The sequence below is a fragment of the Bradyrhizobium sp. C9 genome (assembly GCF_002532045.1).
Taxonomy (GTDB): domain Bacteria; phylum Pseudomonadota; class Alphaproteobacteria; order Rhizobiales; family Xanthobacteraceae; genus Bradyrhizobium.
On record NZ_NWTG01000008.1, the window covers coordinates 54,990 to 110,154 of the forward strand.

Here is a 55,165-nt window from a genome sequence, read left to right on the forward strand (position 1 = left end):
AACCTCGCGCGCTATGACGGCGTGCGCTACGGGCTACGCGAGCCGGCCAAGAACATCATCGAGATGTACGAGAACTCCCGCGCCGACGGCTTCGGCGACGAGGTTCGCCGGCGCGTGCTGATCGGCACCTATGTGCTCTCTGCCGGCTACTACGATGCCTATTATCTGCGTGCGCAGAAGGTGCGGACGCTGATCAAGAAGGACTTTGAGGACTGCTTCGCCAAGGGCGTCAATGCAATCCTGACGCCGGCGACGCCGTCGGCGGCGTTCGGCATCGGCGAGAAGGGCGGCGCCGATCCGGTTGAGATGTATCTCAACGACATCTTCACGGTGACCGTGAACATGGCGGGCCTGCCCGGCATCGCCGTGCCCGCCGGCAAGGATACGCAAGGCCTGCCGCTCGGCCTGCAACTGATCGGCCGTCCGTTCGACGAGGAGACGCTGTTCTCGCTCGGGGAGGTGATCGAGCAGGCGGCCGGCCGCTTCCCGGCGCCAAGATGGTGGTGAGCGATGGCGGATTTCCGCGCCAGTCTCGCTGACGCTGCGCCGGACACGACTCTGGCGCCGCCGCTCGCCGCATTGTGGTGGGTGAGGAAGGGTGATTGGGACCAGGCGCATAAGATCGTGCAGGACGAGAGCGACGCCAATTCGGCCTGGGTGCACGCCTACCTGCATCGCGTCGAGGGCGATCTCGGCAATGCCGGCTACTGGTATCGCCGGGCCGGCCAGCCGGTCGCAAAGGACACAGTTGAGGCCGAGTGGGAACGGATCGTCTCCGCACTTTTGGTCTGAACAACCGATGTGAAGTGCGGTGTCTTGGCACCGCGAGCATTAACCCTGTTTCGGCCGCCATGCCGCCGCCCAGATTGGCCGTGATAGGCTGGTGGAACCGGGCGGGGGCCAGCGGCAAAGAGAGTATTCGTGCGTGGGTCGGGCATAGGGGGATGGCTGTCAGCATTGCTGGTGGCAGTAGTGGCGGTGGGCCTTGCCGGCTGCGCAACCGTCTACAATCTCCCCGGCAACGTGCCGCTCGGCGCCGCGGCTGCCGACATCAACGGTGTCAGCGATATTCCGGCTTACGAAGATGACCTGCTGCTTGCGCTGTCGTTCTCCGGTGGTGGCACGCGCGCGGCGGCGTTTTCGTTCGGCGTGCTGGAAGAGCTCGACCGGGTGCGCTCCAGCGCCGCCGGCACCAAGACGCTGCTCGATCGCGTCGACTTCGTTTCCGGCGTCTCCGGCGGATCGGTCACCGCGGCCTATTTCGGATTGAAGCGGCGCGCGGCGCTCGACGATTTCCGCGAGCGCTTCCTGCTGCGCAACGCCGAGGAGGGGCTGAAGACCAAGATCTCCCTCGGCAATATCGGGCGCGCGCTGGGTGGCGGCGTCAACGACAGCCAGTTCACCGACTGGCTCGATCAAAATCTGTTCGACGGCGCGCGGTTCGAGGCGTTGCCGGACGATCGCCGGCCACGGGTGTGGATCAACGCCTCCGACATCTACAACCGCACGCCGTTCGTGTTCGGCAAGACGTCGTTCGATGCGCTGTGCAGCGACGTCCGCTCCTATCGTGTCGCCGAAGCGGTGGCGGCCTCTGCCGCGGTGCCGCTGGCATTCGCCCCGATCGTGCTGCAGACCTATCCCGGCGGCTGCGCCGCGCCGCTGCCGTCGTGGCTGGATCGGGTGCGCAACGATCCAAACGCGCAGCCGCTGCTGCGCTCCTATGCCGAGGCCCAGGCGCGTTACCGCGACGGCTCGATGCGTTACGTCAAGCTGCTCGATGGCGGCCTCGTTGATAACTACGGCCTGTCGGGGCTGAGCATCGGCCTGCTCGCCGCGCAGCGGCCCTATGAGCCGCTGAGCGAACGGCAGGCGGCTAAGCTCAGGCGCATCCTGTTCCTGGTGGTCGATGCCGGCCGCGGCATCTCCGGCGACTTCGTGCAGACGCTCGAAGGGCCGAACGGTGTCGAGCTGGTGTCCGCGGCCGCCGACACCGCGATTGATGCCAGCGTGCGCTCCAGCTACGCCGCCTTTACGTCGCTCGCCAACGACTGGTCCGGCAAGCTGAAGCGCTGGCGCTGCGGCCTGTCGGCGGCGGATCGCGCCAGGCTCGGCGTCGGCGCCGGCTGGAAATGCGGTGACGTCGCGATCTATGTCGAGCGGCTCGGCTTCGACCGGCTCGGACCGGAGCGTGCCGGCATTCTGAACGCCATTCCGACGCGGCTTTCGCTGCCGGCCGAGCAGGTCGACCAGCTGGTCACGGGCGGCGCGGACGCGCTGCGCTCGAGCAAGGCCTATCAGCAGTTCCGGCGCGGCCTCTGATCCGCGCCCATGCCCGGCGCGGGCTGCAAGGGGACTGCAAGGCGGCTTGACTGGCGCTGTCGGTTGCGCGAAGCCCAATCCATCCCAGATAATACTTGTCCGGAAACCAGCTCCATGACCGCATCTGCTGCCCCTCACAAACTGATCAAGAGCGCCACCGGCGATTGGGAGGTCGTGATCGGCATGGAGGTCCATGCCCAGGTCACCTCGAACGCGAAGCTGTTCTCCGGCGCGTCGACTGCGTTCGGCGGCGAGCCCAACTCCCACGTCTCGCTGGTCGATGCCGCGATGCCGGGCATGCTGCCCGTCATCAACGAGGAGTGCGTCCGCCAGGCGGTGCGCACCGGTCTCGGGCTGAATGCGCAGGTCAATTTGCGTTCGGTGTTCGACCGCAAGAACTATTTCTATCCGGACTCGCCGCAGGGCTACCAGATCAGTCAGTACAAGTCGCCGATCGTCGGCGAGGGCGAGGTGGTGCTCGAACTCGATGGCGGCCGCAGCGTCACCATCGGGATCGAGCGGCTGCATCTGGAGCAGGACGCCGGCAAGTTGCTGCACGATCAGTCGCCGACGATGTCCTATGTCGACCTCAACCGCTGCGGCGTCGCGCTGATGGAGATCGTCTCCAAGCCCGACATCCGCGATGCCGAGCAGGCCAAGGCCTACGTCACCAAGCTGCGCTCGATCCTGCGCTACCTCGGCACCTGCGACGGCGACATGGAGAAGGGCAGCCTGCGCGCCGACGTCAACGTCTCGGTGCGCCGCCATGGCGAGACCGCGCTCGGCACCCGCTGCGAAATCAAGAACATGAACTCGATCAACTTCATCGGCCAGGCGATCGAGTACGAGGCGCGGCGCCAGATCGAGATCATCGAGGACGGCGGCTCGATCGACCAGGAAACCCGGCTGTTCGACCCGAACAAGGGCGAGACGCGTTCGATGCGCTCCAAGGAAGAGGCGCACGACTACCGTTACTTCCCGGATCCCGATCTCTTGCCGCTGGAATTCAGCCAGGCCTTCGTCGACGAGCTCAAGGCGCAGCTGCCGGAACTGCCGGACGAGAAGAAGTCCCGTTTTATTACGGGCTTCGGCCTGTCGTCCTATGACGCGAGCGTGCTGGTCGCCGAGCGCGAGAGCGCGGAGTTCTACGAGACGGTGCTCGCGCGTCTCGCCGACAAGGCGCGTGACGGCAAGCTCGCCGCCAACTGGGTGATCAACGAGCTGTTCGGCCGCCTCAACAAGGAAGGCGTTGCGATCGCAGCCTCGCCGGTGTCGGCGGAGCAACTCGCCGCGATCGTCGATCTGATCGGCGAGGGAGCGATTTCCGGCAAGATCGCCAAGGACTTGTTTGAGATCGTCTGGCAGGAAGGCGGCGATCCGCGCGCGCTCGTCGAGACGCGCGGCATGAAGCAGGTCACCGACCTCGGCGCCATCGAGAAGGTGGTCGACGACATCATCGCGGCCAATCCCGACAAGGTCGAGCAGGCGAAGGCGAAGCCCGCGGCCCTTCAATGGTTCGTCGGTCAGGTGATGAAGTCGTCGGGCGGCAAGGCCAACCCGAAGGCGGTCAACGAGCTCTTGAAGTCCAAGCTCGGCGTCTGAACGAACAGGACAATGATGTTGTCCTTGGCGCATGATCCAGTCGGATCATGCTCTCGCGCCGTCACCATCGGCATCGTCGCGCGCGCGTGAACGCGGCGTGATCCGGCCTCACACCCTCGCTCGACGGTCGCACTGACGTCGTCGGCGCCGAATCGCCGAAGCTGCGATTCGTTCGCGAATCCGGTCCGGGCGACCTCAAACGAGGCAAAAGCGGTCTTACCCACGAAAATTTTTTCGTTGCCAAAAATTACGACTCGGCGTTCGCGACGCGCCGCTTTTCGTCGTCGCGCGCGACTCAATGCAGTCATGATCCTGTGTCGATCGCTTCAATGCGACCGCACGAAAAGGCTATAATACAAGGCGTTTCCTGCAAGGTTGACAAATGCCGACGTCGGCGGCCGTTGAACTTCTTGCATCGTCGAACGAATGCAGCGTCGATTTGAACGGTGACGCGCGCTGTGCGCACTGACACCGCTGCGTCAACACTTCCTTAAGCGGGACACTGTTTTTTTCGGTCTGTTGGTGTATTCGGGAAGTAGTGCATATCGATTCCCGAGTGCACGCAGCGAGAGCCATCTCACATACTGGAGGGCAACATGGCTAAGAAGGCAAAGAAGGCGAAGAAGGCGAAGAAGGCGAAGAGCGCAGTGAAGAAGACTGCGAAGAAGACCCGCAAGGTCGCCAAGAAGAAGTAAGCCTCTCGCCTTGAGAGGATTGCCGGCGGCTTGATGCCGGCACGTCGCGAGAGCCAGCGGACGGACTGCTGAGAGGCACATCCCACCCCAAGGCTCTGGCTGACGAAAGAGGGTGTCGGCGAGACATCAGGTCAAACGGCTGGATCGAATTTCGGAGAGGGCAACCTTCCCAAAAGCGGTCCGGCAGAAGAAACAGAGATTTCTTCGTTCGGTGCGGGGCCGGCTCGGTTCCGCAATTTCACCGGCGAGAATGCCGAGCTGAAATCTGGTCCTGACGTGTTCGCCGACCCCCTCGTTCCGGCGGCCCGCGCAGTCCGCGCCCGGCAGCCGCTTTCCACATCCCATTTTCTGGATCGACGTCGGGCCTGACGGGCTCGCGTTTCTTTGCGCGCGCGACCGTACCGCGGCTTCGCGGACCGTCCGCCGGGCGTGGCAGCCCGCCGTCAACTCGTCGATTGATCAGATGCGTCGGCGGCCGGGACCGGACGGTGCCCGCGGCGATTGTCCGCGATGGTTATCGATGTCCGAAGCACCAGGGTAAACCGGCATTCACGAATGCACGGAAATGCCTGTGGCACAGGCACTTCTGCGATTCCGGGGAACGCGCCCGGCCGGCCCGATTTACATCCCGTTCATCGCGATACTTAAACCGCTCTTCAAATTTGATGGGCCATGATCACCCCAACAAGCCGGCAAACGGCGAGCGCATGATCCAGGGATCGGCGCGGCGCATGATCCCAGGATCAGCGCGGGGCATGATCCGAAGGATCAGCTCGGGGATAACAAGGCGTTTCAACAGTGGACGGGGGCCGCGCTCGGGGGAGGGCGGCCAACAACAAAAAGGGGAATGACGACAATGTTTCAGGGGGTCATCGATCAGGAAAGCGCTATCCCGGTTGCTGCGACTGCAATCCAGGACGTGCTGTTCGAGCGTGGCATGTATTGGGCGAGCGGCCGTTCCGGCGTGGTCAATCTCGTCGCGGCGCACAAATGGTTCAACCTGGCGGCGCTCAAGGGACGTACCGACGCAATCGCGCACCGCCGCGAAGTCGCCGAGCAGATGTCCGACGTCGAGATCGCTGCCGCCCAGCGCGAAGCCCGCGCCTGGATGACGACGCACTAAGCTTTCGTTTTGGCGCGTTTTCTTCACGCGAACCGTAATCCACTTCGCTCGAAAGCGCACAGCTCGAGCCGGGAGCCTCGGCTCCCTCGCTCCATCTAGAACCAGTATCGTGCGGCGTAGATCGCAGTCATCAGCGCCCCAGCGGCGATGACGAACTGCCGGACGACGTGAGCCGGCAGGATCCGGATCAGGTGGCCTCCGGCATAGCCGCCGACCATGGCGCCGAGCAGCATCACCAAAGTTTCCGGCCACCGTACCGCTCCCTGCACGATGAAGATCAATGTGGCGGCGAGCGACACGCAGGTCGCGAGCAGGTTCTTCAACGCCTTGATCGCCCTGATGTCGCTCGGTTCCGTGATCGACAGCACCGCGGTCAGGATGACGCCGAGCCCGGCGCCGAAGAACCCTCCATAGACACAGGCCAATCCGAGCGCAGCACTGCTCGCACTGATCGAGGGCGGAGCTGCGGCTTCCCGATGTCCGTTGGTCCACGCCTGGATCTGTGGCGCGAAGGCAAACAGCAGCGTTGCGAATGCGATCAGGGCCGGCACCGGCAGGACGAACAGCCGCTCGGGAAGCAACAAGAGGGTGCCGGCACCGACTCCGCCTGCAACCGTGGAAACGGCGACGAAGCTGACGGTACGCCGCGTCGGCGGCGGCAGCTTGCCGCGATCGGCGAGCGCTGCGATCAAATGCCCCGGCGAGATCGCCACCGCATTCGACGCATTGGCGATGACCGCCGGCAAGCCTGCGGCGAGCATCGCCGGAAAGGTGATGAGTGTCGCACCGCCCGCCAATGCGTTGATGACGCCTCCCGCGCCACCAGCCGCGAGCAGCAGAAGACTTGTCTGGGTATCCATCCTTCACCCCTTTGCAGGGTGCGCAGGCTAGCGGGCGGAGCATCGGCTGGTCTGGAACGTATGTGACGCCGTTTCAATCGCGCCGGTAGACGCCCGGCGTCGTGCCGAAGGTGCGGCGGAACAGACGGGTGAGGTGGCTCTGATCGGAAAAGCCGGCATCCGCGGCAACGGCTGCGATCGGCTGGCCAGCGCGCAACAGTTGCCGGGCAGCATTGAGCCGGGTGAGTTGCCGGAACGCGTGCGGCGCGACGCCGAGCTCGCGCCTCACCATGCGGCTGAACCCTTCGCGGCTTCGCCCGAAGCTGGCGGCAATCTCGCGGATCGGCTCGGGGCTCTCCGTCAAGGCCGTGCCGAGCTTGGCTCTGCCGGTCTGCCCGGTCGAGCCGGGCGCTCCGCCCGACAGGATGTCGTTGGCGATCTCGCTGATGTGCGCGGGCGATATCTCCTCGATGCTTCGCCAGCGGTCCCCGACATTGACGATCCGGAGCGACGAGCAGGCGCTGCCCGCCGGAACATAGGCATTCAGGCAAACCGTCTCCGCGCCCAGTGTCGCGATCGGTGCATGCAGCATTCCTGCCGGGATCAGCGCAGCATGGCCCGCAGGCACGGTGATGGCCGCACCGTCGATGCGAAAGGCGCGCGACCCCGACAGCACCAGCACGATCTGGCTCTCGTCATGGAAGTGCGGCCGGAGGCCGAGCGAGCCGGCACCGCTCCACGATGCCAGCTCGACGATGCCGTCACGGTCGGCGCGCCGGTAGTTCCAGGCTTTCGTCATGGCGAACCAGGTGATCGCAGAGGTCTCGAACCGATGGATGGGTGATCCCCGAGCATAGCACGGGGGTCACCCGGCTGTCGCGGCCGCGCGACTGAAGCCATCGGCGAGGCCGTTCGCATCGTCGCGACAGCGATGAGAGCGGCGACGAGGTTGGCGGCTGCGCTGATTGCCACCGGGATGAAGTAGCTGTGGCTGACGTCGAATGCGAAGCCGGCGGCGCTTGGTCCCAGCAGCGTTCCGAACGCGACGCTGGTGTAGAGGATACCGATGATGCCGCCGACATTGCGGCCGCCGAAATGGTCGGTGACCACGGCGGGCAGGATCGCCACCCAGCCGCCATAGAACACGCCGAACAGCAGCGCGAAGGCCGTGAGCGACCAGAAGGTGCCGGCGATCGCCCAGATCGCCAGCGAGGCGGCCATGCCGAGATACATCGCGATCAGGAAGGCATCGCGGCCGACCCGGTCGGCGATGCCGCCGAGGAAGAAGCGGCCGGCGGTGCTGCCGACACCGATCATCCCGAGCAGCAGCACGGCGAGCGTCGGCGCTACCTGATGGTCGACGGCGAACGGCACGAGATGCACGAAGGGTACGAACACCCCGAACGCACTGACCAGGCAGGCCGCATAGAGCCCGGCAAAGCGGGCCGTGCGCACCGCATGGCGGATCGAAACACCCTGACGCAGCGGCGTGCCTGACGCCGTATCAAGCGGATCGCCATCCGGTGCGGTGCCGTAGCGGCGCGGATCGTCCGCGATCAGGAGCGATGAGCCGATGCCGGCGACGGCGGCAACGACGCCGAGCACGACGTAGGCTTCGCGCCAGCCGAGGCTCGCGATCAGCCAGGTCGCGAGCGGCGGCATCACCAATGTTCCGACCCCGATCCCGCTGACGGCGAGGCCCGACGCAAAACCGCGCCGCCTGACGAACCAGCGCTGCACGGCGCCCAAGGTCGGAACGTATGCGCAACCGACGCCGGCGCCGATCCCGATGCTGTAGGCAGCGTAGACCTGGAGGATGGTCTGCGCCTGTCCCGCCAGCACCATGCCGAGACCGACCAGCGCCATTCCAATTGCAGCCAGCCTGCGCGCGCCCCAGCGATCGGCGAGCGGGCCGGAGATGATGCCGAGACCGAAATACAGGAAGCCCGCGAACGAGAACACCAGCGACACCGAGCCGCGCGAGGCGCCGAACTCCCGCTGCAGCGACTCGACGAAGGATGAGAACGTGTAGGCGCTGCCGAAGCCGATGAACGTGACGACAAAGGCGGCTGCGACGACAACCCAGCCATAGAACGGCCTTGCGCGTTGATGTCCGGCGTGCATGGCGGCGTTCCTCATGATCGTTCTCCTTGTGCCGCGCGCTCGCCTGCCTTGGCCGGCGGATAGAGCAGCATCTGCGTGCAGCGAAACAGCGCGATGGCCTTGCCGGTCGCCTCGCTGCGGATCTCCGCATCCCACACCTGGGTGGTGCGCCCGGCATGAATGAGGCGCGCCTCGCAGCTGACGCCGCCTTCGCGCGCGGCACCGATGAAGTTCGTCTTCAATTCGCCGGTCGCGAAGCCAATTGCGCTGTCCGGCAAGGAGGCGAGGCAGCCGAAGCCGCACGCGGTATCCGCCAGCGCGACGATGCTTGCGCCGTGCAAGAGCCCGTGCGGCGAAAAGTGCTTCGCTGCAATCTCGAAACGGCCGCGGATGAGGCCGCGTTCGGCTTCGAGCCATTGAAAATCCAGCAGGCCGGGCAGGCTGCCGGGTTGCGACGCGTTGATGTGGTCGACGCGTTTGCGGGTATCGCTGCCTGCACCGATCTCGTGCAAAGCGAGTTTGTTGGGTACCTCAGTCATGTCGTGTTCTGGCTCCATCAGGGAACCGAGAGCTGTCATCGCGAGCCGCGGAGGAAGATTAGAAAATCTAACTTTAATGGCTCGGATTTCTCTATGTTGACGCGGCTCCCAGCCTTACGATAGGCTAATTGAGCGCCGGGAAGGCCCCGTTGGCAAACCAGATTTGCTGCACGATTGAGATTAGAAAATCTAAATCATGGAGAGTAGGCTTCCACCCCTGAACGCGCTCAAGGCGTTCGAATCCGCCGCCCGCCATCTCTCGGTGAAGCTCGCGGCCGAGGAGCTGTGCGTGACGCCGGGCGCGGTCAGCCAGATGCTCAAGACGCTCGAAGCCCATCTCGGCATCAAGCTGTTCGAGCGGGTGCCGCGCGGCATCTATCTCACCGACGCCGGCCGCGACTATCTGCCGTCGATCCGCAATGCGTTTCGCCAGATCGCGGAGGCCTCGCGTCGCGTCGCTGCATCGGTCGACGTCGGTACGCTGACGGTGAGCGTCACGCCGTTCTTTGCGTCGGCCTGGCTGGTGCCGCGCATGGCATCGTTTCAGGGCGCGCATCCCGAGATCGATCTCCAGATCGTCACCAGCAACACGCTCGTCGATTTCTCGCGTAACGGCGTCGACGTCGCGGTGCGCCACGGCCTCGGCCGCTATCCGGGGCTGCGCAGCGACCGCGTCGTTACGGTCGAGATGGTCGCGGTCGCTTCGCCGTCGCTGGTTGCGCGTCTCGGGCGGCCGGCCTCTCCCGCAGATCTTGCGGGCTGGCCGCAGGTGCACGACGCCGATCGCAAGGGATGGAGCCTGTGGTTTCAGGCCAATGGGATCACGGAGGTTCGCACGCCGCGCGGTCCCTCGTTCGACGACAGCGGTCTGCTGCTGAAGGCTGTGCTGACCGGGCAGGGCGCCGGCCTGCTGCCCGCGGCAATGGTCGCCGATGAGATCGAGAGCGGCGAACTGATCCAGCTGCTTGAGACCGCGCATCTGGAGGAGTTTGCGTATTATCTCGTCTGCCCCGACAACCGGCAAGGGCTTCCGAAGATCGCGGCGTTCAGGGAGTGGATGTTGGGGCCCATAGCCCAGTCAGCACTTGGGGAACGCTAGCTGTCTCGCCGCCGCGCCTTATCGATAGAACGCGTTCGGCGGCACGCCAAAATGCTTGCGGAACATCGCGGTGAAGGCGCTCTGGCTGGCATAGCCGGCATCGAGCGCGACATCGACCACCCGCGCGCCGCGTGCGAGGCGTTCCAGCGCAAACAGCAGGCGGGCCTGCTGACGCCACTCGCCGAACGTCATGCCGGTCTCCCTGGCGAACAGGCGATGGATCGTCTTCGATGTCAGCTTCAGCCGGAGCGCCCACTGCTCGGCGGTGGAGGTGTCGTCCGGACGGGCCACCAGCGCCGCGCAGATCCGCGCCAGCCTTTCGTCGCGCGGCATCGGCAGATGCAGCGGCAACACATCGATCTCGCGCAGCTGGTCGAGCAGCACACGCATCAGGCGCTCGTCGCTTGTGCCTGGCGCATAGTCCAGCGGCACACCCATCGCGGCGACGAACAATTCGCGCAGCAGCGGCGAGACAGTGAACACGCAGCTGGTCTGCGGCAGATTGGGAGCCGCGTCGGCATCGACGAACACGGTGCGGATCTTGACCGCACCGCACATCCGGACCTCGTGCGCGAGACCGGCCACCAGCCACACCGCGCGATTGGGCGGCACCACCCAGGTGCCCTCGGCGCAGCGCACGATCATCACGCCTTCGATCGCGTAGAGCAGTTGGCCGCGCGGATGTGCATGCAGGCCGGTCGATGTGCCGCTCGGATAGTCGATCTCCATCGCCGCCATCGGCCGCGCCGTGGCGTGATAATCGAGGTGCCGTGTGATCAGCTCGTCCAACACGTCTTCATCTCTCTCATGTCCCAATCTCGCTAGGTGAGGTCATTCTAGCGTGAGACAGACCTCAGTGCGACAGGTAGTTGCTGGTGCGTCTTTCACCAATGCGCTGCCGGATCATGCTCAAGAAGAATGCTGCACTTCTCTATCCCTTCGTTGCCATCGTGCTGTGGGCCGGCAACGTCATCGTCTCGCGTCTGTCGGCCCACACGATCGGTCCGCAGGCGATCACTTTCTATCGCCTGCTGGTCGCGGTGCTGCTGATGTCCCCGTTCGTGGCGCGCGCCGCCTGGCGCAATCGCCGCGCGATCTGGCCGCATCTCGGGCCGCTCGCGATCCTCGGCTTCCTTGCGATGTGCCTGTTCCAGAGCCTGTCGTATCTGGCGGCCGAGACCACGACCGCGACCAACATGGCCGTGTTCACCGCGCTGACGCCGCTGCTCACGGTCGCACTCAGCGCCGCACTGCTCGGCGAGCAGCCGACGCTCGGCATGGTCTGCGGCGCGCCGCTGTCGTTCGCAGGCCTCGTCTATCTCGTCAGCGGCGGCGAATTGTCGTCGCTGTTGCAGAATGGTGTGCACGCGGGTGACGCACTGATGCTGCTCGCCGCGATCGTCTACGCGCTGTACGGCGTGCTCCTGAAGCGCTGGAATTTGCCGATCACCGGGTGGCAGTCCACCTACATGCAGGCGTTGTGTGCGTTGGCCGTGATGTTTCCCGCGTTCCTCGCGACGCCGGCGCCGCTGCGGCAGGTCAACGCGGCGACCTGGCCGCTGATCGTCTATGCCGGCGCGCTCGCCTCGGTGGTGCTGCCGTTCCTGTGGATCCGTGGTGTCGCGCAGCTCGGCCCGAACCGCTGCGCGATCTTCATGAACCTGCTGCCGGTGCTGACGGCCGCGGCCGCGATCGTGATGCTGGGCGAGCCGGTCAGGTCCTTCCACGTCATCGGCGGCGGCCTCGCGCTGCTCGGCGTTGCCTGCGCGCAGGTGTTTCCACGGCCGATGTTGCGAGCGCAGCGTGCCTGAGCATGACGACGCGATCATCCAAGCGTTGTGACCTATCGTCACAGCGCTTGACTGATCCATTTTTCGCCGTGCGGGCGTCGTGACATCGCGTGCGCCCACACGCGAGACATGTTTCCAATCTTTGCTGATTGATGTGCGATTGCTGCCAAATCAGCGTGCTTGTCGCTCGCTTGCATCATGCGCTTCACGTCGAACGCGATCAAACTAAAGGATAGCTAGCTTCTCACTTCGAGTCGTGAGGGTTTGCTGGTTTGATCGATAGTTGTCTCGAGCGAATTATGAAACAGAAGATCGCGTATGGTGCGATTCTAGTTGGCGCAATCATCCTGGTTTTTTTCGCGCACAAGATTTGGAGCGCCACGAATCTCCTAGCGGAGACGCTGCGCTCGAGCGGTCAACGCATGGCTAGCATTACCAGCCGCCTGGACGCGCAGGAGCAGGCCGCGAACAAGCAAGAGCAGGCCGCGAACAGGCAGGAGCAGGCTGCGAGCAAGCAGGAGCAGGTCGCGAGCAGGCAGGAACAGGCTGCAAGCAAGCAGGAACAGGTTGCAATCAAGCAGGAGCAGATTGCGAGCAAGCAGGACGAGGCTGCAAGCAAGCTGGAGCAGACTGCAAATGGGTTGCAGCAGACGGTCAGTAAACTGCAAGCGGATATTGGCGCGGTAGTCGACACGCAGAAGCGCGGTCGGCCCGCGCCCGATCTGCAGGGGCATTCGATTCAGGTTTCGCTGCCTCAAAGCGAATATGGACCGATGACACCGGTCTCCATGACGAAGATCTCGGCGCGAGAATTTCTGATCGCCAACTATCGGGATGTTTATCTGTTCGACCAGGATCAGCGCACCGCGGTACCGCTTGAGATCGACGTCGCACTGCCTGTCTGGAGTCCAACGGCCGTGTTCTATTCGGCCTTCTACGACAGGATCTTTATCGCGAACTACGTTGGAGAGGATATTATCGTCGCCCAGCTCGAGCGTACGCCGTCCGGCGCGAAGCTTCGTCTAACCGAGCGGATAGCGGATGCCGGCATCAAGGGCGCGGAGGGAGTGGCGATCTCGCGCGGAGGTCGATTCATGGGTGTGGCGGACTACGACGGCAACGTGGTCTCCATGTTCGAACGCGTGGACGATAAATGGATTCTGCGCTGGAAGCGCGATTTGCCGGCCTCCCACGGCATCACGATTATCGGCGATGAGGTTTTCGCCTCGGGCCAGGGCAGCATTGTCAAGCTGTCGATTGAAACCGGGCAGGAGCTTGCCAGGACTGCAAACATCGGCCCTCAGCCGATTCAATTTGCCACTTGCATCAACGAAGACGAGAGCACCGGCGATCTGATTGGTTCGGATCCGATGTCCGGCGTCGTTTTCACGATGACGAAGAGCCTTCAATTGAAGGATGTGTACGGCGCGAACGGTCCGACTCATGCAAACCTGTCCGCGCCGTTCTGTGCCTATCGGGACAAGGACGCAGTCTATATTCTGTCGACCTACCAGGACCGGCTCATCGCTATCAGCGAAGGGACGACAACCTCTTTCGAGTTTGGATACCCACGATGGAAATACATCGCTGATCAATCGAGATTTCGATATCCCTCGGTTACGTCGCGCGGGTCCGTCCAGTTCGATGCGCCGAGCTATCAGATGTTCGACAAGACGGTGCGTGCAGCCTATGGCGCGCTGGCAATGAGTGATGGCAGGCTGTTGATGATGCCTGCCCGCGGAGACCTGTTTGGCGACGAGTCGACCTTTTACGCGACCGGCATCGCGAGCGACCCAAACTGGCTTGCAATCGTCTCCAATTCGTCACCCAAGGCAATTCTCTATAACCGCAAGACGGGGGCGCTGGGTGGCGTAACGATCGGCGAGTGGGATTGCTGGGCGCAGGCGGGCGAAGTCTTGTGTCCATCGCGCCGCTATTCCGTCGCCGAACTGTCTGCCGCCGCGGGCATGCTGGATCCAGAGGAAGAGGCCAAGATGGCGGGAGGCTGGGTTGCAGGTGGGTTTCCGCTCCTGAAGTACTGGGCGGAATGGGCATCGGGTCGTCGCCCGGCGGAGGCGCGCCCCTAGACGTCGGCGATCTCGCGGTTTTGATCTCATGTGAAGGACCGGAGCAGAATAGAACGCCGTGGCCGGCGGTCACTTGTTCGATGAAACGGAGTGATCGCGATGCGTGTTGCCTTGGTCTTGACGTTGCCTCTTGTGATCCTGTGGAGTGCGGTTGCCGACGCGGCACCTGCGCATCACCGGCATGTGCGACAGCACCTCATCATCCGTCCGAGCGAAGAGGTGGTCGTACCCAGCGGGTACAGGTATCCCGGCTTCGGGCCGATCCCGCCAAGCGAGAACCGCAATCTCGATCCGTCCACGCGTGGCAGCGGCTGACGTCGGTGCCGCGTCGCTGAGTGACCCGCCTCACATCGCTCGCAGAGCAATTCTGGGAGTGTGTCGGCCAAGGCGATGCAATGGTGCGTCGACCCAATTGTGGAGGAGGGTAGATCATGCGTGCAATTTCACTGAGCTTCGCCGTCGCAACTGCAGTTGCTCTGTTCGCGCTCGGTCAGTCGGCTTCCGCCGCCCCCGTCGGGGCCGTCGTGAAGGCGTGCGACAGAACCGCGGGATGCAACTACAGCCTGAACAAGGCTGGAGACCTGTCGGGCTGCTCGTCGAAGGTCTGCTTCTACTGTCCGAACGACGGCAAGCGGCAGTGCTTCCCGGTGCAGTAAGCAGCCAGGGGCCCGCTTCCTGCGGGCCCCTTCGCTTCTCGGGGACCGAGCTACGCTGCGCCGGTGACCAGCTTGTGCTGAGGTCTCTCGGTGACACGCATTTCGAGCGTGGTGATGGTTCCCTTGAGATTGTCGTGCCGCTCGTGGAGCGACCTTGCCAAGATCGGATACCTTGGGTTCGATCGATCATAAATTCCCGCGCGCGCTTCTTCGGCCGCAATGTCGGCTTCGATCTGCTGGCAGGCCAGGACAAGATCGGACAGCATCTTCCTGATCGTTGGTTCTCGTCCGGTGCTTGCGCGAGCTGTCTCAAAACGATGATGCATGTTCATGTGCGTGCTCCGAATGTCTGAGTTCGGCACACCGAGAACAGCTGGCGCCGAACTATTCACGGATGCATCGCAAGTTGCTTGCCAGGAGCGGGTCCGTAAGAATACGGCCGGCGCGGTCTGACGGGTCCCTAGGGCTAGTCCCGGCGCCAAGCCGGAATGCAGACGCTGAGTGTGACGCGCTTGTAGTCCCGAGCGGTCGTCTCATCTCCGGCTTCCGAGGCAAACCTGACCGCTGCCTCCATGTCCTGAGAGGCAGACGCGCTGTCGCAGAACAGGCTGTGAATTTCAGCCCGGTATCGATACGCCCTGTAGTTCATCGGGTTGTACGAGAGCGCCAGATTGTAGTTGTTCTGCTCCTCAGTGGCCACTCGGCGGGCCTCATCCGACTGGCTGTTGAAGTTGGCGAGGCGATTGAGCGACTGGAGTGATCCGAGCTCCATGTAACGCAGAGACATCGCGCCAAAACTCGCAGGCAATGCTTCGTCCGACGATGAAGGTTGCTTCGCCGCGCTGTTCGCGCGCTCGATCTCGATCTTTTTGTACTTGATGGCGTTGTCGTAGTCCCGCAAGCTCAGGAACGTGCTCGATATCTCACCGTTGATCGGCGCAAGATAGGCGGTCGAGAGCCGTTGATCGCTCAGCAGGTTGAGGCACGCACGTATCTTTGCCTGCGCAGGCAAGACATCGCGACATTCCTTGTCAACGACGCGCCACTCGTCCCGTGAATGCAGCTTTGGCGGCGTCTGCGCAGCAGGCAGCACGAGCACCAGTGCGCAGCAGATCGCCAACCTGAGACTGCGAGTTCGGCCATCCATCTTGTTTCTTCGCCTTCAGCCCGATCTCGCTAGCCGGTGGCTTCTTCGTACAGGCTCCGTGACGATTTGATGCCAAATAATCGACCCGAGGGGAAGCCTGCTGCTTTCCACCCTGGGCGTTACTCAAAGATGAGGCCGTCCGAGACTGGGAAAGACCGAACGGCCCCAGCCGGCCCGTAGGACCAAAATGGAAGAAATGGGCCGGCGCTCCAGCTACGGACCTGCAGGGCTCGTGGTTTCACGGGCGACATTCCCTGAAGGAAGCGGCCGCTTGCTAAGAGCGCGCAGAGCCGTATTGACGACAGGTCGTCAATACAAACGCCGCCTTGCTGCATTGCCACTCGCTGCCAAGCGCAGCGCTCGAGACTTGCCGTGGAGCAGCAATGATCGCCAGCACAACAACCATGCAAGCCAGCGAAGTTGCGATGAGGAACCTGCCTGCCTTGGATGCAAAGCGCTGCCCCAGCAGCGGGCTCAAGTCGGCGGAGCGCCGAAGCTGAGCGTTACGCAAAACCTGGTCGAGATCCTGGAATTGAATGCCATCGTCGTGCTGCATGGCTTTACCCCGGAAATGTTCAGGTGAAAAACAATGCGACGATGCTGGGCGCGATTTGTTGCGTGCTCGCTTCGCGGCGCCGGGAATGATGTTTCATTCACGCGGAGGTGACTGCCGGCTCACACCCGGCGGGCCGAAGCCCGAATTGCTCCACGGAGATACTTAGACACCGTCGTTTGGGCAGCCGGTTGTGTGGCTGGCGGAGAGGGAGGGATTCGAACCCTCGATACAGCTTGAGACCGTATGACGCTTTAGCAAAGCGTTGCCTTCAGCCACTCGGCCACCTCTCCGGTCGCGCCGATATGCCCGACTGGGCGCTGAGCCGCAAGCGGCAGATTCAGATTGCGACAAGGTGATTTAGGGGCAACTCGGCCGCCAGCCACCCCTGAGCGGGCGCAGAACCTCTATATAATGCCGCGATTTGGCGGTGTGGGTCCGCCTGAACGGAATAAATTCAAGATATAACAATGAGTTAGGTTCAGTTTGGCGAGGCCTGAACGCTGCCGGTCGCAAGGGTTGTTGAAAACTGGCCGCGCCGGCTCATTCCACGCTGGCGCCGCGGCGCAGGTCGGCGTCGATCTGCAATCTGGTGCCGCCGCCGAAGCGGGCGCGGTAGACCTGCAGGTTCTCCATGATCCGCTGGACGTAGTTCCGCGTCTCCGAGAACGGAATCAGCTCAACCCAGTCGACCGCGTCGACCTTGGGATCGCGCGGGTCGCCATAGCGCTCGATCCACTTCTTCACGCTGCCGCGGCCGGCATTGTAGGCGGCGAAGGTCAGGATGTAGGAGCCGCGATAGTCCTCGAGCAGACCGCCGAGTTCGGCTGCGCCGAGCATCGCATTGTAGACCGGGTCGGTCTTCATCCGATTCAGATCGAAGCCGATGCCGGCGCGCTTGCAGACATAGCGTCCGGCGTCCGGCGTCACCTGCATCAGGCCGTAGGCCTGGGCCGGCGACACCACGGCCGGATTGAACGCGCTCTCCTGGCGCGCAATCGCGTAGACGACGCTCTGCTCAACCTCCGGTCCGACCTGGCGGAACGACGGGATGCCGTTCACCGGGTAAGCGTAGTGGTCGAACGGCAGTCCGCGATTGAGCGCGGACTTGCCCATCAGCAGCATGCCGCGTGCATCGCCATGGCGCGCGGTGAGCTCGCCGAGGCCGGCCAGCGCCTCCGGATCGCCATTGTCGCCCATGTCGCCGAAGATCGGGATCGCGAGCTCGCGCGCGTCGATCTCGTAGAGCAGTCCGACCGCGCGGACGATCTCCAGCCGGTCGGCGCCGCGGCCGCGCGGCGCGCTGTTCAATTCGATCTGCGGCAGGCCGAGCTTGGCCCGCGCCAGCTGGCCGTAATAGCTGGTCGACTGCTCGGCCGCGCGTGCGTAGGCGGCGCGCGCCTCCTGGCCGCGGCCGGCGGCTTCTGCGGCGCGGCCCTGCCAATAGCCGGCACGCGCCAGCGCGGTCGGGTTGGCGCTGCCGACGCCGATCCGGGCGAAATGCTGGGCGGCGAGGGAGGGGTCGTTGAGGAAGCGCAGCGCGATCCAGCCCGAGGTGAATTCCTGCTCGGTCTTGTAGATGTCGCGGGCGGGCAGCGCCGCATCGCGCGCGATCAGATAGGCGGTGCGAAACTCTTCGACGTCGATCATCTTGCGTGCCAGCAGCCGGCGCTCGACCCACCATTCGTCGACGTTGTAGAGGCGCGCCGGGTCCTTCGGCGCGCTCAACATCAGCCGGGCGGCTTCGACGAATTTCTCCTCGCGGCGAAGCAGCTGGATTTTTGCGAACAGGTAACCGGTGTCGCCGGAGAGCTCGCTCGGCACCGCCTCGAGCAGCGCGCGCAGGTTCGAGCCCTTGCGGTTGGCCGCGATGCGCGCCTTGGCGAGCGCCAGATAGCCGGAGCCGAGCCGCTTCGCCTCGCGGATGCCGGCAGCCTCATTGTCGGTGCCGTAGAGCATCGTGTCCATGCGCGCCTTGTGGTCGGCGGCGGTCAGGAACGAGCCGAACATTTCGAGCGCGGTGGTTTCGGTGTCCTCGCTCATCCCGTCATTGCGCCAGGCCTCGCGCACCAGGCGCTCGGCATTGCCGCGGTCGCCGCGTCCGATCATCACCTTGGCGAGCGCGAGCCGGCCCTTGGCCGAGACCGGCGATTCATTCTGGAACCAGGCCCACACCGCGGAATCGTCGCGATGGTCGTCCCACAGTGAGGCCTCGATGCGGCGGCGCAGGAAGGTCTGCGAGGGCCAGCTCGGATTGGCGTCGAGGAAGGCGCGGTAGCGCTCGACCGAGGCGCCATTGTCCTCGCTGCGCAGGATCAGCCATTCGGCAAGCTTGCGCGCAACCGGATCGGAGATCGAGGCCTCGGCCTCGGTGGCGTCCGCCGGCCTGCGTTTGCGCAGCAGCTCGACGACGCTCGCAAGCGCCTCCTTGTCGGACTGCGACGTCGACGATGTCGCGGCCACGGCCGCAGGCAGCACCGGCTTGCGCGCGATCGGCGCGGCATGCTGGCGGGTCGCCGGAACCAGCGCGGGGGCGGCGGCACGGACGGGCGCGGGCTTGTTCGGCAGGCTTCCTGTCGCAGCCGGAGAAGCGGGCTTCGGCGCAGTGGTCTTTGCCGCAGTGGGCTTCGTCGTAGTGGCCTTGGAAGCGCTGCTCTTTGACGCGGCGGCCTTCGAAGCGTCAATTTTGGATGAAGCGGCCTTGGCGCCGTCGGCCTTCGCGGCGCCGGATTTCGAAGGCGTCGCCTTGGCGGCATCCGTCTTGGCAGCGCTGGTCTTGGCAGCGCTGGTCTTGGTCTCGCCGTTCTTGGCCGCGGCTGGCTTGGAAGCATGCGCCTTCGGGGTGCCGGCCTTGGAAGTTTCGGCCTTGGAAGTTTCGGTCTTGGAAGTTTCGGTCTTGGCAGCGGCGCCCTTGGAAACCGCGCTTTTCGGGGCAGCCGTCTTGGAAGCCGCGTGGGCAGCCGGCGCTGCGGCTGGAACATCCTCGGCGGCCCATGCATCGGCCGTGATGGCGGCAAGGCCAACGACGAGCGCGAGGCTCGTCGCCAGCGCCGTCGATCGCAATGTGCCTGCGCGGGCGGAACGGATCACAGAAGTCCTCCGCGGCCCCGAATCATCTGGTCGTTTGGGCCATCGGTTCTTATTTGATTGAAAACGTAGACAAAATACTAAGAAGCCTGCCGGTGCGGCTGTTTGCGCCAGCACAACGGCAAAATCGCGGCTGGAACCGGCTGGGAATAGGTTCGGTACGGCCCTTTCGCGTGTCGGCCAGACCCGATATGAATTGCCTTTCGTGGCGTTTCGCATCAACCGGATGCCGGTTGCACGGACGTGAAGCAAGACAACAACAAGGGTCCATCGACCTAGCCTTTAGCCTGAAGCGTTTGGAGGAAGTCCATGGCAGCCAAGACAAAATTCCGGGGATCATTCACTGCCTTGGTGACGCCCTTCAAAAACGGCGCGGTGGATGAGGCGGCGTTCCGCGGCCTCGTGAACTGGCAGATCGCCGAGGGCACGCACGGCCTGGTGCCGGTCGGCACCACGGGCGAGAGCCCGACATTGAGCCATGACGAGCACAAGCGCGTGGTCGAGTGGTGCATCGAGGAGGCCAAGGGCCGGGTCCCCGTGATCGCCGGCGCCGGCTCGAATTCGACCAAGGAGGCGATCGAACTCGCCGAGCACGCGGAGAAGGCCGGGGCCAATGCGGTGCTGGTGGTGACGCCATATTACAACAAGCCGACCCAGGAAGGCATGTACCAGCACTTCAAGGCGATCAACGATGCGATCGGCATTCCGATCATCATCTACAACATCCCGCCGCGCTCGGTGATCGACATGTCGGTCGATACCATGACGCGGCTGTTCGAGCTGAAGAACATCGCCGGCGTCAAGGACGCGACCGCGAGCATGGTACGGGTGTCGCAGCAGCGCGCGGCGATGGGCGAGGACTTCAATCAACTGTCGGGCGAGGACGCCACCATCATCGGCTACATGGCGCATGGCGGCCATGGCTGCATCTCGGTGACCTCGAACGTCGCGCCGCGGTTGTGCTCGGAATTCCAGACCGCCTGGCAGAAGGGCGACGTCACCACTGCGCTGAAGATCCACGACAAGCTGATGCCGTTGCACACCAACCTGTTCATCGAGAGCAATCCGGCGCCGGTGAAGTATGCGATGTCGCTGCTCGGCAAGCTGGACGAGAAGCTGCGCCTGCCGATGGTGCCGGTTTCTGAATCGACCCGTCAGGCCGTCCGCAGCGCCATGGTGCACGCCGGCCTGATCAACTGAGCCGGACCGTTACCGCCGTCAACAACACCGTGCGCAATGTCGAACTGAAGGGGATGGGCATGCTGAAGGAATTCCGCGAATTCGCCATGAAGGGCAATGTCGTCGACCTCGCCGTCGGCGTCATCATCGGCGCAGCCTTCGGCGCGATCGTCACCTCACTGGTCGGCGATATCATCATGCCGATCATTGGCGCGATCACGGGCGGACTCGATTTCTCCAACTATTTCACAGGGCTTTCCAAGGCCGTCACTGCGACCAACCTGGCCGACGCCAAGAAGCAGGGTGCGGTGCTGGCCTGGGGCAACTTCCTGACGCTGACGCTGAACTTCCTGATCATCGCCTTCGTGCTGTTCATGGTCATTCGCGCCATGAACCAGTTCAAGCGCAAGGATGAGGCCAAGCCCGCCGAGCCGCCGAAGCCGTCCGACGAGGTCGTGCTCCTGACGGAAATCCGCGACCTCCTCAAGAAGGGCTAACGTGGCCGACAAGAACGAACGTCCGATCAAGGTTGTCGCTGAAAACCGAAAGGCCCGCTTCAACTACGCCATCGAGGATACGGTTGAGGCCGGCATTTCGCTGACCGGCACCGAGGTGAAGTCGATCCGCAGCGGCAAGAGCACGATTGCGGAGTCCTATGCGGATTCCAAGGACGGCGAGATATGGCTGATCAACGCCAATATCCCGGAGTATCTGCAGGCCAACCGCTTCAACCACGAGCCGAAGCGGCCGCGAAAACTGCTGCTGCACCGCAAGCAGATCAACAAGCTCCTCGGTGCGGTCGACCGCGAGGGCATGACGCTCATTCCGCTGAAGCTGTACTTCAACGAGCGCGGTCGTGCCAAACTGCTGCTCGCCGTCGCCAAGGGCAAGAAGCTGCACGACAAGCGCGAGTCCGAGAAGAAGCGCGACTGGGGCCGCGAAAAGGGCCGCCTGATGCGAGCGCGGGGCTAGAATTCAAGTCGTCATTGCGAGGAGCGAAGCGACGAAGCAATCCATCCATCCAGTGCGCGGTCGCTATGGATTGCTTCGCTTTCGCTCGCAATGACGACCACGGAGATCGAGGCCATGAGCCAGAGCAGCCTTACTGATGTCGACTGGAGCAAGATCCCGGCACCCACGGACGATGGTGGCGCCGCGCATCTGATCGGCATGACGATCCCGCCGGTCAGGCTGCGCGCCACCGACGACACCTCAGTGGCGCTGTCGGCGCTCAAGGGCCGCACGGTGGTGTTTGCCTATCCGCGAACCGGCGAGCCCGGCAAGATCGGGCTGGTCGACGATTGGGACATGATCCCGGGAGCCCGCGGCTGTACGCCGCAGACCTGCGCCTTCCGCGACCTGTTCGCCGAACTGAAGGCGGCCGGTGCTGCCCAGGTGTTCGGGCTGTCGACGCAGAGCAATGCGTACCAGACCGAGATGGCGTCGCGGCTGCATCTGCCGTTCCCGGTACTGTCGGACGAAGCGCTGGAACTGACGCACGCGCTGAGATTGCCGACGATGTCGGTGGCGGGCCTGACGCTGATCAAGCGGCTTGCGCTCATCATCGACGATGCGCGCATCACGCACGTCTTCTATCCGGTGTTCCCGCCCGACCGAAACGCCGGCGACGTGCTGGAATGGCTGAAGGACAATCCGCCGAAGGGATAGGACGCTTTCGCGCCGAAGTGGTGGATACCGGTTCGCGAAGCGGATACCGGAGCTAGCCGAGCTCCTTGCGCACGGTCGCGAATACCTTGCGGAACATGTCGGTCGTCAGCACGCCGGTGTTCGTGTTGTAGCGCGAGCAGTGATAGCTGTCGTAGAGCTTGAATGGGCCCGCGCTATGCACGGCGCCGTGCACAAAGGGCGCGGCAGCCAAACGAACATCCAGCGCCCTCAACGTCGATTCATGTGCGATTCGCCCGAGCAGCACGATCGCGCGCAGCTTCGGCATCGTGGCGATGGTGGCGCGGAGGAACTGCCGGCAGGTGTTGATCTCGACCGGCAGCGGCTTGTTTTGCGGCGGCACGCAGCGCACCGCGTTGCTGATCCGGGCGTCCACCAGCTTCAGGCCGTCGTCCGGCCGCGCCTGATAGACGCCGCTGGCGAAGCCATATTCGAGCAAGGTCGCGTAGAGCAGGTCGCCCGCGTAATCGCCGGTGAAGGGACGGCCGGTGCGATTGGCGCCCTGCATGCCCGGCGCGAGACCGACGATCAACAGCCGCGCATTCGGATCGCCGAACGATTCCACCGGCGAGTTGAACCAGTCCGGGTGGAGCGCGCGGGCCTGTGCACGAAAGTCGGCCAGCCTGACGCAGAGCTGACAGTTGCTGTCGGGGCGCGTAGGTGCGGCGACGAGATTACTCGTCGAAATCGTCATCGGCTCCCCGGGGGGCCATGGTGGTCGCGCGCTGCAGGAATTGCGGGGAGTGATGACGCGGTTCGCGCGGGGCCGGACGTTCGGACGGATCGCGGCCAAGCTTGGATTGCAGCTCGACGAGATCGGTGAAGACGTCGGCCTGGCGGCGCAGCTCGTCGGCGATCATCGGCGGCTGGCTCGCAATGGTGGAGATGACGGTGACCCGAACACCGCGGCGCTGCACGGCCTCGACCAGCGAGCGGAAGTCGCCGTCGCCGGAAAACAGGATCATCTGGTCGATGTGCTCGGCCAGTTCCATGGCATCGACGGCAAGCTCGATGTCCATGTTGCCCTTCACCTTGCGACGGCCGCTGGCGTCGATGAATTCCTTGGTCGCCTTGGTGACCACGGTGTAGCCGTTGTAGTCGAGCCAATCGATCAGCGGACGGATCGACGAATACTCCTGATCCTCGATGATCGCCGTGTAGTAGAACGCACGGAGCAGCGTGCCGCGGCTCTGGAATTCCTTGAGAAGGCGCTTGTAGTCGATGTCGAAGCCGAGCGTCTTTGCGGTTGCGTAAAGATTGGCTCCATCGATGAAGAGCGCGATCTTGTTGGAAACAGGTGACGACATCAAAGTGTTCTCGCGTGGTTGTTAGTGTTCTTAGCGCGGCGGTGATCAACCACGCGTAATTTCCGGCGTTGCTGCCTAAAGTTCTGTGAATCTTTCCCCACGACAGTCACCACCGCAATTATGGTGAGGCGAGGGCAAAAAGCCTAGAGCTTTGACATTGCAATGAAGAGATTTACTTGCCTGGGACAGCAACCTAGCCATGTCGTCAGACGCTCCGGCCTTTCTGGCCCCGGCAGAGGGGGTTATCAGAGCCTGTTGGGAAGGCAAATCACAAATTTTACCTTGCGAAACGGGGGCTAGCCCTATAACTAACCCTCATAACCTACATGTTCGGTCCCTTTTACCACGGAGCGCCTCGAGATGGCTCGCGTCACCGTCGAAGATTGCATTGATAAGGTCGACAATCGTTTCGACCTCGTCCTGTTGGCTGCGCACCGCGCCCGAATGATCTCGTCGGGATCGCAACTCACGGTTGATCGCGACAACGACAAGAACCCGGTCGTTTCGCTGCGCGAGATCGCCGATTCGACGATCTCGCCGGAGGACCTGAAAGAGGAACTCGTGCATTCCCTGCAGAAGTTCGTCGAGGTCGACGAGCCCGAGCCGGATACTGTGCCGCTGATCGGTTCCGCCGGTGCCAGCGTCGACGCCGACGACACCGAGGTCGCAGTCGAGCGCATGACCGAGGAAGAGCTGCTGAAGGGCCTCGAGGGCTTGGCTCCCCCGGAAGAGCAGCCCGAGGAAGACGAGTAAGCTCGTCGTCCGGCTCCGCATCTCGGATCAATTTGCCAAAGGCCCGGATATTGCTCCGGGCCTTTGCTTTTGTTGACAATTTCGCTGTTACGGTGCGTCCTATGCGGGCGCGGGAAATTGAATGGTTCCAGGGACCGCGCGGGGTGCAGCTTCATTCGAAAGCGCACTAGATTGAAGAGACGGGACGTTCCGGTCCCGCGCGAGAGGCAACGAGTTCATGGCGTATCGACGCCGCAGTTCCATCCAGATGCAGGCTGCAACCGAAACGGTCGCGGTCGCGCCGGCGTCGTCCGCGGCGGAGAGGCCGGCCAAGCCGCGGACCCGAATGATGCGACAATATGACCTTGTCGAGCGCGTCCGGTCCTATAACCCCGACACCAACGAGGACCTGCTCAATCGCGCCTACGTCTACGCCATGAAGGCGCACGGCACCCAGACGCGTGCCTCCGGCGATCCCTATTTCTCGCATCCGCTCGAGGTCGCCGCGATCCTCACCAACCTCAAGCTCGACGACGCCACGATCGTGGCGGCACTGTTGCACGACACGATCGAGGACACAGAGGCGACGCGGGCCGAGATCGACCATGTGTTCGGCCATGAGATCGGTGCACTGGTCGAAGGCCTGACCAAGCTGAAGCGGCTGGAGCTGGTGTCGCGCGAGGCCAAGCAGGCCGAGAATTTGCGCAAGCTGCTGCTGGCGATCGCCGACGACGTCCGCGTGCTGTTGATCAAGCTGGCCGACCGCCTGCACAACATGCGCACCATGGAGTTCATGCCGCCGGCCTCGCGCCGCCGCATCGCCGAGGAGACGCTCGATATCTACGCGCCGCTGGCCGGCCGCATGGGTATGCAGGAGATGCGCGAGGAACTGGAGGACCTGTCGTTCTTCGTGCTCGATCCCGAGGCCTATGCGGTGGTCAAGCAGCGGCTCGATTCACTGGCCGAGCGCAACCGCAACCTGATCGGCGAGATCGAAACCCAGCTCTCCAAGAACCTGCAGAAGAACGGCATCACCGCGCGGGTGTTCGGCCGCCGCAAGCAGCCGTTTTCGATCTGGACCAAGATGGAGCGCAAGTCGGTCGGCTTCGAGCAGCTGTCCGACATCTACGGCTTCCGCGTCATCCTCGACGATGTCGGCGCCTGCTACCGCGCACTCGGCATTGTCCACACCACCTGGCCGGTCGTGCCGGGCCGCTTCAAGGATTACATCTCGACGCCGAAGCAGAACGACTACCGCTCGATCCACACCACCGTGATCGGGCCGGGCAAGCAGCGCGTCGAGCTGCAGATCCGTACCGAGGAGATGAACCAGATCGCCGAGTTCGGTATCGCCGCGCATGCGTTCTACAAGGAGGGAGCGGGCTCGCCGCATGAACGGCTGAAGCACGAGTCCAACGCCTTCGCCTGGCTGCGCCACACCATCGGCATCCTCTCGGAGAGCTCCAACCCGGAAGAATTCCTCGAGCACACCAAGCTCGAGCTGTTCCACGACCAGGTGTTCTGCTTCACGCCGAAGGGCAAGCTGATCGCGTTGCCGCGCAACGCCAACGTGATCGACTTCGCCTATGCCGTGCACACCGGCGTCGGCAACAGCGCGGTCGGCTGCAAGATCAACGGCAAGTTCGCGCCGCTGTCCTCCGAGCTGCAGAATGGCGACGAGGTCGAGGTGCTGACCTCGAAGGCGCAGTCGGCGCCGCCGTCGGCCTGGGAAGCGCTCGCCCGCACCGGCAAGGCGCGCGCCGCGATCCGGCGTGCCACCCGCGATGCGGTGCGGGACCAGTATGCCGGCCTCGGCCGCCGCATCGTCGACCGCCTGTTTGCCCGCGCCAAGATCGAATATGCCGACGACAAGCTGAAGGGCGCCTTGCCGCGGCTCGCGCGCACCTCGATCGAGGACGTGATGGCCTCCGTCGGACGCGGCGAGATCAAGGCCTCCGACGTCGCGCGCGCGATGTATCCCGACTACAAGGAAGAGCGGCTGGTGCGCTATGGCGCCAAGAAGGGACTTGCCGCCAAGCTGAAGACGCAGACCCCGCCGCATCCGGCGCGCGCCACCTCGGTGATCCCGGTGCGCGGCATCAATTCCGATCTGCCGGTGAAGTTCGCGCCGAACGGCGGCGCCGTGCCCGGCGATCGGATCGTCGGCATCGTCACGGCGGGCGAGGGGATCACGATCTATCCGATCCAGTCGCCGGCGCTGAAGGATTTCGAGGAGGAGCCGGAACGCTGGCTCGACGTGCGCTGGGACATCGACGAGACCATGCCGCAGCGCTTCCCCGCGCGCATCCTGATCCACAATGTCAACGAGCCGGGCAGTCTCGCCCAGATCGCGACCGTGATCGCCGAGCATGACGGCAATATCGACAACATCCACATGTCGCGCCAGTCGCCGGACTTCACGGAGCTGACGGTCGATCTTGAGGTCTATGACCTCAAGCATCTCAGCGCTATCATCGCGCAGTTGCGCGCCAAGGCCGTCGTCGCCAAGGTCGAGCGCGTCAATGGGTAAAGATGCATGTGCGGGCATAGGCGAGCGGTAGCGACGCCGTCCTTCGAACGGCTATGCCCACGCATGACAGGCTAGAATTGCAGGTTAGAGACATGTCAAAGGCTGCTCCGCTCCGTCTCGGTATCAATGTCGATCACGTCGCGACCTTGCGTAACGCGCGAGGCGGGGCGCGGCCCGACCCGGTGCGGCTGGCGCTCGCCGCGATCGCGGCCGGTGCCGACGGCATCACCGCGCATCTGCGCGAGGATCGCCGTCACATCCGCGACGAGGACATGGCGCGGCTTAAGGCCGAGATCTCCAAGCCGCTGAATTTCGAGATGGCGGCGACCGACGACATGCTGCGGATTTCGCTCGCCACCAAGCCGCACGCGGTTTGCCTGGTGCCGGAACGGCGCCAGGAGCTCACCACCGAAGGCGGCCTCGACGTGGTCGGCCAGCACAACGCGCTGGCGCCGTTCATCGCGCGGCTCAATGATGCCGGCATCCGGGTCTCGCTGTTCATTGCCGCCGATCCCAGGCAGATCGAGATGGCCGCGCAGCTGAAGGCGCCGGTGATCGAGATCCACACCGGCGGCTGGTGCGATGCCGTGGTCGACGGTCACAAGGACAAGGCGGAGGCCGAGTGGAAGCGCATCGTCGCCGGCGCCAGGCTCGCGCAGGCGGCCGGGCTCGAGGTTCATGCCGGCCACGGGCTCGATTATGAGACGGCGGAAACGATCTCCGCGCTGCCCGAAATCCGCGAGCTCAACATCGGCTATTTCATGATGGGCGAGGCGCTGTTCGTCGGCATCGCCGCGACGGTACGCGAGATGCGCGCGGCAATGGACCGCGGCCGCGCCAAAGCGCAAGGTGCCGTCAGCGCATGATCATCGGCATCGGCTCCGACCTGATCGACATCACCCGGATTGCGAAGGTGATCGAGCGCCACGGCGAGCGATTCCTCGATCGCATCTTCACCGACGCCGAGCGCGCCAAGGCGTTGCGTCGGGCCAACAGCGAGAAGATGGTGGTCGCAACCTACGCCAAGCGGTTCGCCGCGAAGGAGGCCTGCTCCAAGGCGCTCGGCACCGGTATCCGGCGCGGGGTGTGGTGGAAGGACATGGGCGTGGTGAACCTGCCGGGCGGGCGGCCGTCAATGCTGCTGACCGGCGGGGCGCTGGCCCGGCTCCAGGAGCTGACGCCCGCGGGCATGCAGGCGCAGATCGACCTTTCGATCACGGACGATTGGCCGCTGGCGCAGGCCTTCGTCATAATTTCGGCGGTTGCTCCCGCCAGATGAGCGGGCGGCGCCGGAATCTGCCAGAAAACTTCAGCAAACCCTGAAATCATTGACATTTCAATGAATTGCGAAGTTTTGAGGCGGCGCTTGATTGCGCCCCTGCGAACAACCGTCTAAAACGCCGCAGGGTATCGAGCGAGACGCGGATTCCAGGTTCCGGCCGGAATTTGCCCTCAAGATCAGAATCAAGGCCATTTTCCTCACGCGGGGGTCGAAAGCTTCGCGTGGAGAGAACGTTCTGCCACCGCGTGGGCATCAGGGCCTGCGGGAATTGGGAAAGCAATGAGCGCGACCACCGGGACCAAATCTGAGAGCGGCTTGGGCGAGACCATCCGCGTCGTCATCCATGCCCTTCTGATCGCGCTCGTCATCCGCACCTTCCTGTTCCAGCCGTTCAACATCCCCTCCGGGTCGATGAAGGCGACGCTGCTGGTCGGCGACTACCTGTTCGTCTCGAAATATTCCTACGGCTATAGCCACTATTCGATCCCGTTCTCGCCGAACATCTTCTCGGGACGCGTCTTCGGCTCGGAGCCGAACCGCGGCGACATCGTGGTGTTCCGCCTGCCGCGGGATGACTCCACCGACTACATCAAGCGCGTCATCGGATTGCCGGGGGACCGCATCGAGGTCCGCAACGGGCTGCTCTACATCAACGACGAGCCGATCAAGCGCGAGCGGTTGAGCGATTTCGTCGGCGAGGATCCCTGCGGCTCGGCCGATACCACCGCCAAGGTCAAGCGCTGGAAGGAAACGCTGCCGAACGGCGTCAGCTATGAATCGCTCGACTGCACCGACAACAGCTACATGGACAACACCATCGTCTACACCGTTCCGCCCGGACATTTCTTCATGATGGGCGACAACCGCGACAACTCCACCGACAGCCGCTTCCTGTCGCAGGTCGGCTACGTGCCGTTCGAGAACATCATCGGGCGGGCCCAGATGATCTTCTTCTCGATCGCCGAAGGCGAGCAGGCCTGGATGATCTGGCGCTGGCCGTTCGCAGTGCGGTGGAACCGCCTATTCTCCATCGTGCGATGAACGACGATACCGCAGCCATCAACGATCAAGCGCCCGCCGGCGAGCCGAGCCAGACGCCAGCGGCCGAAAGCACGGCCGCGCCGAAGAAGCGGCGCAGCAAGGCCGCCAAGGCGGCTGAAGAGAAGGCCGCGATCGCCGGCACCGAGGCGCGTATCGGCTATACGTTCTCGGACGCGGCGCTGCTGACCACCGCGTTCACCCACGTCTCCGCGCTGAAGCCCGCCACCCGCAACCGCGCCGACAGCTACCAGCGGCTGGAATTCCTCGGCGACCACGTGCTCGGGCTGATCGTGTCCGACATGCTGTTCCGGGCGTTCCCGAAGGCCGATGAGGGCGAATTGTCGAAGCGGCTCGCCGACCTCGTGCGCAAGGAGAGCTGCGCCGATGTCGCCAAATCGCTCGGGCTGCTCGAGGACATCAAGCTCGGCATGGTGAAGGCGGTCGAGGGCGCACGGCTGCGCAAGTCCGTGCTCGGCGACATCTGCGAGGCGGTGATCGGGGCGATCTTCCTCGACGGCGGCTACGAGGCCGCGCGCCAGTTCGTCGAGCGCAACTGGACAGAGCGGATGCACAAGCTGCGCCGGCCGCTGCGCGATCCCAAGACCGTGTTGCAGGAATGGGCGCAGGGCAAGGGACTGCCGACGCCGGTCTATCGCGAGGTCGAACGCACCGGCCCGCACCACGATCCACAGTTCCGCGTTGCGGTTGACCTGCCGGGCCTGGCCTCCGCCGAGGGCCTCGGGGGCAACAAGCGCGCGGCCGAGAAAGCAGCGGCATCCGCGATGATCGAGCGTGAAGGCGTCGGCACCAATGACTGACGAACCCAAAGGGCCGGGGGACGCGACGCGCTGTGGCTTCGTCGCGCTGATCGGTGCGCCCAATGTCGGCAAGTCGACGCTGGTCAACGCGTTGGTGGGCTCCAAGGTCACCATCGTGTCGCGCAAGGTGCAGACCACCCGCGCGCTGATCCGCGGCATCGTGATCGAAGGCAACGCGCAGATCATCCTGGTCGACACGCCCGGCATCTTCGCGCCGCGGCGCCGGCTCGACCGCGCCATGGTGTCGACCGCCTGGAGCGGCGCCCACGACGCCGATCTCGTCTGCGTGCTGCTCGATGCGAAGTCGGGCATCGACGAGGAGGCCGACGCGATCCTCGCCAAGCTCGAAACCGTCGCGCATCCGAAGATCCTGGTGCTGAACAAGGTCGACCTCGTGCAGCGCGAGAAGCTGCTGGCGCTGGCGCAAGCCGCCAACGAGCGGATGCGCTTCGAGCATACCTTCATGATCTCCGCGCTGTCGGGCGACGGCGTTGCCGACCTGCGCGAGGCGCTGGCCAAGCTGGTGCCCGCGGGACCGTTCCTCTACCCCGAGGACCAGATGTCGGATGCGCCGATGCGGCATCTGGCGGCCGAGATCACCCGCGAGAAGATCTACAGCCATCTGCATCAGGAATTGCCGTACCAGTCGACGGTCGAGACCGACAGCTGGACCGACCGCAAGGACAAGTCGATCCGCATCGAGCAGACGATCTTTGTCGAGCGCGAGAGCCAGCGCAAGATCGTGCTCGGCAAGGGCGGCGCCACCATCAAGTCGATCGGCGCGCAGGCGCGTGCCGAGATCGCCGAGATCATGGGTGTGCCCGTGCATCTGTTCCTGTTCGTCAAGGTGCGCGAGAACTGGGGCGACGATCCCGACCGCTACAAGGAAATGGGACTGGACTTCCCCAAGGAATGAGCCGGCGCCTGAATGTGCCCAGAGCAGTGAGCGTGCCCAAAGCGATGAACGTGCCCAGAAATGTGCTGTGGTTTGAGGTGCTGCTCTATCTGTCGCTGACGCTCGACGCACTGTCGGTGGCGTTCCAGGACCGCACGCCGACCGACGTCAGGACCGATCAGATGATCACCGGCGAGACGCTGACCGCCGGCTGCATGATCCTGCTGCTGGTGTATTTCGTCCGGCTCGCCGCGCAGCACCGCAAGAACTGGCCGCGCTGGGCGCTGGCCGCGATGCTGGTGCTGTCGGTGATCTCGCTGGTGCAGGTGATCGGCGAGAAGGGCCTGGAGCTCGACAGCGCCATCGAAGTGGTGTCCTGCATTCTGACCACGGCCGGGCTGTATTACTCCTTCACTGGCGACGCGCAGGGCTGGTTCAACGCATAAGGGGCGGTGCGCAGGGGGCGCGCTGCCAAAATATCGAAAACAACCCCATGCAAAGTAGCCGGTGGCGGCGAGCGCTCGGCCAGGCAACTTGACACGTCGGGCAACTCAGCGCTATAATTCTAATATTCCGAAATTATGCATGCGCTGCCGCCCGTTGGCATGACGGCGTATGATCACTGCGCGGTGCGCTGGAATCCTGTAGTCTCTCTTTCATGGAATGGACCGACGAAGGCATCGTGCTGGGCGTGCGGCGGCATGGCGAATCCTCCGCCATCGTCGAGCTCTTGACGCGCGAGCATGGCCGTCATCTCGGCCTCGTGCGCGGCGGCGCCGGTTCGCGGATGCGGCCACTGCTGCAGCCCGGCAACAGCGTCACCGCGGTGTGGCGGGCGCGGCTCGACGAGCATCTCGGCATGTACGCGCTGGAAGGCACCCGGCTGCGCGCGGCGACGCTGCTCGCCTCGTCACACGCGGTCTATGGCGTGACGCATCTGGCGGCATTGGCTCGGCTGTTGCCGGAGCGCGATCCGCATGAAGACATCTACGAGATGTTGCAGGGGACGCTCGATGATTTCGACGATGCCGGCGTCGCTGCCGTGCATCTGATCCGGTTCGAACTCGCCATGCTGACCGAGCTCGGCTTCGGGCTCGATCTGGAGAACTGCGCGGCGACTGGAGAGACCACCGACCTGATCTACGTGTCGCCGAAATCCGGCGGTGCCGTGTCCCGCGCCGCCGGCGAGCCGTGGCGCGACCGGCTGTTGCCGCTGCCGGCGTTCCTGCGCGAAGGCGAGGGCGGAGCCAACGGCTGGTCGGAGCAGGACCTGCGCGACGGCTTCCAGATCACCGGCCTGTTTCTGCTGCGCCACGTGCTGGAGCCCCGCGGTCAGGGCCATTCCGACGCCCGCGACGGATTTATCAACGCCGTAACCAGGCCGCGGAGCCGAACGGCGGTTCCGTAAGGCCGATTCGGGCCCTAAATTCCCGGTGATTCGCGGCTTGCCCGATTCATCGCCAAGGTTTAACGCCTCCCCATGGGAAAACGACAGGTACCGCCGGAAAAGCCGGCCGAAATTCACGAGGTGCCGCTGCGTGATGCGCTCGAGGAGCGCTATCTCGCCTATGCGCTCTCGACCATCATGCATCGCGCGCTGCCGGACGCCCGCGACGGGCTGAAGCCGGTGCACCGGCGCATCCTCTACGGCATGGACCTGCTCGGGCTCGACCCGCGCGCGGCGTTCAAGAAGTCGGCCAAGATCGTCGGCGACGTGATGGGCTCGTTCCATCCGCACGGCGACCAGGCGATCTATGACGCCATGGTGCGCCTCGCGCAGGATTTCTCCTCGCGCTACCCGCTGGTCGATGGCCAGGGCAATTTCGGCAACATCGACGGCGATAACGCGGCCGCCTACCGCTACACCGAAGCGCGCATGACCGAGGTCGCGCGGTTGTTGCTGGACGGCATCGACGAGGACGGCGTCGAGTTTCGCCTCAACTACGACGGCCAGTCGAAAGAGCCGGTGGTGCTGCCAGGCGGCTTCCCGAACCTGCTCGCCAACGGCGCGCAGGGCATCGCGGTCGGCATGGCGACCTCGATCCCGCCGCACAACGCCGCCGAGCTCTGCGACGCCGCGCTGCATCTAATCGAGAAGCCCGACGCCAAGTCGAAGGCGCTGCTGAAATGGGTCAAGGGGCCGGACTTCCCGACCGGCGGCATCGTCGTCGATTCCAAGGAATCGATCATCGAGGCCTACACCACGGGACGCGGCTCGTTTCGCACCCGCTCGCGCTGGACCCAGGAGGAGGGCGCGCGCGGCACCTGGGTGGTGGTCGTCACCGAGATCCCGTGGCTGGTGCAGAAGTCGCGGATCGTCGAGAAGATCGCCGAGCTGATCAACGAGAAGAAGCTGCCGCTGGTCGCCGACGTCCGCGACGAGTCGGCCGAGGATGTGCGGCTCGTGATCGAGCCGAAATCGCGCACCGTCGATCCGGCGCTGATGATGGAGTCGCTGTTCCGGCTGACCGAGCTGGAAAGCAAGATCTCGCTGAACCTCAACGTGCTGATCAAGGGCCGCATCCCGAAGGTGGTCGGCCTTGCGGAGTGCCTGCGCGAATGGCTCGACCATCTGCGCGACGTGCTGGTCCGCCGCTCCAACTTCCGCAAGACGCAGATCGAGCACCGGCTGGAAGTGCTGGGCGGCCACCTCGTCGCCTATCTGAACCTCGACAAGGTGATCAAGATCATCCGCACCGAGGACGAGCCGAAGCCGGTCCTGATCAAGACCTTCAAGCTCACCGAGATCCAGGCCGAAGCCATCCTCAACATGCGGCTGCGCAACTTGCGCCGCCTGGAGGAGATGGAGATCCGCAATGAGGACAAGGAACTGCGGAAGGAGCTGAAGGGCCTCGAGGGCCTGCTCGGCTCCGAGACCGAGCAGTGGGCCAAGGTCGGCGAGCAGGTCCGCAAGGTCCGCGACATCTTCGGGCCGAAGACGCCGCTCGGCAAGCGCCGCACCACCTTCGCCGATGCGCCCGAGCATGACCTCGCCGCGATCGAGGAAGCGCTGGTCGAGCGCGAGCCGTGCACCGTCGTGATCTCCGAGAAGGGCTGGGTGCGGACGCTGAAGGGCCATGTCGAGGATCTCTCGGGGCTCGCCTTCAAGACCGACGACAAGCTCGAGCACTCGTTCTTCGCCGAAACCACCTCGAAGCTGCTGCTGTTCGCGACCAACGGCAAGTTCTACTCGCTCGACGTGGCAAAGCTGCCGGGCGGCCGCGGCCATGGCGAGCCGATCCGCATGTTCATCGACCTCGAGCAGGACGCCGCGATCATCTCGCTGTTCGTCAACAAGGGCGAGCGCAAGTTCCTGATCGCGAGCAGCGAGGGGCAGGGCTTCGTCGTCAAGGAAGAGGACTGCGTCGGCAACACCCGCAAGGGCAAGCAGGTGCTTAATGTCGAGATGCCGAACGAGGCTCGCGCGATCACCACGGTGAACGGCGACACCGTGGCGGTGATCGGCACCAACCACAAGATGGTGCTGTTCGGTCTCGACCAGGTCCCGGAGATGGCGCGCGGCCGCGGCGTGCGGCTGCAGAAGTACACCAGCTCGGAGCTGTCCGACGTTGCAGTGTTCGACTCCAAGGCCGGCCTGACCTGGAAGGACTCCGCCGGCCGCGAGCACAGCATGACGATGAAGGAACTGGCCGACTGGCGCGGCAACCGCGCCGACGCCGGCCGGCTCGCCCATGGCCTGCCGAAGTCGAACAAGTTCAATCGCGGCGTGGAGTAGTTGCGTAGGGCGGGTTAGGCGCAAGCCGTAACCCGCCGTTCGACAGCCGCGGTGTGATAGTATCCACATTTCGCCGCGCTATAACCGTCGCCGACGATATCGGGCGATGGTTGCCATGGCGCATAATCACGACCACGACCATGACCACAGCGGTCATTCTCATGGACACTCCCATGCCGGGCACGCGCATGCCGGGCATTCCCATGCCGGGCACAGCCACGCGCCGGACAGTTTCGGCACCGCCTTTGCGGTCGGCGCATCGCTGAACACTGCCTTCGTCATCGCCGAGCTGATCTTCGGCTATTCCGCCAACTCGCTGGCCCTGGTCTCCGACGCCGTTCACAATCTCTCCGATGTCATTGCGCTGCTGCTGGCCTGGGGCGGGGGCTGGCTCGCCGGCAAGCGTCCGACCGACACCCACACCTATGGCTACCGCCGTGCCTCGATCCTCGCGGCGTTGTTCAATGCCGGGCTGCTGTTGATCGCGGTCGGCGGCATCGCGGTCGAGGCGATTAACCGCTTCCGCGAGCCTGCCGACGTCGCAAGCTGGACCGTGGTCTGGGTCGCGGCGCTCGGCATCCTGATCAATGGCGGCACCGCGCTGCTGTTCATGCGCGGCCGCGACAGCGACCTCAATGTGCGCGGCGCCTACCTGCACATGGCGGCGGATGCCGGGGTCTCGCTCGGCGTCGTGATCGCCGCGCTGCTGATCATGGCGACCGGCTGGCAATGGCTCGATCCGGCGATCAGCCTGGTGATTGCCGTGGTGGTGCTGCTGAGCGGCTGGGAGCTTGCTCGCGACAGCGTCAACCTCGCGCTCGATGCGGTGCCGAAGGGGATCGATCTCAAGCGGGTGAGGGATTATCTCGGCGCGCTCGAAGGCGTCACCGAAGTGCACGATCTTCATATCTGGGCGATGAGCACCAGCGAGACGGCGTTGACCGCGCATCTGGTGCGGCCCGGCGGACATGACGACGTCTTCCTGCATCGGGTCTGCGCCGAGCTTTCGGAGCGGTTCAGCATCCACCACGCGACCTTGCAGGTCGAGATCAGCAGCGAGACCTGCCGGCTGGCGCCGGCGGAAATGGTCTAGCCGGCGGCGCGTTCCCCTCGCGTTCAATTGATCGATCGACCCGTGTCCGCATCTTCCACGCCCGCCGATGAGGCGGCACATTGCGGCCGCGCGCGAAGAGAGCGGGCTCGATCAACGGAGGGCAACGTGAAGAAGGCAATCGGTCTTGCGATGTTGCTCTGGGTGGTGGGCGCGGTGCTGCCCGCGGACGCCCAGCCCGCGAAATCAGGCGTCGAGCGGCTCTATATCCTCAATTGCGGCGAGGGCGTTGCAGGAGATATCTCGCGCTGGTCGCCCGGCGTCAACGAAGGCAAGTCGATGGACTTCGTCGACAATTGCTATCTGATCAAGCACGCCCAGGGCTGGTTCTTGTGGGACACCGGCATTCCCGACGCGGTGGCGACGATGCCGAACGGTCTTGCGCCTGCCGATCCCAAGGCGGTGACCTGGCGGCGGCCGAAGACGCTGGCCGCGCAGCTCGACCAGCTCGGGGTGAAGCCGTCGGACATCAAGGCGATCGCCGTGTCGCACACCCACCCCGATCACATCGGCAATGTCGAGCTGTTCCCGACCGCGATGCTGTATGTGCAGAAGGCCGAGTATGAATGGCCCGGCGTCAACAATGCGCCGCGCTTCAAGCCCGAGCATCCCGTGACGAAGCTCGACGGTGATCGCGACGTGTTCGGCGACGGCAGCGTCACCATCCTGTCGACGCCGGGCCACACGCCCGGCCACCAGTCGTTGCTGGTGAAGCTGCCGAAGACCGGCGCGGTCGTGCTGACCGGCGATGCTGTTCACTTCAAGGATAATTGGGACAATCGGCGCGTGCCGGCCTTGAACGCCAGCAAGGAGCAGACGCTGGCCTCGATGCAGAAGATCGCCGACACGCTGACCAGGGAGAAGGCCCAGCTCTGGATCAACCACGACAAGGCGCAGCGCGACGGGCTGAAGCTATCGCCGGATTTCTATGACTGAGCGGCTGCGGGACCGCGCGCTTTCGACCAGTCTCGAAAAATCTGCGCGGTCGCGTCGTCCATCGGAAAGAAGCTCTCGATGCGCAGCTCCTGCAAGGTGACGTCCTGCGGCGTTCCCAGCGTTGCGATGGTGGTGAACAGCTGCAAGCGGACGTCGCCCTTGCGGAACAGCATCGGCAGCACCGGTCCTGACGCGGGCCCCGCAGGCGGCGCGGCCAACGCAGCCTCGACGCCGTCATAGGCTAGCAGGCGCTTGAGCAAGTCAGCCGTTGCGCTGGTGCCGTCGGCGGCGGCATCCGCCTCGACGCTGCGGATGAAGTAGCCTGCAACCTCGGTCCAGTTGGTGAGCCAGGGCCGCAGCACGCCGGGCGCGACCAGCGCGTCGGCGAGATTGACCGCTCTGCCTGATGCCAGCGGCCCGACCAGGAATTCCACCAGCTGCCTGGCGCCCTTATTGGCGAGTAGCAGATTCCAGTGCCGGTCGACCACGACCGCAGGGAAGGGCTCCTGCTGCGCCAGGATGAAATCGAGCGCGTAACGGATCTGCGCGAGCTCAGGCGCGGCGAGATCGGTATGCCGCCACACCGGTGCGAACCCGGCCGCGACCAGCAACGCGTTCTGCTGGCGGAGCGGCACGTCGAGCGCCGCGGCGAGCCGGATCACCATGTCGCGGCTCGGTGCGGCGCGGCCGAGTTCGAGGAAGCTCAGATGGCGCTGCGAGATATCCGCGCGCCCGGCGAGCTCGAGTTGCGAATGCCCCTTGCGCTGCCGCCACCAGCGCAGGCTGGCTGCAAAATCGCGCTGCTGCGACATGAATACCTGCCAAGAATACCTGTGAAGTAGTTGCCGGAATGATCTCGCCGGGCAAGATGCCACAAGCGCACCCAAAACGCATGGGGACCGGGATGGGCGAGTGGATCGGCGTTGCGATTGCACTGGTCTCGAGCTGCCTCGGCGGCACCGCGGCGGCGATCACGCGTTATCTGGCAGGCAATGCCGATCCGATCACGCTTGCGATCCTGCGCTGGGCGATCGGCTTCCTCTGCGTGCTTCCCGCCGGGCTCCTGCTTGGAGCGAAGTGGCCGCGGCGCGAGGATTTACTTGCGGTCGCGGCGCTCGGGATCGCCTTCTTCGGCGTGTTCTTCGTGCTCTACAACATCGCGATGTCGTACACGACGGCGGCGCGCGCCAGCCTTGCGCTGGCGACGCTGCCGCTGTCCACCATGGTGGTCGGTGCCTTGCTCGGCATCGAGCCGCTGACGATGCGCAAATCGGCCGGGGTTTCGATTGCGGTGCTCGGCGTGGCCGCCGCGCTCGCATCCGGGCTGTCGGCGGCGCCGGCGGGGGCATGGCGCGGCGAACTGATCATGGCCGCCGCGGTGCTCTGCATGGCGTTCTACAACGTGCTGTCGCGACCGTTGATCCGCCGCTCCAGTGCGCTCGGCTTCCTCACGGTGGGCATGGGCGCGGGTGCGGTGGCGCTCGTGGCGGTCGGGATGTTCACCGGTAGCCTGGCGACGCTGCGCGAATTCGGCCCATCGCAGTGGATTGCCGGGCTCTATCTCGGGATGGCCGGCGGCGCGCTGGCCTTCATCCTGTGGGTGCTGGCGCTCGAGCGGGCCTCGCCGACCCGTGTCGCCAACACCATGACGGTCAATCCGATCGCCGCCGGGCTGCTGGCGAAGCAGCTGGTCGGCGAGCCGATCACGGCCAATCTGGTGGTCGGTCTGATCGCGGTCTTCGCCGGGATCTGGATCGCAACGTCGGAGACTAGGCCTGCCTGATCAACTGTGCGGGGCGGACGGCGCGGCGACAGGCGGGGCCGGCGTGTGCTTCGGCTTCATCGTGCCGGCGTAGAACGACAGGGCGTAGACCAGGATGATGCCGGCCAGATAGACCCCATAGGATTGCGGCGGGGTGATCGCCCATCGCACGAGGCGTCGGATCGGGTTCGGCTGGCCGGCGTCGTTTTCCATGCGCCCTTGTGCGCGAAGGCCGGGGCAAAGGGAAGCGGAATCGCCGGCATTCGGCGGCGTCGTTCCGCCTGAAAATGATGCGGCGGGACGGCTTGCAATGCCGGACCAGCGTCCGCATCTGTCACGCGACGCCCAGCCCTTCCTCCCGCACCAATTGCCCGGCATAATCCTGCGCATGGAACTCACGCCCCGTTTGCGCCTCATGAATTGGCTGGTCCGCCAGGGTCTGACCGGCCTGCCGGAAAACGACCTGCTGCGCGGCTTCTGCGAGCGCTGCCGGGCCGCCGGCATGCCGTTGTCGCGGGCGATCGTCTTCATCGACACCCTGCACCCGATCTTCGAGGGCCGCGGCTTCCGCTGGAACGACGGCGAGAGCAACGAGGCCGATATCTTCGAATATGGCTCGACCAGCAGCGGCGAGGCCAGCCAGAACTGGCGGCGGTCCGCGTTCCATCACATGCTCGAAAATGGCCATGACGAGATGGTGATCGATCTCAACGGCTCGCACGATTTTTCGATGATCGGCGACCTCGCCGAGAAGGGCCACAAGCACTTCGCCGCCTTCGTGCATCGCTTCGGCGAGGCCGGCACGATCGGCGAGATGGACTGCTTCTACTCCTACTACACCACCCGCCGCTCGGACGGCTTCGACGAGAACCATATGTCGGCGCTGCGCGACCTGGTGCCGGTGCTCGGGCTCGCGATCAAATCGGCCGCCCAGGTCGAGATCGCCCGCACGCTCGGGCGGGTCTATCTCGGCCGCGAGACCGCGGAGCAGGTGCTGCGCGGGCGCATGCAGCGCGGCATCACCGAGAAGATCAAGGCCGTGCTGTGGTATTCCGACGTGCGCGGCTCGACCGCGATCAGCGAGCGCATCGGCCCGGACGAAATCATCCCGTTCCTCAACGACTACGCGCAGGCCTCGATCGACGCCATCCATGATGCCGGCGGCGAGGTGCTGAAGCTGATCGGCGACGGCGTGCTGGCGATGTTCACCGGTGAGAACATGGCGAACTCCAGGCGCGCGGCGCTGCGCGCCGAGCACAGATTCCGCCACAACATGCGCGTGCTGAACGATCGGCGCGAGAACGAGAACCGGCCGACCACCACGGCCTATGTCGGCCTCCATGTCGGGGAGGTCTTCTACGGCAATATCGGCAGCGAGGACCGGCTCGACTTCACCGTAGTCGGACCCACCGTCAACGAGGTCAGCCGGATTGCCTCGATGTGCGCCTCGGTCGACCGCGAATTGCTGACCTCGACCGATTTCCGCACCGGCCTCGACGCCGCCGGCCGCAACTATCTGGTCTCCACCGGGCGCTTCGTCCTGCGCGGCATCAGCCACGCCCAGGATCTCTTTACGCTCGATCCGGCCGTCACCGCCGACGAGGTCGTCGGCGGCAAATACGAGCGCTATCTGGCGGGCTGATCAGCAGCGCGCGGGTTCGCCGACCATGTCGGGCTGACGCCTGAGCGACACCGCTGGAGACATCAGGATCACCAGCGCCTGGGCGGCGAAGATCGCGGCCGCGAGGTAGAGGCAGGCTTCGGCGCCGTAGAGGCCACCGACGACGGCGCCGAGTGCGGAGCCGAGCGGGCGGGCGCCGTAGCTCATGATGTTGATTGCGGAGACGCGGCCGAGCAGCGAGGGCGGCGTCACCGATTGCCGCAGCGTGGTGGTCGAGATTACCCACAGGATCGGGCCGACGCCGAGCAGGAAGAAGCCGAGGCCCGCGAGCAGCGGCGTCGCAATCCAGGTGGTCAGCGCCATCACGAGCGAGGCGACGAGGCCGGTGACCGGGCCGAGCCCGATCACGGTGCCGAAGGCCAGCCGCTTCATCACCCGGGTTGCGAACAGCGCGCCGACCACCATGCCGACGCCGTACATCGCGAGCGTCGTACCGACGCCGGTGGCGCTGAGCCCGAGATGGCGCACCGCATAGGGCACGAACACGGCGAGCAGCAGGAAGGACGCGGTGTTGAAGATGAACTGGGTGATGAACACCGGCCGCAGCAAGGCGTGATGCATGACGAAGGCCGCGCCTTCCTTGATGTCATGCATCGGATGACGTCGTGGGGCGGGCTGGCGTGCCGGCTCATAGAGGCCGGCGAGCAGCACGACCGCGATCGCCGACAGCGCTGCGGCGAAGCCGAATGCAGGCGCGGCGCCGACCCAGCCGACCAGCACGCCGCCGAGCGCGGGACCGCTGGCGAACGCGACGGTGCGCGCCAGCTCGATGCGGGCATTCGCAGCCGGCAATTGCTGCGAGGTCACCAGTGACGGGACCAGCGCAGGAGCTGCGACGCTATAGGCAACCGTGCCGCAGACCGCGATGAAGCCGAGCAGGGCGAGCAACGGCAAGGTCATCGCGCCGAACCACAGCAACAGCAGGATCGCGGCAAGCGCGGCGGCGCGCAGCGCCTCGGAGCCCGCCATCACCCAGCGCCGCGACACGCGGTCGGCCAAGAGGCCGGCGGGAATCGCAAACAGGATGAAGGGCAGCGTCAGCGCAGTCTGCAACAGGCCGGTCTGGCCTTCGCCGACCCCGAGCACCAGCACGGCGACGATGGGCGCGGCGGCAAGCGCAATCTGTTCGGCCGATTGCGCGGCGAGGTTGGACCAGGCCAGGCGATTGAAGGTGGCCGGCAGGCGAGGCGTATCGGCGGACATGGCAGAATCCTTGGCAAATTCGATCTGGCCATAGTGTGTGGTTGGAAGACGCCCGATCCCACCCGTTTCCCGACAACGCCAAAACAAAAGGCCCGCCGGGAGAGGCGGGCCTGTCGTTGATCTCAGAGTGCAGTCACCTCATTGCGGCGTGGGCGCGAGCTGGCCGGTGATGGTGCCGACCAATGTGGCTGGCCGACCATCGTCACCCATCGCAGGCGCCGGAGCGACCTCCGCCTTGCGCTGCGCCAGCGCGCTGGTCAGGCTGGTGAGCGCGTCGGGGCCGGCCGGGAAGCCTGCCTCCGAGAGGATCTTGTCGATCATCGGCTTGAACGCCGAGACCGACAGCAATTGCGCGGCGAGGCCGTCGCCGAGCCCAAGACCGCCATTGCCCCCGCCATTGCCGTTGGCATGGCCGTTGGCGCCGCCGCGGCCGAGCATGCTGCCGGTGTCGAAGATCCGGATGTCGGAGATCTTCTCGATCGGCTTTACGGCTTCGGCGAGCGCGCTCGGGATCACGTTGATCCGCGCGAGGTTGAGATCGTAGTCGATCATCTCGGCGCTCAGCTTGTTGCGTGCTTCCGCCTTCAAGGTCGCGACTTCCGCTTCCGCCTGGCCGAGCGCCTTGACGCCGGCGGCGCGGGTGGTGGCGGCGTTGGCGTCGGCTTTCGCCAGCACGTTGGTGGCTTCGGCCTTGTTGGCCGCAGCCTGCTTTTCGGCCTCCGCCATCACGGTGATCGGCATCGCGTTGGTCTCGGCGACCTTGCGCGCGGCGATCACGTTGATGATCTTGTCGCGCTCGGCGACCTCGGTGGCGCGGGCGGTGGTCACCTTTTCCTCGGCCGCGATCGCAAGTGCCCGTGCGGTCTCGGCGATGGTCTGGGCTTCCGACTGCTCCTTGCTCTTGGTCGCGACCGCGATCGCGGCCTCCTGCGCCACGATCTGCAGCTCGCGGTCGGTTTCAGTGGTACGCCGCTTCACGGCGAGATCGGCCTCGATCTTGCGGGTGTCGCGGGCCTGGTTGGCCTCGGTCTGCTTGTTGGCGACCGCGAGCTCCTGCTGGATGCGGTATTCGGCTTCGTTCTGCAGCGCGGTCTGTTCGACCTGCGCGGTCTGCGCGCGCATTGCGGCGGTCTTGTTGGCGATGTCGCGCTGCTGGGCCAGCTCGGCCTCGCGCTTGGTGCTCTCGATCGTCAGCGTGGTCTGCCGCGCCACCAGATCCTGCTGGGCGATATTGACCTCGGTGGTGCGGACGATCTGGTTGCGCTCCTGCTCACGCTCCTTGGTGATCTTGGTCAGCGTGGTGAGGCCGTGCGCGTCGAAGAAATTGCTCGGGTTGAAGTGCTTGATGTCGCTCTGGTCGAGCCGGGTCAGCGACACCGATTCGAGCTCGAGGCCGTTGTTCTGGATGTCGGCGCCGACCGCGTCCTGCACCGCCTTGACGAAGGTGGCGCGCTGCTCCTGCAACTCCTCGAGGTTCATGGTCGCGGCGACCGAGCGCAGGCCGTCGACGAACTTGGCTTCGACCAGCTCGCGGAGCTCGGCCGCGTCATTGGTGCGATTGCCGAGCGTCTGCGCCGCCAGCGCAATCGACGACGAGTCGGGTTTGACGCGCAGATAGAATTCGGCGCCGATGTCGACGCGCATGCGGTCCTTGGTGATCAGCGAGTCCGGGCCGCCGCGCGCGACCTCGAGCCGCAGCGTCTTCAGGTTCACCGCGGCGGTGGAGTGGAAGATCGGCAGCACCAGCGAGCCGCCGTCGAGCACCACCTTCTGGCCGCCGAGGCCGGTGCGGACATAGGCCTCGTCGCGCGTCGAGCGCTTGTAGAGTTTTGCGAAAAGCAGGCCAATGACGAGGATAGCGAGGACGCCGATGGCGACCGGTATAGCAAGTTCCCACATATGTTATGCCCTGTTGGAAGATTGTTGTTGTTCAATGAGGTCGGCGGGAGCGGCGATCGCGATGAAGGCCTTGGCGTCGCGGTCGACCAGCAACACGCTGGCGCCGACCGGCAATGCCTCGGACTCCGCGCTGGCACGCGCCGACACGGTGTGCCAGTTGCCGAAGACATCCTTGAGACGGACCCTGCCGGGCAGACCCTGATCGAGCGGGCCGACCGACACGGTCGCGACCTTGCCGACAAAGTCGCTGTCGTTGACCGCATAGCTCTCGTCGCGCGGAATGATGCGGGCGAGGCCGCGGCTCGCATTTCTGATCACGGGGACGCTGCCGGCGGCAGCCACCACCGCGGCAATCGAGACCGGGATGGCGGTGCCTGCGGCATGCGCCAGTCCCTGAAGCAGGAAGCCTCCGATCGAGAAGATGCCGAGTATCAGGATGATCAGGATCAGGAGGGGAAGCCGCCCGGCGTTGATCCAGAGAAACAGACCGCTGAGAGCGTTGTGGCTCTCGGCCTCGACCGCGAAATCCTTGCCGACGAGTTCGCTGATCGAAAGTCCGACCATGGTGGTCAGCAGCTCGATACCGCCAAGTGCCACCATGATCGCAGCCGCGACCGCGAAGGGCCGCACGTCCGGGGCGAGCAGAATGTCGCCAACTGCACTCATTTTTCTGACTTGATCCTTTCAAGCCGCGCCGCGATTTCCTTTTCGCGGTGCAGGCGATCGAGTTCGTCGAGCTCCTTGTCGCCGAGCACGCTTGCAGCGGGAACACCGGTCACCCGGGCGATCGCTGCCATCGCGCGTTCGGCACTCAATGTATTGGTCGTCGATGGGGCCCGGCTGGTTTCGTCCTTGGCCTCGCGGATCAGACTTTGTTCGAGATCGGCCAATCGCGTCTCCGCCTCGCGGCGCGCGCCGAGCATGGCTTGCAGCGCCTTGGTCTGCTCATCGATCTCGAGCTCGATGAAATCCATCGCACGTTCCAGTGCGATCACCTGGGACTCCAGGTCGATTTGCCGCGCGACGCCGGCGCGCGCGAGATCCTCGCGATTTTCCGCAAGTGCGAGACGGATCTTCTCGTTCAGAGCAGCCGTCTCGGTATCCAGTTCTTCGCGGCGCCGCTTCAAGCGGAATTCCTCGGCGCGCGACTTGCCGAGCGCATAGCGCGCTTCGTCGGCGCCGGCGTCGATCTCGCGGATCGCCTGCTTGACCAGCGCGACCTTGTTGTTGCTCTCGACGTTGTCGATGGTCTGGCTCGCGATGGCGGCAAGAAGCCGGCCCATGCGCGCAAGGATGCCTTCGTGAAGCATGGTCTTCTCCTCCGGTTGTGCTGATTTCGATTTGACGGCGATGTGGATTTCGTAGCCGCGACCATCCGAGATCAAATGCGCCGGGAAGGGGCTTTCCCAGCCCGAGACATATCCCGGCACGTCGAACGGCACCAAGACGCGTCCGCCGACAGTGCTAATGGTCAGTGAAGTTGGACCCTTGATCGCAAACAACTTGTCGTCGAGCGGTATCCGGCGGACGGCGGCGCCTGCGATGTAGTTGGCGCGGTCGCGCAGGCCGAGCGTCACCAGCCGCGCGGGCAGGCCGGTCTCCTTGCGGATCTTCTCGTAGGCCTGGGCGTGCAGCGAGACGAGGTTGGCGCCGACAGGGGCGACCTCGGCGAGGATCGCCATCATCCGGTCATAGGCTGCAAAGGTCGCCTCGATCGCCTCGATGCCCGACGGGTCGGGGGCGAGGGCGTAGCGCAGCGTTGCGGTTGGCGTCTCGACGGGCAGCTTGATCATGGATTTAACGTAAAGCACTTCCTCAGTGCTTTACAAGGTGGGTAACTGGTATCATTTTCGTGAGCCTAGATGCAGTTGCAAATGAGTTGCAATAACGGGAGAGATCGGCCATCCTTTGGGGATGGACGCCCGGACTCCCGAAATGTCTTCCGTTTCTGTTGCTGACGCCGTGCCGGACGGCTGGCGCGGCGATGCCGGGCATGCGCGCAGCCTGCCCGAGGTGAACGCGACCGTCGCGGTGCCGAGCACAGGCGTGTGGTGGCGCCGGCTGCTGGCCTTCGCCGGCCCGGGCTACCTGGTCTCGGTCGGCTATATGGACCCCGGCAACTGGGCGACCGATCTCGCGGGCGGATCGAAGTTCGGCTACACGCTGCTGTCGGTCATCCTGCTTTCCAACCTGATGGCGATCCTGCTGCAGGCGCTTTCGGCCCGGCTGGGCATCGCCACCGACCGCGACCTGGCGCAGGCCTGCAGGGCGACCTATTCGCGGCCGGTGAATTTGCTGCTGTGGCTCGCCTGCGAGGCCGCGATCATCGCCTGCGACCTCGCCGAGGTGATCGGCACCGCGATCGCGCTGAAGCTGTTGTTCGGCATTCCGCTGATCGGCGGCGCGCTGCTCGCGGCGCTCGACGCGTTCCTGCTGCTGCTCCTGATGAACCGCGGCTTCCGCTTCCTCGAAGCCTTTGTGATCGCGCTGCTGATCGTGATCGCGGTCTGCTTCGTAGTCCAGATCGCCGCCGCCGCGCCGCCGATTGCCGGTGTGATCGGCGGCTTCGTGCCGTCGCGCGAGATCGTCACCAATCCAGAGATGCTCTACATCGCGATCGGCATCATCGGCGCCACCGTGATGCCGCATAACCTCTATCTGCACTCGTCGATCGTGCAGACCCGCGCCTATCCGCGCACCGAAGAGGGCCGGCGCGACGCGATCAAATGGGCGACCACGGACTCCACCGTCGCGCTGATGCTGGCGCTGTTCGTCAACGCCGCGATCCTGGTGCTGGCGGCCGCGACCTTCCACAAGAGCGGCCACTCAGATGTCGCCGAGATCGATCAGGCCTTTGAGTTGCTGTCGCCGCTGCTCGGCCTCGGCATCGCCTCGACGCTGTTTGCCGTGGCGCTGCTGGCGTCCGGCCTCAACTCGACCGTGACGGCGACGCTGGCCGGCCAGATCGTGATGCAGGGCTTTCTCGACCTCAAGCTGCCCGACTGGCTGCAGCGGCTGGTGACCCGCGGCATCGCGATCGTCCCGGTGATCGTGGTCGCCGCGCTCTATGGCGAGAGCGGCACCGCGCAGCTTTTGGTGTTCAGCCAGGTCGTGCTGTCGATGCAGCTGCCGTTCGCGGTGATCCCGCTGGTGCGCTTCGTGTCCGACAAGCGCAAGATGGGCGCGTTCGCGATCTCGCGCCCCGTCGCGGTGGCGGCATGGATCGTGGCCGGCCTGATCGTGATCCTGAATGTGAAGTTGCTGATCGATACGATCTTCGGCACCTAGAGCGCAGCGCCTGAGTGCAGGCGCACTAGTCCTGCGGCTCGGCCAGCGCCTCGCCTGAGGCATCGACGCGGAGCCAGCCCGACGGCGCGAGCCGCTGCTGCGGCAGGAAGCGGCCCTTGTAGTCCATCTTCTTGGAGCCCTCGATCCAATAGCCGAGATAGACGTAAGGCAGGCCCTGCCGGCGGGCGCGGGCGATATGATCGAGGATCATGAAGGTGCCGAGCGAGCGGGCCTCCAGCCCGGGCTCGAAGAAGGAATAGACCATCGACAGCCCGTCGCTGAGCACGTCGGTCAACGCCACCGCCATCAGCTCGTCGCCGCGGCCGGTGTTGGCGCTGTCGGCATTGCGCTTGCGGTACTCGATAATCCGGGTCTCGACATGGCTGTCCTCGACCATCATCGCGTAGTCCAGCACGGTCATGTCGGCCATCCCGCCGTTGCGGTGGCGGCGGTCGAGGTAGGCGCGAAAGACCGAATATTGCTCGGAGGTCGGGACCGCCGTGCGCTGCTCGCCGATGATGTCGGCGTTGCGGGCCAGCACCTTGCGGAAATTGCGGGAGGGGCGGAATTCGTTGGCGACCACCCGGACCGAGACGCAGGCCCGGCACTGGTCGCAGGCCGGTCGGTAGGCGATCGACTGGCTGCGGCGGAAGCCGCCATGGGTCAGCAAGTCGTTGAGATCGCCCGCTTTGTCGCCGACCAGGTGCGTGAAAACCTTCCGCTCGTGCCGGCCCGGCAGATAGGGGCAGGGTGAGGGCGCCGTCAGGTAGAACTGGGGGGTATCACGCGAGTGCTGGGTCACGTCTGATCGTCAGGCTCCACATACAATACAGGCAGCCGAGTTAGCATCGCCCTCCGGAGGCTAACGGTCAATTGGTTTAGGCGGGCCTAATAAGAGGCCCGCGCGGCCGGGGCGACCTGGGTCCGGACCGAGCTGTTGATAATGACGGTTCCGAGGATGATGTCGTGCAGCAGCCGGCGGCGGCCGTTGAGCAGGCCGACCAAGAGCACCAGCGGCGACAGGAACGAGACCGTCACCCAGAACAGCACCGCATGGGTGGCGCCGAGCACGAAATAGCCGCGCGCGCCGTACCAGGTGCGCAGCTCCAGATCCATCATGCGCATCCCGATGGTGGCCGAGTGCTGCCCGCCGATCGAGGCGCCATAGTAGACGATGGCCCAGACGATCGAGGCCGGCGAGACCAGCCAGAACAGCGCCCAGCCGAGGCCGAGCGTAACGATGCCGAAGATCGCGATGAAAACCACCGCCAGGATCACCGGCACCGACAGCACGAAGAGGTCGATCAGGAACGCAAAGACGCGCCGCGTCAGCACGCCACGGAACAGTTCCGGCTGCATCAGCGGATCGAACGCATGCGGGGGAACGCCGCCGTCGTTGCGCCAGGCGCTACCGTCACTGCCGTAAGACATGACCAACCTCCGATGAAACTCCCGCGCAGGACATGGGAGCACGAGGCGCGCCTGCCAAGGCTGCCCGAACATTAACTAGCCGAAATATTCCGGCGATTCGGCGGCCGGTCTGTGCCGTGTCTGCGGGCATGGCGGCGCCCCTGCAAACCACCGTTGCTGCGCCGGGGAGGCGCTTCTTGGCTCAGCTCTCCGCCTTGATCTTCTCGGCAGCCCGCGGCGCGAAATAGGTGAGGATGCCGTCGGCGCCGGCGCGCTTGAAGCCGACCAGGCTCTCCATCATCGCGCGCTCGCCGTCGATCCAGCCATTGGCGGCGGCGCCTGCGATCATCGCGTATTCACCCGACACCTGGTACACGAAGGTCGGCATCGCGAAACGGTCCTTCACGCGGCGGACGATGTCGAGATAGGGCATGCCCGGCTTCACCATCACCATGTCGGCGCCCTCGGCGATGTCGAGCTCGACCTCGCGCAGGGCCTCGTCGGAATTGGCGCTGTCCATCTGATAGGTGCGCTTGTCGCCGGTCAGCGTCTTGGCCGAGCCGATCGCATCGCGGAACGGGCCGTAGAACGCCGAGGCGTATTTTGCGGCATAGGACATGATCTGGACGTCGCCAAAACCGTTGTCGTCGAGCGCCTCGCGGATCGCGCCGATCCGGCCGTCCATCATGTCCGACGGCGCGATCACGTCGCAGCCGGCCTCGGCCTGGGTCAGCGCCTGCTTGACCAGCACCGCGACCGTCTCGTCGTTGAGGATCTTGCCGCCCTCGATCAGCCCGTCATGGCCGTGGCTGGTGAAGGGATCGAGCGCGACGTCGCAGAGCACGCCGATGTCGGGAAACTCCTTCTTGATCGCGCGCACCGCCTGGCAGACCAGGTTGTCGGGATTGAGCGCCTCCGACCCGTGCTCGTCGCGCAGCGCCGGCTCGGTGAAGGGAAACAGCGCGATGCACGGGATGTTGAGTTTTGCGGCGCGCTCCGCATCGCGGACGATCTGGTCGACGGTGAGCCGATCGACGCCAGGCATCGAGGCCACCGGCGTGCGGGTGTTGTGGCCGTCGACCACAAACATCGGCCAGATCAGGTCGTCGGTGGTCAGCACATTCTCCCGCACCAGGCGGCGGGCCCATTCCGACTTGCGGTTGCGGCGCATCCGGATCGTGAGGTCGAGCGAGGGGGAGGCGAGGGCGTCGGTCTGGCGCCGCGGCGTATCGCGCAATTCGATCGGGCGCCCGAATTTGATCGCCATGTCTTGTTCTCCTCGAGGGACGGCAGTTCTGGACCTGATAAAGTCTGGACCTGATATAAGACTGCTTCTAGCACCTGTCAGGGGCGTCGTCATTGCGCCAACCGTTGCGCCCTGGGTGCCCTTGATTTGCCGCAACGGCGATTGATTTTGCGGCCCCGGCGGGCCAAGACTGCGCCATGAACGCCATTTTGCGGCCGCCATGCGGCGATTCGGATGTCTGATACCTCTGCACGCGATCAGGCGCGGGACAACGCCATCTCGGTGAGCGCGATCTCGTCCGACCGGATCGAGCCGGACGACAATGCGTGGACGCGGCGCCTCGTCATCTTCCTGCGCATCATGGCCGTCGTCTCGGTCGCGAAGGGCCTCTATCACTGGGCCCAGGTGACGGGCTTCGTCGGCGGCGAGGAGGAGGCCTTCGAGAACCAGTCGATGGCCTGGCAGACCGCCACGATCTATTTCGCCGTCATCGAGCTCGTCGCGGCCGTCGGGCTCTGGCTCGCGACGCCGTGGGGCGCGGTGGTCTGGCTGACCACCGTGGTGTCGATGGCGGTCATCGAGCTGATGTTTCCGGGCATCTATGGCGGCAGCCTCACCGTGGTCGGGCTCGAGGCCCTGATGCTCGCGGCCTATCTCGCGCTGGCCTGGATGTCGGCGCGCGAACGCCCCCCATAGGCTCCCCGCGCGCCGTGATGGCTTGACCACTGTTGCCTGGCTGCGACAGCGCAGCGAAGAGCCGACGGTGACAGTCATTATTTGGCAGTCGTGCGCGGAGCGAGAAGACAGCGTCGCTGGTTCTGCTAGGTGGATGCCTCAGATCGCACCCCTTTCGAGGCGCACCATTTGCGGTGCGTCTCTGCGGGACCTGCCGTCGGGACCCATTTCACCGGATCTCGGCGCGTGTGCCGGCCGGCTTTGTGCGGGTCGACGGCGGAACCGGTCTTACCCCCCGCACTCCATGTGCCGCAGCTTGCGCGCATCGCGCGTCCCGCCCCGGTGCACTCCCATAAAATTTTCGAAGAATTTTCCGGTAACCGATCGGTCACCGTAAAGGGTTCCCTCATACCCGTTACGGCACCGTTTCGAATTCAGACGTTGCTGTTTCCGAATGTGACAGGTGAGGTACACGAAGCGTGAACAAGGGCCTGCCACCGTCAATGAAAAGTTGCGAAAAGTCCTTGATCCATGGGCTTAATCCACGATTCACTGTCTTAAATTCATGATCTCTTTATTCTCTTATTTAAGCGGATATTCAAACGGCCCCCTTACGTTGGACCTATCAGGCGGGACACAAGTTTCGTCGAAATAAAGTCGATAAAAACGACAAACAGGGGAAGTGTCATGATGAAAGCCGTTGCGACAACGGCGGCGGATGCCGCTGATCGCGCTACCGGTCAAGCTCCGGTGCAGCCGCTCTATCTCGAAGCCCTGACTTTGGTGGAGCGGCTGCATCGCCGGCTCCTCGACGTCATCAAGGACGAATTCGATCGTCGTGGCCGCGCCGACATCAACTCGGTGCAGGCGCTGCTCCTGTACAATATCGGCGACAAGGAACTGACCGCCGGCGAGCTGCGCACCCGCGGCTACTATCTCGGCTCCAACGTCTCCTACAATCTGAAGAAGCTCGTTGAGCTCGGCTTCCTCGATCATCAGCGCTCGCGCGTCGATCGCCGCTCGGTCCGCATCCGCCTGACCCCGCAGGGCCAGGAAGTCCGCAAGATCGTCGATGCGCTCTATCAGAAGCACGTCAAGACGGTCGAGCAGGTCGGCGGCATCTCGAACGAGGAGTTCGCGAGCCTCAACAAGTCGCTGCACCGCCTTGAGCGCTTCTGGACCGACCAGATCCTGTATCGCCTCTGAGCCTTCCTGTTTTCGCCTGATGGCCAAGCCGGCCGCGCAAAAGACCGGCAGCCTTCCTCCAGTCCAACCTTGCTTCAACCAACGCATCGGTCATGCCCGGCCGATGCGTTTTTCATGCTGCACCTGCGAAAATAAATAGGTCCCGGCGAGGAACCAAGCCGTTTCCTGCGCTTTATCCCGTCTCCCAACGGAGAGGCAGGGATATGCTGGTCGAGCGCGGAGTTGAGGTGCTGAACGTCGAGGTCGTCGGTGACGCCTACGCGATCGCCTCGAATTATCTGCGCAAATCCGGCGCCATTCCCGATACCTTCGCCACCAATGAGCGCCTGCTCGGCATCATCGTAAAGCTGTTCCAGCGCGGTGAGCTGAACCGACTTCGCCTCGCCAACAAGGCGATCGCGAAGTTCGAGGCCGAGACGCTGGTGGTCGCCTGAGCGTCAACCCGGAGACTTCAATGGAAGCCGCGATCGATCGGATCATGCAGACGTATGACCTGCTGCTCAACCGCACGTCCGCTGCAAGCGACGAAGCGCGCGCGAAGGTGACAGAGTACGTGCAGACGCTGTTCGAGGCGGGGGAGCGCGATACGCACCGGTTGACCGTGTGCGGGCTGACCTATCTGCGCCAGCTCGACGGCAGCACCGATCATGTGAAGGCCGGGTTTACCGGGCTGTAGGGCGTACTTTTCCGTCGTCCATGCGAGATTCAACTGTCAAACAGCCACTCGGTGTCATCACCCGCGCATGCGGTGATCCAGTATTCCAGAGACGCCTGTGCTTGAGCCGGGAGGCCGCTGCGTAATGGATCGTCCGGTCCATGTGCGCAATTGCGCGCAGGCCGGGCGAGGGTGCCTCACACACGATCGTCGTCCTGGCGAAAGCCAGGACCCATAACCACCGCATTTGATGATGGATGGGACCGCGGCCCCAGCATCGTCCAACAATTCTTATCTGGGGTAATGGGTCCTGGCTTTCGCCAGGACGACGATGAGGATGGTTCTCGTTTCATGATGTCAAACAGCCAAGCTCTTCGGTGTCATCGCCTAGCGCGGGTGCCGTGCAGCACGCGGCAGGTCTGCGCGGCTCAGGCGAGCCGCTGCCCGCCCGGTTCCGTCGCCGGGAACACCGTACTGATCCGGATTTCATCAAAAGCCAGGATGGTCGTAATACAACTCTGCCGGCACGACCTTTGTTTACCGAGCATTTTTTAACCTTTGAGTTTTCACTGATCCATTCCAACCGGCAGAAAAAAGGACCGCCCATGTGACGGTCCTTTTTCGATTCGATTGCTCATCGCAGCAGGAGCCACGCCACGCTGGCGATCAGGGCCATCAGCGACACCGCCGCAGCGCAGACAAAGGCAACCTCCACGCCGTCGATATGGTGGTGGTTCGCCTGCATCGTCGCTCTCCCAGATGGGCCGCTATCGGCGCGCTGCGACCACGAGCGCAGCCGGCACGCACTGCCGCATCCTTCGCGATGCGAGCGCGAACGAATGAAGCGGCCTGGCTTTTCGAACTGAAATTTGCCGGGGTGGAATTTTCTCCGAGCTCCCGCCTATGACGGATAACTCTGTGCTTGCCGTTCCGGTTCCCGGCAAAGCGACGGTCGATGCGATCCGTTTTGATGTCGGCAGGCGTCGCGAGTGCTTTTGCCTGAGACGACGATGCGCGGTCCTGTCCTGACGAAAGCAGCGAGCGCGCACTTGGCATTCCGTTGGAACCAACCGGAACCGCAGGCGTAGACTTTCAGCTCCCGGCCTTAGCCCCCAAGCCCTCCGGGAGTAGCGATCCCTGGTGCTGTGAAACCTCCGGTGCCAGGGGTCGTTGATTGGGGCTACGGTATTCGGGGCTGCGCTCGCCCTGCCGTTTCGATCCATGCAGGATGAAGACCGCATCGATTGGCCGTGCGCCGGCCAGCCGCTCAAATCATCGCAAGCGAAAAGCAATCAGCCAGGTGCGGCGATTTGCAGCACGGTGTCGTTGCGCCGCGGGCTTGCCGAAGGCTGTGGCGAATGGTCGCTAAGGACGCGCAGACGCGAGATCAGTGCGCGATTCCATAACCCGAGGGGACTCGCGCGTTTCGATTGGCGATGCGACCACGCGACTGGACGCAGCCGGCGATCGGCGGGCCGCGTCCGAAAATCCAGGAGGAAGCCCCATGATCTCGTCCCACATGCGCCTATTCGGCGCGGTCGTCGCGCTGTTGCTTGGGGCGAGTGGTCCGGCATCCGCGCAGCAGCTCGAGCTCAAGCTGATGGCGCCGGCGGCGCCTGGCGGTGGCTGGGATCAGACCGCGCGTTCGATGCAGCAGGCGCTGGTCGCCGCCGGTGTCGCGCGCAGTGTCCAGGTCACCAACGTGCCCGGCGCCGGCGGCAGCGTCGGCATCGCGCAGTTCGTCAACGGCGCCAAGGGCGACGGCAGCCAGATGATGGTGAACGGCTTCGTCATGGTTGGTGCGCTCGCCATGAACAAGTCGCCGGTGACGCTGGATCAGGTGACGCCGATCGCGCGCCTGACCGAGGAGACCCAGGTGATCGTGGTGCCGGCGAGTTCGCCGATCAAGACGGCGCAGGATCTCGCCACAGCGCTGAAGGCCGATATCGCCAAGGTGACCTTTGCCGGCGGCTCGGCCGGCGGCGTCGACCACGTGATGGCGGCGCTGTTCGCAGGCACGGTCGGCGCCGACGCGAAGAGGATCAACTACATTCCGTTCTCCGGCGGCGGCGAGTCGCTCGCCGCCATTCTCGGCGGCAAGGTCACGGCCGGCATTTCCGGCCTCAGCGAGTACGAAGGCCAGATCAAGGCCGGCAAGCTGCGCGCGCTCGGCGTGACCTCGGCGCAGCGGCTGCCCGGCGTCGACATCCCGACCTTCAAGGAGCAGGGGATCGAACTGGTGCTGGCGAATTGGCGCTCGGTGGTGGCACCGCCCGGCATCACGCCGGAGCAGCGCAAGGTGCTGAGCGATGCCGTCGAGATGATGGTGAAGTCCGATGCCTGGAAAGACATCCTGAAGCAGAAGGGCTGGGATGACGCCTATCTCGGCGGCGATGCGTTCGCGGATTTCCTCAAGAAGGAGATTACGCGGGTCACCGAGGTGCTGAAGTCCGTCGGCCTCGTGAAGTCATGACGCCGGACACGGCTTCCGACAATCTCGCGCGCACGCCGGCACGGCGGGTCGATCGCGCGGGTATCGCCATTGCGGCTGCGCTCGCTGTCCTCGCCGCGGTGCTGGTGTGGGACGCTAGCAAGCTGCCGGCCACCACGATGTACGGCATGGGCCCGGAGGCGATGCCGATCGTCATCGCGGTCGGCCTCGTCGTCCTCGCGGTCGGCAATCTGATCGATGCGCTGCGCGGCAAGCTGCCGCCCCGCGAGAGCATGGATCCGAAGCCGGTGTGGCTGATCATCGGCGGCCTGGCGCTTCTGATTGCGATCATCGGCCTCGGCGGCGGCTTCATCCTTGCCACCTCGGCGCTGTTCGTCACCACGTCTGCGGCCTTCGGCCGGCGCGCTGTGCTGGCCGACACCGCGATCGCGCTCGTGATCTCGACCCTCATTTACCTTGCGTTCGACAAACTGTTGACGCTGAGCCTGCCTACCGGCCCGCTGGAGCGATTGCTGTGATGGACACTTTCGATGCGCTGGCGCACGGCATGGCGGTCGCCATGCAGCCGATGAACCTGCTCTACGCCCTGATCGGCGTGTTCCTCGGCACCGCGGTCGGCGTGCTGCCGGGCATCGGTCCGGCGCTGACCGTCGCGCTGCTGCTGCCGGTGACCTACAAGCTCGATCCCGGCGGCTCGCTGATCATGTTCGCCGGCATCTATTATGGCGGCATGTATGGCGGCTCGACCACCGCGATCCTGATCAACACGCCGGGCGAAAGCGCGTCGATGGCGACC

57 protein-coding genes and 1 tRNA gene (2 of these 58 only partly in view) are annotated in these 55,165 nt (G+C 64.6%); 36 read left to right on the forward strand and 22 right to left on the reverse strand.

Translation table 11 applies throughout. From position 1 onward, the window contains the following. The 4 genes from gatA to gatB form a co-directional block, all read left to right on the forward strand. Nucleotides 1-507 carry the final stretch of an Asp-tRNA(Asn)/Glu-tRNA(Gln) amidotransferase subunit GatA gene (gatA, locus tag CO675_RS18860; RefSeq protein WP_097673411.1) on the forward strand. It extends 969 nt beyond the left edge of the window, so only the last 507 of its 1,476 coding nucleotides appear in the window; its start codon lies off the left edge, out of view; the stop codon is at nt 505-507. 3 nt (nt 508-510) lie between these two features. Then, complete coding sequence (locus tag CO675_RS18865) at nt 511-792, forward strand: hypothetical protein (RefSeq protein WP_097673412.1); 282 nt, start codon at nt 511-513, stop codon at nt 790-792. Nucleotides 793-957: 165 nt separating this feature from the next. Next, nucleotides 958-2,319, forward strand: coding sequence for a patatin-like phospholipase family protein (locus CO675_RS18870; RefSeq protein WP_097673413.1), 1,362 nt, complete (start codon nt 958-960; stop codon nt 2,317-2,319). 114 nt (nt 2,320-2,433) lie between these two features. Beyond that, entirely contained in the window at nt 2,434-3,921 is a 1,488-nt protein-coding gene (gene gatB / locus CO675_RS18875) for an Asp-tRNA(Asn)/Glu-tRNA(Gln) amidotransferase subunit GatB (protein WP_097673414.1), read from the forward strand. Here gatB and CO675_RS40000 read toward each other — a convergent pair. Then, nucleotides 3,843-4,229 carry a hypothetical protein gene (locus tag CO675_RS40000; RefSeq protein ID WP_143279040.1) on the reverse strand — a complete coding sequence of 129 codons (387 nt, stop codon included), beginning with the start codon at nt 4,227-4,229 and terminating at the stop codon, nt 3,843-3,845. The two genes, gatB and CO675_RS40000, sit on opposite strands and share 79 nt — an antisense overlap. Nucleotides 4,230-5,472: 1,243 nt before the next feature. On the opposite strand from CO675_RS40000, the gene CO675_RS18880 reads away from it, so the two are divergent. Beyond that, nucleotides 5,473-5,739, forward strand: coding sequence for a hypothetical protein (locus tag CO675_RS18880; RefSeq protein ID WP_097673415.1), 267 nt, complete (start codon nt 5,473-5,475; stop codon nt 5,737-5,739). Between the two features lie 95 nt (nt 5,740-5,834). On the opposite strand, the gene CO675_RS18885 is transcribed toward CO675_RS18880, so the two are convergent. The 4 genes from CO675_RS18885 to CO675_RS18900 all read right to left on the reverse strand — a co-directional run bounded on the left by CO675_RS18885 (nt 5,835) and on the right by CO675_RS18900 (nt 9,259). After that, on the reverse strand, nt 5,835-6,599 hold the full coding sequence (locus tag CO675_RS18885; protein ID WP_097673416.1) for a sulfite exporter TauE/SafE family protein: 765 nt from the start codon (nt 6,597-6,599) through the stop codon (nt 5,835-5,837). A gap of 73 nt (nt 6,600-6,672) precedes the next feature. Beyond that, nucleotides 6,673-7,377 (reverse strand): AraC family transcriptional regulator, encoded by a 705-nt coding sequence (locus CO675_RS18890; RefSeq protein WP_097673417.1) that lies wholly within the window; start codon nt 7,375-7,377, stop codon nt 6,673-6,675. Beyond that, a complete protein-coding gene (locus CO675_RS18895) occupies nt 7,374-8,717 on the reverse strand; it encodes an MFS transporter (RefSeq protein ID WP_245452815.1) in 1,344 nt (447 codons plus the stop codon). Before CO675_RS18895 ends, CO675_RS18890 begins: the two co-directional genes overlap by 4 nt. Continuing rightward, nucleotides 8,714-9,259 (reverse strand): PaaI family thioesterase, encoded by a 546-nt coding sequence (locus CO675_RS18900; RefSeq protein ID WP_245452816.1) that lies wholly within the window; start codon nt 9,257-9,259, stop codon nt 8,714-8,716. The genes CO675_RS18895 and CO675_RS18900 overlap by 4 nt, the downstream gene beginning before the upstream one ends. A gap of 157 nt (nt 9,260-9,416) precedes the next feature. Here CO675_RS18900 and gcvA point away from each other — a divergent pair, with 157 nt between their 5' ends. Further along, nucleotides 9,417-10,319 carry a transcriptional regulator GcvA gene (gene gcvA, locus CO675_RS18905; RefSeq protein WP_198964660.1) on the forward strand — a complete coding sequence of 301 codons (903 nt, stop codon included), beginning with the start codon at nt 9,417-9,419 and terminating at the stop codon, nt 10,317-10,319. 18 nt (nt 10,320-10,337) lie between these two features. Here the strand turns inward: gcvA and CO675_RS18910 are convergent, their stop codons facing one another. Then, nucleotides 10,338-11,111 (reverse strand): AraC family transcriptional regulator, encoded by a 774-nt coding sequence (locus tag CO675_RS18910; protein WP_245452817.1) that lies wholly within the window; start codon nt 11,109-11,111, stop codon nt 10,338-10,340. Between the two features lie 113 nt (nt 11,112-11,224). Here CO675_RS18910 and CO675_RS18915 point away from each other — a divergent pair, with 113 nt between their 5' ends. The 3 genes from CO675_RS18915 to CO675_RS18930 all read left to right on the forward strand — a co-directional run bounded on the left by CO675_RS18915 (nt 11,225) and on the right by CO675_RS18930 (nt 14,852). Continuing rightward, nucleotides 11,225-12,130: a DMT family transporter gene (locus CO675_RS18915; RefSeq protein WP_097673629.1), complete on the forward strand. Its 906-nt coding sequence runs from the start codon at nt 11,225-11,227 to the stop codon at nt 12,128-12,130. Nucleotides 12,131-12,408: 278 nt separating this feature from the next. Further along, nucleotides 12,409-14,196: a hypothetical protein gene (locus CO675_RS18920; RefSeq protein WP_097673420.1), complete on the forward strand. Its 1,788-nt coding sequence runs from the start codon at nt 12,409-12,411 to the stop codon at nt 14,194-14,196. A 431-nt stretch (nt 14,197-14,627) separates the two neighbouring features. Beyond that, nucleotides 14,628-14,852 carry a hypothetical protein gene (locus tag CO675_RS18930; RefSeq protein WP_097673422.1) on the forward strand — a complete coding sequence of 75 codons (225 nt, stop codon included), beginning with the start codon at nt 14,628-14,630 and terminating at the stop codon, nt 14,850-14,852. A 50-nt stretch (nt 14,853-14,902) separates the two neighbouring features. Here CO675_RS18930 and CO675_RS18935 read toward each other — a convergent pair whose 3' ends face one another. The 5 genes from CO675_RS18935 to CO675_RS18955 form a co-directional block, all read right to left on the reverse strand. Next, nucleotides 14,903-15,184 carry a hypothetical protein gene (locus CO675_RS18935; RefSeq protein ID WP_097673423.1) on the reverse strand — a complete coding sequence of 94 codons (282 nt, stop codon included), beginning with the start codon at nt 15,182-15,184 and terminating at the stop codon, nt 14,903-14,905. A gap of 134 nt (nt 15,185-15,318) precedes the next feature. Then, nucleotides 15,319-15,999: a hypothetical protein gene (locus CO675_RS18940; RefSeq protein ID WP_097673424.1), complete on the reverse strand. Its 681-nt coding sequence runs from the start codon at nt 15,997-15,999 to the stop codon at nt 15,319-15,321. A 274-nt stretch (nt 16,000-16,273) separates the two neighbouring features. After that, complete coding sequence (locus CO675_RS18945; protein ID WP_095734957.1) at nt 16,274-16,555, reverse strand: hypothetical protein; 282 nt, start codon at nt 16,553-16,555, stop codon at nt 16,274-16,276. A 197-nt stretch (nt 16,556-16,752) separates the two neighbouring features. After that, nucleotides 16,753-16,845, reverse strand: a tRNA-Ser gene (locus CO675_RS18950). A gap of 250 nt (nt 16,846-17,095) precedes the next feature. Then, the gene (locus tag CO675_RS18955; RefSeq protein WP_245452818.1) at nt 17,096-19,642 is read right to left on the reverse strand and encodes a lytic transglycosylase domain-containing protein; all 2,547 of its coding nucleotides are present in this window, start codon (nt 19,640-19,642) and stop codon (nt 17,096-17,098) included. Nucleotides 19,643-19,948: 306 nt separating this feature from the next. Here CO675_RS18955 and dapA point away from each other — a divergent pair, with 306 nt between their 5' ends. The 4 genes from dapA to CO675_RS18975 all read left to right on the forward strand — a co-directional run bounded on the left by dapA (nt 19,949) and on the right by CO675_RS18975 (nt 22,486). Further along, a complete protein-coding gene (gene dapA, locus CO675_RS18960; RefSeq protein WP_097673426.1) occupies nt 19,949-20,839 on the forward strand; it encodes a 4-hydroxy-tetrahydrodipicolinate synthase in 891 nt (296 codons plus the stop codon). A gap of 59 nt (nt 20,840-20,898) precedes the next feature. Further along, nucleotides 20,899-21,315, forward strand: coding sequence for a large conductance mechanosensitive channel protein MscL (gene mscL / locus CO675_RS18965; protein WP_198964665.1), 417 nt, complete (start codon nt 20,899-20,901; stop codon nt 21,313-21,315). 1 nt (nt 21,316) lies between these two features. Beyond that, a complete protein-coding gene (smpB, locus tag CO675_RS18970; RefSeq protein ID WP_097673428.1) occupies nt 21,317-21,790 on the forward strand; it encodes an SsrA-binding protein SmpB in 474 nt (157 codons plus the stop codon). 114 nt (nt 21,791-21,904) lie between these two features. Then, nucleotides 21,905-22,486: a peroxiredoxin gene (locus tag CO675_RS18975; protein ID WP_097673630.1), complete on the forward strand. Its 582-nt coding sequence runs from the start codon at nt 21,905-21,907 to the stop codon at nt 22,484-22,486. Nucleotides 22,487-22,538: 52 nt separating this feature from the next. Here the strand turns inward: CO675_RS18975 and CO675_RS18980 are convergent, their stop codons facing one another. Then, a complete protein-coding gene (locus CO675_RS18980; protein WP_097673429.1) occupies nt 22,539-23,198 on the reverse strand; it encodes a uracil-DNA glycosylase in 660 nt (219 codons plus the stop codon). Next, the gene (locus tag CO675_RS18985; RefSeq protein WP_016844002.1) at nt 23,179-23,811 is read right to left on the reverse strand and encodes a LabA-like NYN domain-containing protein; all 633 of its coding nucleotides are present in this window, start codon (nt 23,809-23,811) and stop codon (nt 23,179-23,181) included. The genes CO675_RS18980 and CO675_RS18985 overlap by 20 nt, the downstream gene beginning before the upstream one ends. Nucleotides 23,812-24,171: 360 nt before the next feature. Here CO675_RS18985 and rpoZ point away from each other — a divergent pair, with 360 nt between their 5' ends. From rpoZ to CO675_RS19045, 12 genes are all read left to right on the forward strand, one after another. Then, nucleotides 24,172-24,564, forward strand: a complete 393-nt coding sequence (gene rpoZ, locus CO675_RS18990) for a DNA-directed RNA polymerase subunit omega (protein WP_016844003.1) — start codon at nt 24,172-24,174, stop codon at nt 24,562-24,564. A 217-nt stretch (nt 24,565-24,781) separates the two neighbouring features. Then, nucleotides 24,782-27,073 carry a RelA/SpoT family protein gene (locus CO675_RS18995; protein WP_097673430.1) on the forward strand — a complete coding sequence of 764 codons (2,292 nt, stop codon included), beginning with the start codon at nt 24,782-24,784 and terminating at the stop codon, nt 27,071-27,073. Nucleotides 27,074-27,165: 92 nt separating this feature from the next. Further along, the gene (locus CO675_RS19000) at nt 27,166-27,939 is read left to right on the forward strand and encodes a pyridoxine 5'-phosphate synthase (protein WP_097673431.1); all 774 of its coding nucleotides are present in this window, start codon (nt 27,166-27,168) and stop codon (nt 27,937-27,939) included. Then, complete coding sequence (gene acpS, locus CO675_RS19005) at nt 27,936-28,352, forward strand: holo-ACP synthase (protein WP_097673432.1); 417 nt, start codon at nt 27,936-27,938, stop codon at nt 28,350-28,352. Before CO675_RS19000 ends, acpS begins: the two co-directional genes overlap by 4 nt. Nucleotides 28,353-28,634: 282 nt before the next feature. Beyond that, nucleotides 28,635-29,396: a signal peptidase I gene (lepB, locus tag CO675_RS19010; RefSeq protein WP_097673433.1), complete on the forward strand. Its 762-nt coding sequence runs from the start codon at nt 28,635-28,637 to the stop codon at nt 29,394-29,396. Beyond that, nucleotides 29,393-30,214, forward strand: a complete 822-nt coding sequence (rnc, locus tag CO675_RS19015) for a ribonuclease III (protein ID WP_097673434.1) — start codon at nt 29,393-29,395, stop codon at nt 30,212-30,214. Before lepB ends, rnc begins: the two co-directional genes overlap by 4 nt. After that, nucleotides 30,207-31,130 (forward strand): GTPase Era, encoded by a 924-nt coding sequence (gene era, locus CO675_RS19020; protein ID WP_097673435.1) that lies wholly within the window; start codon nt 30,207-30,209, stop codon nt 31,128-31,130. The genes rnc and era overlap by 8 nt, the downstream gene beginning before the upstream one ends. Nucleotides 31,131-31,174: 44 nt before the next feature. Beyond that, nucleotides 31,175-31,555 carry a hypothetical protein gene (locus tag CO675_RS19025; RefSeq protein ID WP_097673436.1) on the forward strand — a complete coding sequence of 127 codons (381 nt, stop codon included), beginning with the start codon at nt 31,175-31,177 and terminating at the stop codon, nt 31,553-31,555. Nucleotides 31,556-31,767: 212 nt separating this feature from the next. After that, a complete protein-coding gene (gene recO, locus CO675_RS19030) occupies nt 31,768-32,517 on the forward strand; it encodes a DNA repair protein RecO (RefSeq protein WP_097673437.1) in 750 nt (249 codons plus the stop codon). Between the two features lie 72 nt (nt 32,518-32,589). Continuing rightward, complete coding sequence (gene parC / locus CO675_RS19035) at nt 32,590-34,845, forward strand: DNA topoisomerase IV subunit A (RefSeq protein ID WP_097673438.1); 2,256 nt, start codon at nt 32,590-32,592, stop codon at nt 34,843-34,845. Between the two features lie 115 nt (nt 34,846-34,960). Then, the gene (locus CO675_RS19040; protein ID WP_097673631.1) at nt 34,961-35,938 is read left to right on the forward strand and encodes a cation diffusion facilitator family transporter; all 978 of its coding nucleotides are present in this window, start codon (nt 34,961-34,963) and stop codon (nt 35,936-35,938) included. Between the two features lie 150 nt (nt 35,939-36,088). Continuing rightward, nucleotides 36,089-36,892, forward strand: coding sequence for an N-acyl homoserine lactonase family protein (locus tag CO675_RS19045; protein ID WP_097673632.1), 804 nt, complete (start codon nt 36,089-36,091; stop codon nt 36,890-36,892). Here the strand turns inward: CO675_RS19045 and CO675_RS19050 are convergent. Continuing rightward, the gene (locus CO675_RS19050) at nt 36,883-37,704 is read right to left on the reverse strand and encodes a helix-turn-helix domain-containing protein (protein WP_097673439.1); all 822 of its coding nucleotides are present in this window, start codon (nt 37,702-37,704) and stop codon (nt 36,883-36,885) included. The genes CO675_RS19045 and CO675_RS19050 overlap by 10 nt on opposite strands. A gap of 92 nt (nt 37,705-37,796) precedes the next feature. Between CO675_RS19050 and CO675_RS19055 the strand changes: the two genes are divergently transcribed. Beyond that, the gene (locus CO675_RS19055; protein WP_097673633.1) at nt 37,797-38,675 is read left to right on the forward strand and encodes a DMT family transporter; all 879 of its coding nucleotides are present in this window, start codon (nt 37,797-37,799) and stop codon (nt 38,673-38,675) included. Here the strand turns inward: CO675_RS19055 and CO675_RS19060 are convergent, their stop codons facing one another. Continuing rightward, nucleotides 38,676-38,867 (reverse strand): hypothetical protein, encoded by a 192-nt coding sequence (locus CO675_RS19060; RefSeq protein ID WP_097673440.1) that lies wholly within the window; start codon nt 38,865-38,867, stop codon nt 38,676-38,678. A 175-nt stretch (nt 38,868-39,042) separates the two neighbouring features. Between CO675_RS19060 and CO675_RS19065 the strand changes: the two genes are divergently transcribed. Further along, nucleotides 39,043-40,296 carry an adenylate/guanylate cyclase domain-containing protein gene (locus tag CO675_RS19065; protein ID WP_097673441.1) on the forward strand — a complete coding sequence of 418 codons (1,254 nt, stop codon included), beginning with the start codon at nt 39,043-39,045 and terminating at the stop codon, nt 40,294-40,296. Here CO675_RS19065 and CO675_RS19070 read toward each other — a convergent pair whose 3' ends face one another. The 4 genes from CO675_RS19070 to CO675_RS19085 form a co-directional block, all read right to left on the reverse strand. Then, nucleotides 40,297-41,538: an MFS transporter gene (locus CO675_RS19070; RefSeq protein WP_097673442.1), complete on the reverse strand. Its 1,242-nt coding sequence runs from the start codon at nt 41,536-41,538 to the stop codon at nt 40,297-40,299. A gap of 138 nt (nt 41,539-41,676) precedes the next feature. Then, the gene (locus CO675_RS19075; RefSeq protein ID WP_097673443.1) at nt 41,677-43,437 is read right to left on the reverse strand and encodes a flotillin family protein; all 1,761 of its coding nucleotides are present in this window, start codon (nt 43,435-43,437) and stop codon (nt 41,677-41,679) included. A 3-nt stretch (nt 43,438-43,440) separates the two neighbouring features. Next, nucleotides 43,441-44,103, reverse strand: coding sequence for an OB-fold-containig protein (locus CO675_RS19080; RefSeq protein WP_097673444.1), 663 nt, complete (start codon nt 44,101-44,103; stop codon nt 43,441-43,443). After that, nucleotides 44,100-45,230, reverse strand: coding sequence for a PspA/IM30 family protein (locus tag CO675_RS19085; RefSeq protein ID WP_097673445.1), 1,131 nt, complete (start codon nt 45,228-45,230; stop codon nt 44,100-44,102). Before CO675_RS19085 ends, CO675_RS19080 begins: the two co-directional genes overlap by 4 nt. 121 nt (nt 45,231-45,351) lie before the next feature. Here CO675_RS19085 and CO675_RS19090 point away from each other — a divergent pair, with 121 nt between their 5' ends. Further along, entirely contained in the window at nt 45,352-46,725 is a 1,374-nt protein-coding gene (locus CO675_RS19090; RefSeq protein ID WP_097673446.1) for an Nramp family divalent metal transporter, read from the forward strand. Nucleotides 46,726-46,750: 25 nt separating this feature from the next. Here the strand turns inward: CO675_RS19090 and CO675_RS19095 are convergent, their stop codons facing one another. From CO675_RS19095 to hemB, 3 genes are all read right to left on the reverse strand, one after another. Beyond that, nucleotides 46,751-47,527: an arginyltransferase gene (locus CO675_RS19095; protein ID WP_097673447.1), complete on the reverse strand. Its 777-nt coding sequence runs from the start codon at nt 47,525-47,527 to the stop codon at nt 46,751-46,753. Between the two features lie 86 nt (nt 47,528-47,613). Then, nucleotides 47,614-48,156 carry an RDD family protein gene (locus CO675_RS19100; protein ID WP_097673448.1) on the reverse strand — a complete coding sequence of 181 codons (543 nt, stop codon included), beginning with the start codon at nt 48,154-48,156 and terminating at the stop codon, nt 47,614-47,616. Between the two features lie 181 nt (nt 48,157-48,337). Then, on the reverse strand, nt 48,338-49,402 hold the full coding sequence (gene hemB, locus CO675_RS19105) for a porphobilinogen synthase (RefSeq protein ID WP_097673449.1): 1,065 nt from the start codon (nt 49,400-49,402) through the stop codon (nt 48,338-48,340). A 213-nt stretch (nt 49,403-49,615) separates the two neighbouring features. On the opposite strand from hemB, the gene CO675_RS19110 reads away from it, so the two are divergent. The 8 genes from CO675_RS19110 to CO675_RS19140 all read left to right on the forward strand — a co-directional run. Continuing rightward, the gene (locus tag CO675_RS19110; RefSeq protein WP_016845013.1) at nt 49,616-50,077 is read left to right on the forward strand and encodes a DUF6163 family protein; all 462 of its coding nucleotides are present in this window, start codon (nt 49,616-49,618) and stop codon (nt 50,075-50,077) included. A gap of 666 nt (nt 50,078-50,743) precedes the next feature. Beyond that, nucleotides 50,744-51,262, forward strand: a complete 519-nt coding sequence (gene ldtR, locus CO675_RS19115; RefSeq protein WP_018271925.1) for a transcriptional regulator LdtR — start codon at nt 50,744-50,746, stop codon at nt 51,260-51,262. Nucleotides 51,263-51,465: 203 nt separating this feature from the next. After that, on the forward strand, nt 51,466-51,696 hold the full coding sequence (locus CO675_RS19120) for a hypothetical protein (protein WP_097673450.1): 231 nt from the start codon (nt 51,466-51,468) through the stop codon (nt 51,694-51,696). A gap of 20 nt (nt 51,697-51,716) precedes the next feature. Next, nucleotides 51,717-51,938, forward strand: a complete 222-nt coding sequence (locus tag CO675_RS19125) for a hypothetical protein (RefSeq protein WP_092114742.1) — start codon at nt 51,717-51,719, stop codon at nt 51,936-51,938. Between the two features lie 380 nt (nt 51,939-52,318). Beyond that, nucleotides 52,319-52,528, forward strand: a complete 210-nt coding sequence (locus tag CO675_RS40005) for a hypothetical protein (protein WP_143279041.1) — start codon at nt 52,319-52,321, stop codon at nt 52,526-52,528. A gap of 893 nt (nt 52,529-53,421) precedes the next feature. Then, nucleotides 53,422-54,390 carry a Bug family tripartite tricarboxylate transporter substrate binding protein gene (locus tag CO675_RS19130; RefSeq protein WP_097673451.1) on the forward strand — a complete coding sequence of 323 codons (969 nt, stop codon included), beginning with the start codon at nt 53,422-53,424 and terminating at the stop codon, nt 54,388-54,390. After that, nucleotides 54,387-54,887 carry a tripartite tricarboxylate transporter TctB family protein gene (locus CO675_RS19135; protein ID WP_097673452.1) on the forward strand — a complete coding sequence of 167 codons (501 nt, stop codon included), beginning with the start codon at nt 54,387-54,389 and terminating at the stop codon, nt 54,885-54,887. The genes CO675_RS19130 and CO675_RS19135 overlap by 4 nt, the downstream gene beginning before the upstream one ends. Continuing rightward, nucleotides 54,887-55,165, forward strand: the start of a protein-coding gene (locus CO675_RS19140) for a tripartite tricarboxylate transporter permease (RefSeq protein WP_097673453.1). Its footprint extends 1,221 nt past the window's final position; the window shows 279 of its 1,500 coding nt (coding positions 1-279); the start codon lies at nt 54,887-54,889; its stop codon lies beyond the right edge, outside the window. Before CO675_RS19135 ends, CO675_RS19140 begins: the two co-directional genes overlap by 1 nt.

What these genes read in the sequence shown, in the direction of transcription:
- CO675_RS18865 (WP_097673412.1), top strand. Translation starts at nt 511, where the DNA reads ATGGCGGATTTCCGCGCCAGTCTCGCTGACGCTGCGCCGGACACGACT.
- gatB (WP_097673414.1), top strand. Translation starts at nt 2,434, where the DNA reads ATGACCGCATCTGCTGCCCCTCACAAACTGATCAAGAGCGCCACCGGC.
- CO675_RS40000 (WP_143279040.1), bottom strand. Translation starts at nt 4,229, where the DNA reads ATGACTGCATTGAGTCGCGCGCGACGACGAAAAGCGGCGCGTCGCGAA.
- CO675_RS18880 (WP_097673415.1), top strand. Translation starts at nt 5,473, where the DNA reads ATGTTTCAGGGGGTCATCGATCAGGAAAGCGCTATCCCGGTTGCTGCG.
- CO675_RS18885 (WP_097673416.1), bottom strand. Translation starts at nt 6,599, where the DNA reads ATGGATACCCAGACAAGTCTTCTGCTGCTCGCGGCTGGTGGCGCGGGA.
- CO675_RS18890 (WP_097673417.1), bottom strand. Translation starts at nt 7,377, where the DNA reads ATGACGAAAGCCTGGAACTACCGGCGCGCCGACCGTGACGGCATCGTC.
- CO675_RS18895 (WP_245452815.1), bottom strand. Translation starts at nt 8,717, where the DNA reads ATGAGGAACGCCGCCATGCACGCCGGACATCAACGCGCAAGGCCGTTC.
- CO675_RS18900 (WP_245452816.1), bottom strand. Translation starts at nt 9,259, where the DNA reads ATGACAGCTCTCGGTTCCCTGATGGAGCCAGAACACGACATGACTGAG.
- gcvA (WP_198964660.1), top strand. Translation starts at nt 9,417, where the DNA reads ATGGAGAGTAGGCTTCCACCCCTGAACGCGCTCAAGGCGTTCGAATCC.
- CO675_RS18915 (WP_097673629.1), top strand. Translation starts at nt 11,225, where the DNA reads ATGCTCAAGAAGAATGCTGCACTTCTCTATCCCTTCGTTGCCATCGTG.
- CO675_RS18920 (WP_097673420.1), top strand. Translation starts at nt 12,409, where the DNA reads ATGAAACAGAAGATCGCGTATGGTGCGATTCTAGTTGGCGCAATCATC.
- CO675_RS18930 (WP_097673422.1), top strand. Translation starts at nt 14,628, where the DNA reads ATGCGTGCAATTTCACTGAGCTTCGCCGTCGCAACTGCAGTTGCTCTG.
- CO675_RS18935 (WP_097673423.1), bottom strand. Translation starts at nt 15,184, where the DNA reads ATGAACATGCATCATCGTTTTGAGACAGCTCGCGCAAGCACCGGACGA.
- CO675_RS18940 (WP_097673424.1), bottom strand. Translation starts at nt 15,999, where the DNA reads ATGGATGGCCGAACTCGCAGTCTCAGGTTGGCGATCTGCTGCGCACTG.
- CO675_RS18945 (WP_095734957.1), bottom strand. Translation starts at nt 16,555, where the DNA reads ATGCAGCACGACGATGGCATTCAATTCCAGGATCTCGACCAGGTTTTG.
- dapA (WP_097673426.1), top strand. Translation starts at nt 19,949, where the DNA reads ATGGCAGCCAAGACAAAATTCCGGGGATCATTCACTGCCTTGGTGACG.
- mscL (WP_198964665.1), top strand. Translation starts at nt 20,899, where the DNA reads ATGCTGAAGGAATTCCGCGAATTCGCCATGAAGGGCAATGTCGTCGAC.
- CO675_RS18975 (WP_097673630.1), top strand. Translation starts at nt 21,905, where the DNA reads ATGAGCCAGAGCAGCCTTACTGATGTCGACTGGAGCAAGATCCCGGCA.
- CO675_RS18980 (WP_097673429.1), bottom strand. Translation starts at nt 23,198, where the DNA reads ATGACGATTTCGACGAGTAATCTCGTCGCCGCACCTACGCGCCCCGAC.
- CO675_RS18985 (WP_016844002.1), bottom strand. Translation starts at nt 23,811, where the DNA reads ATGTCGTCACCTGTTTCCAACAAGATCGCGCTCTTCATCGATGGAGCC.
- rpoZ (WP_016844003.1), top strand. Translation starts at nt 24,172, where the DNA reads ATGGCTCGCGTCACCGTCGAAGATTGCATTGATAAGGTCGACAATCGT.
- CO675_RS18995 (WP_097673430.1), top strand. Translation starts at nt 24,782, where the DNA reads ATGGCGTATCGACGCCGCAGTTCCATCCAGATGCAGGCTGCAACCGAA.
- CO675_RS19000 (WP_097673431.1), top strand. Translation starts at nt 27,166, where the DNA reads ATGTCAAAGGCTGCTCCGCTCCGTCTCGGTATCAATGTCGATCACGTC.
- acpS (WP_097673432.1), top strand. Translation starts at nt 27,936, where the DNA reads ATGATCATCGGCATCGGCTCCGACCTGATCGACATCACCCGGATTGCG.
- lepB (WP_097673433.1), top strand. Translation starts at nt 28,635, where the DNA reads ATGAGCGCGACCACCGGGACCAAATCTGAGAGCGGCTTGGGCGAGACC.
- rnc (WP_097673434.1), top strand. Translation starts at nt 29,393, where the DNA reads ATGAACGACGATACCGCAGCCATCAACGATCAAGCGCCCGCCGGCGAG.
- era (WP_097673435.1), top strand. Translation starts at nt 30,207, where the DNA reads ATGACTGACGAACCCAAAGGGCCGGGGGACGCGACGCGCTGTGGCTTC.
- CO675_RS19025 (WP_097673436.1), top strand. Translation starts at nt 31,175, where the DNA reads ATGAACGTGCCCAGAAATGTGCTGTGGTTTGAGGTGCTGCTCTATCTG.
- recO (WP_097673437.1), top strand. Translation starts at nt 31,768, where the DNA reads ATGGAATGGACCGACGAAGGCATCGTGCTGGGCGTGCGGCGGCATGGC.
- parC (WP_097673438.1), top strand. Translation starts at nt 32,590, where the DNA reads ATGGGAAAACGACAGGTACCGCCGGAAAAGCCGGCCGAAATTCACGAG.
- CO675_RS19040 (WP_097673631.1), top strand. Translation starts at nt 34,961, where the DNA reads ATGGCGCATAATCACGACCACGACCATGACCACAGCGGTCATTCTCAT.
- CO675_RS19045 (WP_097673632.1), top strand. Translation starts at nt 36,089, where the DNA reads ATGTTGCTCTGGGTGGTGGGCGCGGTGCTGCCCGCGGACGCCCAGCCC.
- CO675_RS19050 (WP_097673439.1), bottom strand. Translation starts at nt 37,704, where the DNA reads ATGTCGCAGCAGCGCGATTTTGCAGCCAGCCTGCGCTGGTGGCGGCAG.
- CO675_RS19055 (WP_097673633.1), top strand. Translation starts at nt 37,797, where the DNA reads ATGGGCGAGTGGATCGGCGTTGCGATTGCACTGGTCTCGAGCTGCCTC.
- CO675_RS19060 (WP_097673440.1), bottom strand. Translation starts at nt 38,867, where the DNA reads ATGGAAAACGACGCCGGCCAGCCGAACCCGATCCGACGCCTCGTGCGA.
- CO675_RS19065 (WP_097673441.1), top strand. Translation starts at nt 39,043, where the DNA reads ATGGAACTCACGCCCCGTTTGCGCCTCATGAATTGGCTGGTCCGCCAG.
- CO675_RS19070 (WP_097673442.1), bottom strand. Translation starts at nt 41,538, where the DNA reads ATGTCCGCCGATACGCCTCGCCTGCCGGCCACCTTCAATCGCCTGGCC.
- CO675_RS19075 (WP_097673443.1), bottom strand. Translation starts at nt 43,437, where the DNA reads ATGTGGGAACTTGCTATACCGGTCGCCATCGGCGTCCTCGCTATCCTC.
- CO675_RS19080 (WP_097673444.1), bottom strand. Translation starts at nt 44,103, where the DNA reads ATGAGTGCAGTTGGCGACATTCTGCTCGCCCCGGACGTGCGGCCCTTC.
- CO675_RS19085 (WP_097673445.1), bottom strand. Translation starts at nt 45,230, where the DNA reads ATGATCAAGCTGCCCGTCGAGACGCCAACCGCAACGCTGCGCTACGCC.
- CO675_RS19090 (WP_097673446.1), top strand. Translation starts at nt 45,352, where the DNA reads ATGGACGCCCGGACTCCCGAAATGTCTTCCGTTTCTGTTGCTGACGCC.
- CO675_RS19100 (WP_097673448.1), bottom strand. Translation starts at nt 48,156, where the DNA reads ATGTCTTACGGCAGTGACGGTAGCGCCTGGCGCAACGACGGCGGCGTT.
- hemB (WP_097673449.1), bottom strand. Translation starts at nt 49,402, where the DNA reads ATGGCGATCAAATTCGGGCGCCCGATCGAATTGCGCGATACGCCGCGG.
- CO675_RS19110 (WP_016845013.1), top strand. Translation starts at nt 49,616, where the DNA reads ATGTCTGATACCTCTGCACGCGATCAGGCGCGGGACAACGCCATCTCG.
- ldtR (WP_018271925.1), top strand. Translation starts at nt 50,744, where the DNA reads ATGATGAAAGCCGTTGCGACAACGGCGGCGGATGCCGCTGATCGCGCT.
- CO675_RS19120 (WP_097673450.1), top strand. Translation starts at nt 51,466, where the DNA reads ATGCTGGTCGAGCGCGGAGTTGAGGTGCTGAACGTCGAGGTCGTCGGT.
- CO675_RS19125 (WP_092114742.1), top strand. Translation starts at nt 51,717, where the DNA reads ATGGAAGCCGCGATCGATCGGATCATGCAGACGTATGACCTGCTGCTC.
- CO675_RS19130 (WP_097673451.1), top strand. Translation starts at nt 53,422, where the DNA reads ATGATCTCGTCCCACATGCGCCTATTCGGCGCGGTCGTCGCGCTGTTG.
- CO675_RS19135 (WP_097673452.1), top strand. Translation starts at nt 54,387, where the DNA reads ATGACGCCGGACACGGCTTCCGACAATCTCGCGCGCACGCCGGCACGG.